Annotated in this window: 52 protein-coding genes and 3 pseudogenes (1 of these 55 running past the window's edge); 32 read left to right on the top strand and 23 right to left on the bottom strand. The window is 69.0% G+C overall.

All coding sequences use genetic code 11. The features are described from left to right. Positions 1-709: the 5' portion of an SDR family oxidoreductase gene (locus ASG94_RS17685; protein ID WP_056927809.1), read on the bottom strand. 11 nt of this gene lie to the left of the window's left edge; only the first 709 of its 720 coding nucleotides appear in the window; the start codon lies at positions 707-709; its stop codon lies off the left edge, out of view. A gap of 83 nt (positions 710-792) precedes the next feature. Between ASG94_RS17685 and ASG94_RS17680 the strand changes: the two genes are divergently transcribed. Further along, entirely contained in the window at positions 793-1,344 is a 552-nt protein-coding gene (locus tag ASG94_RS17680) for a TetR/AcrR family transcriptional regulator (RefSeq protein WP_056927808.1), read from the top strand. Positions 1,345-1,851: 507 nt separating this feature from the next. On the opposite strand, the gene ASG94_RS17675 is transcribed toward ASG94_RS17680, so the two are convergent. After that, positions 1,852-2,412, bottom strand: coding sequence for a helix-turn-helix domain-containing protein (locus ASG94_RS17675; RefSeq protein ID WP_056927807.1), 561 nt, complete (start codon positions 2,410-2,412; stop codon positions 1,852-1,854). A gap of 67 nt (positions 2,413-2,479) precedes the next feature. On the opposite strand from ASG94_RS17675, the gene ASG94_RS17670 reads away from it, so the two are divergent. Continuing rightward, the gene (locus ASG94_RS17670; protein ID WP_156411688.1) at positions 2,480-3,460 is read left to right on the top strand and encodes an NAD(P)/FAD-dependent oxidoreductase; all 981 of its coding nucleotides are present in this window, start codon (positions 2,480-2,482) and stop codon (positions 3,458-3,460) included. Positions 3,461-3,984: 524 nt separating this feature from the next. Here the strand turns inward: ASG94_RS17670 and ASG94_RS17665 are convergent. Then, positions 3,985-4,557, bottom strand: a complete 573-nt coding sequence (locus tag ASG94_RS17665; protein ID WP_056927806.1) for a TetR/AcrR family transcriptional regulator — start codon at positions 4,555-4,557, stop codon at positions 3,985-3,987. Positions 4,558-4,652: 95 nt separating this feature from the next. Between ASG94_RS17665 and ASG94_RS17660 the strand changes: the two genes are divergently transcribed. Together ASG94_RS17660 and ASG94_RS17655 are read left to right on the top strand one after the other, a co-directional pair. Next, complete coding sequence (locus tag ASG94_RS17660) at positions 4,653-5,555, top strand: alpha/beta hydrolase family protein (protein ID WP_056927805.1); 903 nt, start codon at positions 4,653-4,655, stop codon at positions 5,553-5,555. 25 nt (positions 5,556-5,580) lie between these two features. After that, a complete protein-coding gene (locus tag ASG94_RS17655) occupies positions 5,581-6,552 on the top strand; it encodes an alpha/beta hydrolase family protein (RefSeq protein WP_056927804.1) in 972 nt (323 codons plus the stop codon). Between the two features lie 622 nt (positions 6,553-7,174). On the opposite strand, the gene ASG94_RS17650 is transcribed toward ASG94_RS17655, so the two are convergent. From ASG94_RS17650 to ASG94_RS17615, 7 genes are all read right to left on the bottom strand, one after another. After that, the gene (locus ASG94_RS17650) at positions 7,175-8,614 is read right to left on the bottom strand and encodes a dihydrolipoyl dehydrogenase family protein (RefSeq protein ID WP_056927803.1); all 1,440 of its coding nucleotides are present in this window, start codon (positions 8,612-8,614) and stop codon (positions 7,175-7,177) included. Positions 8,615-9,057: 443 nt separating this feature from the next. Next, entirely contained in the window at positions 9,058-9,978 is a 921-nt protein-coding gene (locus ASG94_RS17640; RefSeq protein ID WP_162260836.1) for an extracellular catalytic domain type 1 short-chain-length polyhydroxyalkanoate depolymerase, read from the bottom strand. Positions 9,979-10,133: 155 nt separating this feature from the next. Further along, positions 10,134-10,532, bottom strand: coding sequence for a DUF4260 family protein (locus ASG94_RS17635; protein ID WP_056927800.1), 399 nt, complete (start codon positions 10,530-10,532; stop codon positions 10,134-10,136). A 5-nt stretch (positions 10,533-10,537) separates the two neighbouring features. Next, complete coding sequence (locus ASG94_RS17630; RefSeq protein WP_056927799.1) at positions 10,538-11,377, bottom strand: alpha/beta fold hydrolase; 840 nt, start codon at positions 11,375-11,377, stop codon at positions 10,538-10,540. Then, positions 11,272-12,276, bottom strand: a complete 1,005-nt coding sequence (locus ASG94_RS17625) for a protein kinase domain-containing protein (protein ID WP_056927798.1) — start codon at positions 12,274-12,276, stop codon at positions 11,272-11,274. The genes ASG94_RS17630 and ASG94_RS17625 overlap by 106 nt, the downstream gene beginning before the upstream one ends. Continuing rightward, the gene (locus tag ASG94_RS17620; protein ID WP_056927797.1) at positions 12,273-12,992 is read right to left on the bottom strand and encodes an ABC transporter permease; all 720 of its coding nucleotides are present in this window, start codon (positions 12,990-12,992) and stop codon (positions 12,273-12,275) included. The genes ASG94_RS17625 and ASG94_RS17620 overlap by 4 nt, the downstream gene beginning before the upstream one ends. Positions 12,993-13,042: 50 nt before the next feature. After that, positions 13,043-13,921, bottom strand: a complete 879-nt coding sequence (locus ASG94_RS17615; protein WP_056927796.1) for an ABC transporter ATP-binding protein — start codon at positions 13,919-13,921, stop codon at positions 13,043-13,045. 284 nt (positions 13,922-14,205) lie between these two features. Here ASG94_RS17615 and ASG94_RS17610 point away from each other — a divergent pair, with 284 nt between their 5' ends. Both ASG94_RS17610 and ASG94_RS17605 read left to right on the top strand, forming a co-directional pair. Continuing rightward, positions 14,206-16,962, top strand: a complete 2,757-nt coding sequence (locus ASG94_RS17610; RefSeq protein WP_200958181.1) for an AAA family ATPase — start codon at positions 14,206-14,208, stop codon at positions 16,960-16,962. A 148-nt stretch (positions 16,963-17,110) separates the two neighbouring features. Next, complete coding sequence (locus ASG94_RS17605) at positions 17,111-17,425, top strand: GNAT family N-acetyltransferase (protein WP_056927795.1); 315 nt, start codon at positions 17,111-17,113, stop codon at positions 17,423-17,425. A 19-nt stretch (positions 17,426-17,444) separates the two neighbouring features. On the opposite strand, the pseudogene ASG94_RS17600 reads toward ASG94_RS17605, so the two are convergent. Next, positions 17,445-17,876 (bottom strand): annotated as a pseudogene (locus tag ASG94_RS17600) (integrase core domain-containing protein); the annotation flags it as partial. 3 nt (positions 17,877-17,879) lie between these two features. Here ASG94_RS17600 and ASG94_RS22675 point away from each other — a divergent pair. Further along, a pseudogene (locus ASG94_RS22675) lies at positions 17,880-18,056 on the top strand (IS481 family transposase); the annotation flags it as partial. 140 nt (positions 18,057-18,196) lie between these two features. Here ASG94_RS22675 and ASG94_RS17595 read toward each other — a convergent pair. The 5 genes from ASG94_RS17595 to mobF form a co-directional block, all read right to left on the bottom strand. Next, positions 18,197-18,850, bottom strand: a complete 654-nt coding sequence (locus ASG94_RS17595; protein WP_200958180.1) for a potassium channel family protein — start codon at positions 18,848-18,850, stop codon at positions 18,197-18,199. A 181-nt stretch (positions 18,851-19,031) separates the two neighbouring features. After that, positions 19,032-19,430 (bottom strand): hypothetical protein, encoded by a 399-nt coding sequence (locus ASG94_RS17590; RefSeq protein WP_056927793.1) that lies wholly within the window; start codon positions 19,428-19,430, stop codon positions 19,032-19,034. Positions 19,431-19,532: 102 nt separating this feature from the next. Then, a complete protein-coding gene (locus tag ASG94_RS21865; protein WP_156411685.1) occupies positions 19,533-20,651 on the bottom strand; it encodes a helicase C-terminal domain-containing protein in 1,119 nt (372 codons plus the stop codon). Between the two features lie 55 nt (positions 20,652-20,706). Next, positions 20,707-21,900 (bottom strand): AAA family ATPase, encoded by a 1,194-nt coding sequence (locus ASG94_RS21860; RefSeq protein WP_156411684.1) that lies wholly within the window; start codon positions 21,898-21,900, stop codon positions 20,707-20,709. 83 nt (positions 21,901-21,983) lie between these two features. Continuing rightward, positions 21,984-23,033 carry a MobF family relaxase gene (gene mobF, locus ASG94_RS21855; RefSeq protein WP_156411683.1) on the bottom strand — a complete coding sequence of 350 codons (1,050 nt, stop codon included), beginning with the start codon at positions 23,031-23,033 and terminating at the stop codon, positions 21,984-21,986. A gap of 397 nt (positions 23,034-23,430) precedes the next feature. Here mobF and ASG94_RS17580 point away from each other — a divergent pair, with 397 nt between their 5' ends. The 23 genes and pseudogenes from ASG94_RS17580 to ASG94_RS21435 all read left to right on the top strand — a co-directional run bounded on the left by ASG94_RS17580 (position 23,431) and on the right by ASG94_RS21435 (position 43,564). Then, positions 23,431-24,057 carry a hypothetical protein gene (locus ASG94_RS17580; RefSeq protein WP_082624319.1) on the top strand — a complete coding sequence of 209 codons (627 nt, stop codon included), beginning with the start codon at positions 23,431-23,433 and terminating at the stop codon, positions 24,055-24,057. Next, the gene (locus tag ASG94_RS17575) at positions 24,042-25,001 is read left to right on the top strand and encodes a hypothetical protein (RefSeq protein WP_056927791.1); all 960 of its coding nucleotides are present in this window, start codon (positions 24,042-24,044) and stop codon (positions 24,999-25,001) included. Before ASG94_RS17580 ends, ASG94_RS17575 begins: the two co-directional genes overlap by 16 nt. Positions 25,002-25,025: 24 nt before the next feature. Beyond that, a complete protein-coding gene (locus ASG94_RS17570) occupies positions 25,026-25,703 on the top strand; it encodes an SAF domain-containing protein (protein ID WP_056927790.1) in 678 nt (225 codons plus the stop codon). After that, positions 25,703-26,467 carry a hypothetical protein gene (locus tag ASG94_RS17565; RefSeq protein ID WP_056927973.1) on the top strand — a complete coding sequence of 255 codons (765 nt, stop codon included), beginning with the start codon at positions 25,703-25,705 and terminating at the stop codon, positions 26,465-26,467. The genes ASG94_RS17570 and ASG94_RS17565 overlap by 1 nt, the downstream gene beginning before the upstream one ends. Beyond that, a complete protein-coding gene (locus ASG94_RS17560) occupies positions 26,464-27,936 on the top strand; it encodes a CpaF family protein (RefSeq protein ID WP_082624318.1) in 1,473 nt (490 codons plus the stop codon). The genes ASG94_RS17565 and ASG94_RS17560 overlap by 4 nt, the downstream gene beginning before the upstream one ends. Then, on the top strand, positions 27,933-28,793 hold the full coding sequence (locus ASG94_RS17555; protein WP_056927789.1) for a type II secretion system F family protein: 861 nt from the start codon (positions 27,933-27,935) through the stop codon (positions 28,791-28,793). Before ASG94_RS17560 ends, ASG94_RS17555 begins: the two co-directional genes overlap by 4 nt. Continuing rightward, entirely contained in the window at positions 28,790-29,692 is a 903-nt protein-coding gene (locus ASG94_RS17550) for a type II secretion system F family protein (protein ID WP_056927788.1), read from the top strand. Before ASG94_RS17555 ends, ASG94_RS17550 begins: the two co-directional genes overlap by 4 nt. A 30-nt stretch (positions 29,693-29,722) precedes the next feature. Next, positions 29,723-29,917 (top strand): hypothetical protein, encoded by a 195-nt coding sequence (locus ASG94_RS17545; protein WP_056927787.1) that lies wholly within the window; start codon positions 29,723-29,725, stop codon positions 29,915-29,917. Next, positions 29,886-30,320: a TadE family protein gene (locus tag ASG94_RS17540; protein WP_056927786.1), complete on the top strand. Its 435-nt coding sequence runs from the start codon at positions 29,886-29,888 to the stop codon at positions 30,318-30,320. Before ASG94_RS17545 ends, ASG94_RS17540 begins: the two co-directional genes overlap by 32 nt. Then, on the top strand, positions 30,317-30,739 hold the full coding sequence (locus ASG94_RS17535; protein ID WP_056927785.1) for a TadE/TadG family type IV pilus assembly protein: 423 nt from the start codon (positions 30,317-30,319) through the stop codon (positions 30,737-30,739). The genes ASG94_RS17540 and ASG94_RS17535 overlap by 4 nt, the downstream gene beginning before the upstream one ends. Next, positions 30,736-31,158 (top strand): TadE/TadG family type IV pilus assembly protein, encoded by a 423-nt coding sequence (locus tag ASG94_RS17530; protein ID WP_056927784.1) that lies wholly within the window; start codon positions 30,736-30,738, stop codon positions 31,156-31,158. The genes ASG94_RS17535 and ASG94_RS17530 overlap by 4 nt, the downstream gene beginning before the upstream one ends. Next, entirely contained in the window at positions 31,155-34,187 is a 3,033-nt protein-coding gene (locus ASG94_RS17525) for a LysM peptidoglycan-binding domain-containing protein (protein WP_056927783.1), read from the top strand. Before ASG94_RS17530 ends, ASG94_RS17525 begins: the two co-directional genes overlap by 4 nt. Before the next feature lie 116 nt (positions 34,188-34,303). Then, a complete protein-coding gene (locus tag ASG94_RS17520; RefSeq protein ID WP_156411682.1) occupies positions 34,304-34,495 on the top strand; it encodes a hypothetical protein in 192 nt (63 codons plus the stop codon). 153 nt (positions 34,496-34,648) lie between these two features. Continuing rightward, entirely contained in the window at positions 34,649-35,326 is a 678-nt protein-coding gene (locus tag ASG94_RS17515; RefSeq protein ID WP_056927781.1) for a bifunctional DNA primase/polymerase, read from the top strand. A gap of 480 nt (positions 35,327-35,806) precedes the next feature. Continuing rightward, on the top strand, positions 35,807-36,721 hold the full coding sequence (locus ASG94_RS17500) for a serine/arginine repetitive matrix protein 2 (RefSeq protein WP_235537318.1): 915 nt from the start codon (positions 35,807-35,809) through the stop codon (positions 36,719-36,721). Further along, on the top strand, positions 36,714-37,691 hold the full coding sequence (locus ASG94_RS17495) for a ParB N-terminal domain-containing protein (RefSeq protein ID WP_056927778.1): 978 nt from the start codon (positions 36,714-36,716) through the stop codon (positions 37,689-37,691). The genes ASG94_RS17500 and ASG94_RS17495 overlap by 8 nt, the downstream gene beginning before the upstream one ends. Before the next feature lie 47 nt (positions 37,692-37,738). Further along, a complete protein-coding gene (locus ASG94_RS17490; RefSeq protein ID WP_056927777.1) occupies positions 37,739-38,404 on the top strand; it encodes a hypothetical protein in 666 nt (221 codons plus the stop codon). A gap of 753 nt (positions 38,405-39,157) precedes the next feature. Continuing rightward, positions 39,158-39,529, top strand: a pseudogene (locus tag ASG94_RS22670) (C40 family peptidase); the annotation flags it as partial. A gap of 77 nt (positions 39,530-39,606) precedes the next feature. After that, entirely contained in the window at positions 39,607-39,897 is a 291-nt protein-coding gene (locus ASG94_RS17480; protein ID WP_235537317.1) for a DUF6112 family protein, read from the top strand. 32 nt (positions 39,898-39,929) lie between these two features. Further along, a complete protein-coding gene (locus ASG94_RS17475; RefSeq protein WP_056927775.1) occupies positions 39,930-40,235 on the top strand; it encodes a DUF6112 family protein in 306 nt (101 codons plus the stop codon). Positions 40,236-40,267: 32 nt separating this feature from the next. Continuing rightward, on the top strand, positions 40,268-41,536 hold the full coding sequence (locus tag ASG94_RS21850; protein ID WP_156411681.1) for a type IV secretion system protein: 1,269 nt from the start codon (positions 40,268-40,270) through the stop codon (positions 41,534-41,536). A gap of 6 nt (positions 41,537-41,542) precedes the next feature. Further along, positions 41,543-42,994 carry an SCO6880 family protein gene (locus ASG94_RS17465; RefSeq protein WP_056927969.1) on the top strand — a complete coding sequence of 484 codons (1,452 nt, stop codon included), beginning with the start codon at positions 41,543-41,545 and terminating at the stop codon, positions 42,992-42,994. 117 nt (positions 42,995-43,111) lie between these two features. After that, positions 43,112-43,564, top strand: a complete 453-nt coding sequence (locus tag ASG94_RS21435; protein WP_082624315.1) for a TetR/AcrR family transcriptional regulator — start codon at positions 43,112-43,114, stop codon at positions 43,562-43,564. A 464-nt stretch (positions 43,565-44,028) separates the two neighbouring features. On the opposite strand, the gene ASG94_RS17460 is transcribed toward ASG94_RS21435, so the two are convergent. The 3 genes from ASG94_RS17460 to ASG94_RS17450 form a co-directional block, all read right to left on the bottom strand. Further along, positions 44,029-44,448, bottom strand: a complete 420-nt coding sequence (locus ASG94_RS17460; protein ID WP_156411680.1) for a hypothetical protein — start codon at positions 44,446-44,448, stop codon at positions 44,029-44,031. Between the two features lie 135 nt (positions 44,449-44,583). After that, the gene (locus ASG94_RS17455) at positions 44,584-48,339 is read right to left on the bottom strand and encodes a hypothetical protein (protein WP_156411679.1); all 3,756 of its coding nucleotides are present in this window, start codon (positions 48,337-48,339) and stop codon (positions 44,584-44,586) included. A gap of 125 nt (positions 48,340-48,464) precedes the next feature. Next, on the bottom strand, positions 48,465-49,511 hold the full coding sequence (locus ASG94_RS17450; RefSeq protein ID WP_156411678.1) for a hypothetical protein: 1,047 nt from the start codon (positions 49,509-49,511) through the stop codon (positions 48,465-48,467). A 666-nt stretch (positions 49,512-50,177) separates the two neighbouring features. On the opposite strand from ASG94_RS17450, the gene ASG94_RS17445 reads away from it, so the two are divergent. Beyond that, positions 50,178-50,900, top strand: coding sequence for an SDR family NAD(P)-dependent oxidoreductase (locus ASG94_RS17445; RefSeq protein WP_056927770.1), 723 nt, complete (start codon positions 50,178-50,180; stop codon positions 50,898-50,900). A 480-nt stretch (positions 50,901-51,380) separates the two neighbouring features. Here the strand turns inward: ASG94_RS17445 and trxA are convergent, their stop codons facing one another. Then, the gene (gene trxA, locus ASG94_RS17440) at positions 51,381-51,707 is read right to left on the bottom strand and encodes a thioredoxin (RefSeq protein WP_056927769.1); all 327 of its coding nucleotides are present in this window, start codon (positions 51,705-51,707) and stop codon (positions 51,381-51,383) included. Positions 51,708-52,060: 353 nt separating this feature from the next. Between trxA and ASG94_RS17435 the strand changes: the two genes are divergently transcribed. Beyond that, complete coding sequence (locus ASG94_RS17435; RefSeq protein WP_235537316.1) at positions 52,061-53,833, top strand: glycosyl hydrolase family 18 protein; 1,773 nt, start codon at positions 52,061-52,063, stop codon at positions 53,831-53,833. Positions 53,834-53,912: 79 nt separating this feature from the next. Here ASG94_RS17435 and ASG94_RS17430 read toward each other — a convergent pair whose 3' ends face one another. The 3 genes from ASG94_RS17430 to ASG94_RS21845 form a co-directional block, all read right to left on the bottom strand. Next, positions 53,913-55,220 carry an MFS transporter gene (locus tag ASG94_RS17430; RefSeq protein WP_156411677.1) on the bottom strand — a complete coding sequence of 436 codons (1,308 nt, stop codon included), beginning with the start codon at positions 55,218-55,220 and terminating at the stop codon, positions 53,913-53,915. Beyond that, the gene (locus tag ASG94_RS17425) at positions 55,220-55,933 is read right to left on the bottom strand and encodes a hypothetical protein (RefSeq protein WP_056927766.1); all 714 of its coding nucleotides are present in this window, start codon (positions 55,931-55,933) and stop codon (positions 55,220-55,222) included. Before ASG94_RS17425 ends, ASG94_RS17430 begins: the two co-directional genes overlap by 1 nt. Positions 55,934-56,206: 273 nt before the next feature. Continuing rightward, positions 56,207-56,476, bottom strand: a complete 270-nt coding sequence (locus ASG94_RS21845) for a hypothetical protein (RefSeq protein ID WP_156411676.1) — start codon at positions 56,474-56,476, stop codon at positions 56,207-56,209. Between the last annotated feature and the right edge of the window lie 208 nt (positions 56,477-56,684).

Below are 56,684 nucleotides of genomic sequence, written 5' to 3'. Positions count from 1 at the left end.
TGAGGGCGGCGAAGATCTGGGCGTAGCGATCCTGGGGGTCGAGCGAGAGCCCAGACTTCACGAACTTCGCCCAGTCGTCGGCCAGCACCTCCTGTGCGCCCGACTCGATCGCATCGAGACCAGCGCCGGCCAGGTGGGCCGGGTCCATTTTCGGCGCCTCCATGCCATTGGCCATGTCCGTGTCGACCAGGCCCATGTGCACGCCGACCACGTGTGTGCCCTGCGACGCGAGCTCGAGACGGGTGCTGTCCGTCAACGTCAAGGCTGCAGCCTTCGAGGCTGCATAAGCTCCGGCGGTCGGAGCGGTGAACCAGGACAACGCGGAGATGACGTTGAGGATCGCGCCCCCTCCGTTGGCTTGGAGCACCGGCGCAAATGCGCGGGTCATCAGCAGCGGACCGTAGAAGTTGGTGTCCATCTCCTGCCTGATCCTTCTTTCGTCCCCGGTCACCAGCGCGGTGTTCGTGGAGATCCCCGCGTTGTTGATCAGGATCTGCACATCCCCTGCTGTTCGAGCCGCGGCCTCGACCTGGGCGCTATTCGTGATGTCGATCTCGATCGGCTCGGCGCCGTCGAACTCAATCGAGCTCGTATCGCGGGCGGCGGCGTAGATCTTGGCGACCCCGCGTATCCGGAGGAGCCGTACGAACTCGGCGCCGATTCCCCGATTCGCTCCGGTGACGAGCGCTACCGCTCCCTTGAGCTCCATGACGACTCCATTCTGTAGTGATCACTATTGATCAAGTGCCACCGTAGCACGTTCTATAGCGATCACTACGTTATGATGCCCACATGACCGGACGACCACGGACCTTTGACCGCGACGCCGCGCTCGCGGTCGCCGTCGAGCAGTTCTGGCGTGAGGGGTACGAAAAGACGTCCGTCGCGAAACTCACTGCGGCCATGGGCTTGTCGCCACCGAGCCTTTACGCGGCGTTCGGCGACAAGCACCGCCTGTTCGAGGAGGCCTCAGCGGCGTACTTCCGACGCACGTGCGACGCCGTTGATCGTGCGACGGCGCTACCCAACACTCGCGACTCCGTAGCCCGGATGCTCGAAGACACCGCCCTCGCCCACACTGACGACACGACTCCCCCAGGCTGCCTGATGCTGACCGAGGCACGGCTGGTCGCGCAGCGGGAGGACCTCCACCGTCGAATCAGGGAACGGCTCGATCAGGGGGTCCAGGACGGTGATCTCGAAACCAGCGTGCACACCGACCACCTGGCCTCGTTCCTAGTGACAGTCATGCGTGGGATGTCCGGCCTCGCCCGCGATGGCGGCACCACCGAGGAACTGCTATCGATCGCCGATACCGCGATGGCGGCGTTCCCGTCGCAGTGACACTCGTATGCCGCCGTGCCGAGGGGCACAGCGTGGCACTGGCGAGGGCTACCCGTTTCTCACCCGCGGAGCCGTGGCGCACGACGCGACCCACCGAGGCCCATCTGCCAGACGGTGACGATGGCCTCGAACTGCGTGGGCGGACGCAGGTAGGCGGATCGGTGCAGGGAATCCGCGCAGAGCCACGTTCCCCAGCACGTGAACGCGTCCCCGCGACACCCGTCCGGTGAGGCGCCCACTGGATGGTCGGTGGACGAGCTGAGAGCGCACCCGTCTGTTGCCATATCCGGACGTCGTGGCCATGTTGGCGATCTTGCGCCGGGGGGCCCTGTTCGTCGTAGTGACGATGACGTAGGCGGCCCTGCTTCGCCGAAGCGCTCTGGACGGACGGCACGTGCCGTCTCGGGCGCTCGGCCGGTAGGGAGCCCTACTCAAGCTTCACGGTCGCGCCGGTACGGGTCGCCGCGCGTCCACGACGCCACCCGCGCCACAGTGCAGCGTCGCGGTTCAGGAGCGGACGTGCATACGCTCGCCCTGCGGACCGAAGATTGCCAACACCTCCGCCGGCGTCGGTCCCGGGTTACCGATCCAATGGGGCGTGCGGGTGTCGAACTCGACGACCTCGCCCGGCTCGAGCACGAGGTCGCGACTGCCGAGCACCAGCCGGATCCTGCCGCTCAGAACGTAGAGCCACTCGTAGCCCTCGTGAGTCTGCAGAGTCGGGCGCGGATCCCTGTCGACGGGCATCACCATCTTGAAGGACTGAAGCCCACCAGGACGGCGGGTCAGCGAGATGAAGGTGCGGCCGTGCCGCTCGACTGGCTTGGAGCGGATCCGCGGGTCGCCCGTCTCGGGTGCGTCGACCAGCTCGTCGAGGGCGACGCGATGCGCCCGGGCGAGCGGCAGCAGCAGCTCGAGGGTGGGCCTGCGCTGGCCCGACTCCAAGCGCGACAGGGTGCTGACCGAGATGCCGGTCTCCTCGGCGAGGTCGCTCAGCGTCGCTTCCTGCTCGAGCCGCAGCTGCCGCAGCCGCGGGCCCACGGAGCGCAGAACTCCTTCGTCGTCCATGCGCCCAGTTTGCCATTTCGGCAAGCATGTTTGTCAAACGCGCACCTGCGTCGGCAGGCTCGGTGGCATGAGTGAGAACAAGACTTTCGACGTGGTGGTCATTGGTGGCGGCGCGGCCGGGCTGGGTGGCGCGATGGCACTGGGGAGATCGAAGCGGTCGGTGCTGGTCATCGACGCCGGCAAGCCCCGAAACGTCCCCGCCGGCCACGCCCACAACTATCTGGGTCGCGAGGGCGTCCCTCCACTGGAGCTGCTCGCCGATGGCCGCGTCGAGGTGGCGGCGTACGGCGTCGAGGTGGTCGCCGACCGGGTGGTCGGCCTGTCCGGGGATGTCGACGCCTTCCTGGTCACCACCGAAGGCGGACGGAGGTACGGCGCGCGACGGGTGCTGGTCACCGCCGGCGTCGTCGACGAGCTCCCGAACGTCCCGGGGCTGACCGAGCGCTGGGGCATCGACGTCCTGCACTGCCCCTACTGCCACGGCTGGGAGGTGCGCGACCGGGCGATCGCCGTGCTTGGCACGACCCCGATGGCCGGACACCAGGCCCTGCTCTTCCGGCAGCTCTCGGACGACGTGGTCGTGGTAGTGCACGACGGCGTCGAGCTGCCCGAGGATGAGATGGAGAGGCTCGGCGCGATCGGCGTGCGGTTCACCCGCGGCACGCCGCGGGAAGTGGTGACCGACGGCGAGAAGCTGGTCGGGCTGCGTCTGGCCGACGGCTCCGTGCTCGAGCGCGACGCGATCGTCGTCGCGTCGAAGCCCCACGTCCGGACCGACTTCCTCGGCCCGATGGGGATCGAGCCGACCCCGTTCGAGATGAACGGCATCGCCTTCGGCTCCGTGATCGCCGTCCAGCCCGCCACCGGCGCGACGTCCGTGCCGGGCATCTTCGCGGCGGGCAACGCCACGGACATCTCGATGATCCTCATCGCGTCGGCGGCCCACGGCACCCGGGTGGGCGCGTGGATCAACGCCGAGCTCGCCAACGCCGACGCGGCGAAGGCCGTCCGGGCCCACCGCGACGACTCCCTCGAGCGGTCGGCCTAGGAGGAGCCCTGCTCCAGTGACCGCGTGTGGAGCGGGCACGTAAACGTCCACCTCGAGGTCGGGGGCTCGCCGCCGGTCGCGCGCTCGCTGCGGCGAGGGCAGCGACGCCATCTGCTGCCCGCAGAACGGTTGGGAGGTCACGGCGTCCGACGTGAGACGTGGGACTTGTGGATCTCGCGAGGCCCGACCCCTGGGCGAGGAACGCGACGTCCACCATCGACCACTCCGCCGCTGTCGCCAACACGCCGAGGCGCGCCCGGCGGCGCCCGGCGGCGCCCGGTGAGCGTCCCGACGCGAACGGCGATCGCTCCCGCAGTAGCGAGGCAGAGGAGCGCAAGGGCAGCGACGGTGGTAGCACGGTCGCGTGCCAATGTGCGGCACCTCGTCAGGGTCCCCTTCGGGCTCGTGCTGTCCAAGACACCCACACGAGGTGCCGTGCAGGCCGTGCATGAGCAAGGCCCTCACATGCGGCGCTTGGCGTCCGCGTCGCCACCGGCGCGGGTGTTCCCGACGCAAGCTCCAGGCTATCTACCGTCCGCCAGACGGCAACCGGTCAGCAGCCTGACCACCATGGCCCGGGCATCCTCGCGCTCGTAGCCCGGTCCCAGGATGCAGAGGTTGCCCACCGCGCGCATCAGGGCGTAGGCAGTCACGCCCGGGTCCAACTTGTCTCGCGCGACGGCGGCGTCGACCAACAGGCCGCACGCCGGGACCAGTTTGTCGAGCATGAGGGCATGCAGGCTGTGGAAACCGGCATCGTCCGACTGGAGCGCCACTCCCAGGCCGTGCTTGGTCACGAGAAACTCCACGAAGTCGCCGATCCACCGCTCGAGGGCCTTCCCCGGTTCGGACGAGTCCTGCAGCTCCTCGGCCAGGGCGACGCACTCGTCGATCTGGTGGCGGTAGACGGCGATGACGAGCTCGGCCCGGTCCGGGAAGTGTCGGTACACCGTGCCGACGCCCACGCCGGCTCGCCCCGCGATGTCCCGGATGGGCGCCTGCACCCCCCGCTCCACGAACACCTCGGCCGCAGCAGCCACAAGCGCCTCGCGGGTGCGTCGCGCACCGGCCTCGCGAACTCCGACATCTCGTGACACGGCTCTCCTTGTTTCGCGGAACAGTGTTCCGGTAACGTAGCGGAACGACGTTCCGTCAAGTATGCGGCACGTACCCCCCGAACAGAAAGCCAGACATGCCTACTCCCGGACACCAGCAAACTGCGGTCAAGCCGATCGCCGTTCCCCTCACAGGACGCGACGCGGACCTGCAGGTCAAGGTCACCGCGCCGAGGCAGGGCAACGACCTGCCCGTCATCGTGTTCTCGCACGGCAACGCCTGGTCCATGGACGGCTACGAGCCGCTCGTCGACCGGTGGGCGGCCGCAGGGTTCGTCGTCGTCCAGCCCACCCACCTCGACTCGCGCCGCCACGGGATCGGGTTCGACGACCCGAGGTTCCAGACCATCTGGCGGGTTCGCATCGCCGACCTCCACGCCGTGCTCGACCATCTCGGTCACATCGTCGGCGAGGCCGGGCTCACCGACCGGGCAGACCTGTCGCGAGTGGCACTCGTGGGCCACTCCTGGGGAGCCCAGACGGTCGGCGCCCTTCTCGGCGCCCGCGTCTTCGACGCGGCCGGCAACGCCGATGAGGACTTCTCGCGCGAGGGCATCGGCGCCGGCGTCCTCATCGCAGCGACCGGGACCGGGGACTCCTTGACGCCCTTCGCCCAGGAGCACCTGTCGTTCATGAGGCCGGACTACACCACCATGACTGCCCCGGCCCTCATCATCGCCGGCGACAAGGACCAGTCGAAGATGTCAACACGCGGACCGGACTGGTTCCTCGACGCCTACGAGCTGAGCCCCGCACCGAAGAGCCTGATGGTTGTCCCCGACGGGGAGCACACCCTCGGCGGGATCGCCGGAGAGGCCGTGGCCGAGACGACCGACACCGACCAGGCCCGCGTCGCACTCGTGGCCGACGCCGTCACCGCCTACCTCCTCGAGGCTCTCGACCTCGACACCAGGGCTTGGACCGGCTTCAGCGACGAGGCGGGGGCCGACCTCACGGCCACGCTCAGGCACAAGGCCTGACCCTCGAGCCCCGAACGGAGTCCTCATGACGCGACACATCGTTGTTCCCACCCGCGCGAGCGGTGCGCTGACCGGTCCTCTTGTCTCGGTGGCACCCGTCGCGTTCCCCTCCGAAGGGAGGCCTGCCGAGCTCCAGGTACGGGTGACGGCACCGGTGACTGAGCACGCATTGCCGGTGGTGGTCCTGTCCCACGGACACGGTCCTTCTCAGTACGCCTCCTCCTTGTATGGCTACGCCTCGCTGGCCAACTACCTGGCGGCCAGCGGGTTCGCGGTGCTGCAACCCACTCACCTTGACTCGATGACGCTCGGACTGCGTGATGCCCCCGCTACGGAGGCTCCGCTGTACTGGCGCTCGCGGGCGCGAGACGTGTCGCTGGTGCTTGATCACCTGGACGTCCTGACTGACGTCCTGCCCGCTGTGGCCGGCCGTTTGGACGTCGCCAACGTGGCCGTCGTCGGGCATTCGATGGGCGGACACACGGCGGGCATGGTGCTGGGTTCCCGTCCGCGGGATCCGGCGACAGGTCAGCGGGTAGACGCTCGCGACGCGCGCGTCAGGGCCGGTGTGATGATGGCTGCGCCCGGACGCGGCGGTGATGCGCTCAGCCCCGGCGCTGCCAATCACTACCCCGTCTTGAGTGACACCGACTTCAGCACAATGCTCTCGCCCACTCTCGTCATTGCTGGCGATCAGGATCACGCCCGTCACCTGAATGTCGTCGGCGCCGAGTGGCAGACTGACGCGTACCGCCTCGCGCCCGGTCCCAAGTTCCTCCTCGCCGTCCACGGCGGCGAGCACAGTCTCGGAGGAATCGCCGGCTACGACGTGGCCGAGACCACCGACGAGGATCTACCCCGCGCCGCCATGGTGATGCGCATGACCGCCGCGTTCTTGCGTACGCAGCTCGGCGTGGACTCCGGTGCGTGGGCGCGAGAGGTCGATTGGTTGCGTTCCGAGCCCGCCCACACGGCAACAGTGTCCGAGAAGTGCTGAGCCCTGCGACCGGCTCGATCGTCGGACGACCAGGCGGTGCCCTCGACCAGCACGGCGCTAGGTCACGCCACGGAACCGGTCCTGGCCTACGGCCCGGTGGAGGTCACTTCTGTACCGCCCCTGGCCGCCAACATGTCAGGGAGGTCGAGCCCCGTGCCGGAAGGTGCTGATCGACCGAAGGCTCTACGACACTGCCGAGTGTTGCAAGCGGTCTGCTACGAGGTGCCACAGGGCGGCGCAACAGTCTCTCCCGCCACATCGACGGCAACCTTGCCGTGGAGCGGGTACGCATGCCTGTTCTCGAGGAGCTCGTGATCCTCGCCGACCGAGCGAGCGAGCGGAAGGGTCACTCCGCTGAGCGGCTTGACGAGACCGCGGTCGACCAGCGTGGCGAGCGCGTCGAGCTTTCGTCGGGTCTGTCGCGTGAAGACTAAGTGGTGAGAGGCGTTGACGCCCCAAGCCTCTATGAGGTTCTGCGGCTTCGCGGTGCCGACGATGCTGAGGACGCGATGACCAGACGTGGCAGTTTCCTCATCATGGTGGCGCGTGCGCCACGCGGAGTCACGTATGCAGAAGACGAATTCGCAGCGACCGAGCGCTGGTCTCGACGAGTGGCTGAGACCTATGCGTATCGCTCGGCCTCGAGGAGACGCAGCCAGACCTCGTTCATCGTCGGGTAGGCGGGCACGGCGTGCCACAGCCGATCGAGCGGCACCTCGCCGACGATGGCGATGGTGGCGGCGTGCAGCAACTCGGAGACGTCCTGGCCGACGAACGTCATTCCCACGATGAGCTGGCGTTCGAGGTCGATGACCGCGCGGACGGCGCCGGCGTAGCCGTCGGAGCGCACGGCGGCGCCCGCGACGGAGCCCAGGTCGTGGTCGATCACGCGGATGGGGAGGCCGGCTTGATCGGCCTCCTCGGACGTGAGACCCACGGTCGCGATCTCCGGTTCCGTGAAGACGACGGATGGCACATGCGCGTGGTCGGCCGTCGCGGCATGGTCGCTCCACGGCTCGGTGAGGTCGGACGGGAGCGTGGAGGCAGCGCGGGCCGCGATCGCGAGCCCAGCCGCTCGTGCCTGGTACTTGCCTTGATGCGTGTAGAGCGCGCGGCCGTTGACGTCGCCGACCGCGTACAGCCAGTCACCGTGCGCCCCGGCGACGCGCATCGAGTCGTCGACTCGGAGGTCGGTCGGTGAGACACCGACGTCCTCGAGGCCGAGTCCGGTCGTCGCGGAGTGGCGACCTGTGGCGACGATTATCTCGTCGACGATGATCGGTTCGACGTTGTGCCCGAGGGTGATGTGGACGCGCCCGTCCTGGGCGCGGGTCACGCTCGACGGAGACGCGGTGACGAAGTGGACGCCCGACTCCTCGAGGCTGGCGCGGACGCGATCGGAGGCGAAATCCTCGAACCGGCTGAGGAACCTGCCGCGGAGAATCACGGTGACCTCGGCGCCGAGCGAGCGGTAGATCGTCGCGAGCTCGGCCGCCACGACGCCGCCCCCGAGGATCGCAACCGAACCGGGCACGTCCGTGATCGAGGTCGCCTCCCGGCTCGTCCAGGGCTTCGCGTCCGCGAGTCCCTCGATCGGAGGGAGGGTGGGCACGGAGCCGGTGCAGACGGCGACGGCGTGGGTCGCGGTGAGGCGGCGGACGGTGCCGTCGGCCTGTGCCACGTCGACTGTCCTCTCGCCAACGATTCGACCGCGGCCGCGGACGAGGTCGATGCCGGCGCTGTCGAGCCATGAGACCTGGTTTGCGTCGTCCCAGGCGCTCGTGAACCCGGTACGGCGTTCGAGCACGGCCGCGACGTCCAGGTCTCCGGTGACTGCAGCGCTCGCGCCCGCGACGCGTTGGACGGCGAGGCGCGCGGCTGCCGGTCTCAAGAGCGCTTTGGACGGCATGCAGGCCCAGTAGGAGCACTCGCCCCCGACGAGCTGGGCCTCGACGATGACGGTTCTGAGTCCGCCCTTGGTGGCGTAGTCGGCGACGTTCTCACCGACCGCGCCGGCCCCGAGGACGATCAGGTCCCATGTGTCGCTGCCGCTGTGATTCATCGTCTATTCCTGTCTGATGCGAGGGAGGGTGTCGAGGTTGCCGACGATGGTGACTCGGGTCAGGTCGCCTGGGTCGGGGAGCACAGATTCAGGGTCAACGACGACGGCTTCGTGACCGTCGAGCGTGAGTCGGCGTGCGAGTGCGAGCAGCATGCGTCGGGCTACGTCGTCGAGCGAGTGGACCATCGTGGGGGGTCGAGTGCCATCGCTGCGCGGCGTCAGCGTCACCAGCGGCGTGGCTCTCGCGGTCTACAGTGGCGAGCGCCGCGCCCAGGCGATCGGGATCGGCTGCTGCGAGCTCGGGGATGTATCCCGCAAGCGAACCCGAGACGTCCGGCGCGACGCCCGCGAGCGCCTCGCTCAGGTAGTCGGGGATCATCGATCTCACGGCCTGCCCCCCTGCGCAGGGGTAGCGGCGCACGCGACGACGAGCTGACACCCGCTCATTCCAGGGGTCCTTTCGGGTGGCGTCGGGCGAAGTCCCAGGCGATGGCGCTGGCGTCGGGACCCGCGTGATCGGTGAACAGGCCCTCGCCGGACGGCCCTGGCCAGACGTGCCCCATGTCCTCGACGAGGTAGGACTCGACCACGGAAGCGCCGCCTTGGCTGCTGACGGTGGTGTGCACGTGGGCGTGCTCGTCTTCGTCCCCGGGGACGGTCACGGTCTCCTCGACCAAGCGCAGGCTGTCGTTCAGCACACCGTCGTCCACGAGGTCACTCACGGCTGTCCACTGCTCGATCAGCCGAGTGGCGACGAGCGGTGGGACGACCTCATCCTCCTCCCCCTGGATGACGAGTAGGGGCACCTGTCGCGCCCGGTCCCCCATCTGGGACCACGCCTGGCGTGCGGTGTAGACCGGTGGCGTCGAGTCGGGGCCGTCCGGGGCGACCTGATTCAGCCCGTACTCACCACCCGCCACCGATGTCACTGTGGCGAACACGTCGGGATAGGTCACTCCGAGTATGACGGCAGTCCCTGCGCCTGAGGACGCGCCCGCTACGTGCACCTGGTCTGGATCCGCGCCGTACGTCTCGACGACCTCGCGGGCGACCCCGGCGAGCAGCGCGGGCTCGCCGGTGTAGCGGTGCTGCTCGCGTGGGTCGCCCGAGCGCCAGCAGTTGATGCCGCTGCGGAACAGCCGCTGGGTCGGGTAGATGACGATGAAGCCCTCCCTGTCCGCCAGCGCGTTCAGCTGCGTCGTGGACTTCATCGAGTTCCACCCGAACCCGGTCATCCCGCATCCGTGGATGGCCATGATCGCCGCGAGCCGCGTCTCACCGCCGTGCTGCGGCGGCAGGTGGACCTGGTACCGCTGCGAACCGACCGCGCCGGTGTACACGTGGTTGTGGTCGCCGTCGTCCATCCACCACGGCATCCCGTACTGGAACGCCGCGGTGGCCAGTGCGGTCACGGTCGTCAGTGCCACCGCGGCACCGATCACGACCCGGGACCGACGACGAGGGCGACGCCGGCGACGCCTTCCCACCCCAGCTCTCGTGCGCGTCCCGGTAAGGGTGGTCATGGCCGCTCCGCCTTGCCGCCGATCTGTCCGAGGTGGGTGCTCATGAACGAGTCCGGCAGCTTGAGCCCGTAGCCGAGGGCGCGATCGACACCGACATGGAAGGCCCACGCACACGCGAGGACACCCGCTGTCGTAGACAGGTCCCCGGACACCGGCTCCAGGATCAGCGCGGCCAGCGCCGCCAACGCCGCGAACGCGTAGTTGTGGACCGCGTTGTACGTCGTGGCTCCTGCAGCCGTCGATCGCGCGTAGCCAACCATCGAGAGGTCGAACGCGAGAAACGCAGCGAACGGCACCCACCACCAATCGGGATACAGCGTGACGACCGCGACGAGGGCGGCGATGGCCACCGCCCCCGCCTCGAGCCGTTGAGTCGCTCTGACCTGTCCGTCCATCCGGCTCAGCCCAGGAACGCGCGAAGGGCCGCGTTGACCTCGTCGGCGTGGGTCCAGAGCAGCCCGTGGGGGGCGTCCTCGACCTCGACGTAGGTCGCGTCGGGCAGGAGGGTGCGGAAGCGTCGAGCCGTCGCGTCGATGGGAAGGACGTTGTCCGCCGTGCCGTGCAGGATGAGCGCGGGCTTCCCGCTCTCGCGGACCGCCTCGACGTCGGCCCGGAAGTCCTCGATCCACGACGACACCACCGCGTGGGCGGCGACCGGGGCGCTGGAGATGGCGACGTTCCAGCTGGCGGTGACGGCTTCCTGGCTGATCCGCTGCCCGAGGTTCTCGTCCAGGTTGTAGAAGTTGGCGAAGAACTCCCCGTACCACGCGTAGCGGTCGCCCCGCGCCGCTGCCTCGATGCCGTCGAAGACCTCCTGCGGCACCCCGTCCGGGTTGTCGTCGCGGACCGGGAGGAAGGGCTCCAGCGAGGCGAGGAACGCCAGCTTCGCGACCCGCTCGTGTCCGTGCCGGGCGACGTAGCGGGCAAGCTCGCCGGTGCCCATCGAGAAGCCGACAAGGACGACGTCGCGCAGGTCGAGGTTCTCCATGAGGATGTGGAGGTCGGCGGCGAAGGTGTCGTAGTCGTAGCCGGTGCCGACCTTCGACGAGCTCCCGAACCCGCGACGGTCGTAGGTGATGACCCGGTACCCCTCGGCAAGCAGCTCGCGCGTCTGGCGCTCCCAGCTGTGGCCGTTCAGCGGGTATCCGTGGATGAGGACGACCGGCTGTCCCGAGCCCTGGTCCTCGTAGTAGAGCTCGATCGGGGTGCTGTTCTCTTCTCCGACGGTGATGAATCCCATGGTGTGCTTCCTTCTCGTTGTCGTGCGGTGTGGTCAGTGGTCGAGTCGCGGTGGGGAGCGACGTGCTTCGTCGCGGACTGGAGTGCGTCCCGGAAGGCTCGCGCGTCCTGGAAGCGTTCGTCGGGGCGCTTGGCGAGCGCTCTCACGACCACGGCGTCCAGAGCGGGGATCCCTGTATCGGTTCGCGGGAGCGGCTCGTGGACGTGCTGGTAGGCCAGGGCGATGGGGTCGTCGCCGGCGAAGGGTGGCCGTCCGAGAAGCAGCTCGAAGAGGAGGCAGCCGGCCGAGTAGAGATCGCTGCGAGCGTCCGCGGTCTCGCCGCGCGCCTGCTCGGGAGAGAGGTATCGGGGCGTTCCGAGGAGCATCTCGACGTCGCTGACGGTCGCAGCGGGGTCGTCGCTGGGACGCGCGATGCCGAAGTCGACGAGCTTGACGGCGCCCCGTGAGGTGACCATGACGTTGGCCGGCTTGATGTCGCGATGCACGACGCCTGCGCGATGGATGGCCTCCAGGGCCCGGAGCACCCCGACCTGGTAGTGGATCGACTTCGCGAGTGACAGCCGACCCATGCCGAGGAGCTCGCGCAAGGACCGGCCGGCGACGTACTCCATCACGATGAACGGGGCGGCATGCTCCTCACCCGAGCCGTCGCGCACCTCGTCCTGCCCGGCGTTGTGAAGGGCGACGATGCCCCGGTGGTGAAGGCGCCTCAGCGTCTGGGCCTCGCGTTGCAGGCTGGTACGGAGGACCGGATCCTCCGCCAGCTTCTTCCGGAGCATCTTGATCGCGACCCGGCGGCCCGAGCGCCTGTCGCGTCCCAGGTGGACGTCGGCCATGCCGCCGCGCCCGATGACCTCGCCCACCTCGTAGCGTCCGCAAAGCACTCTCTCCGCGCTCATCGACGTGGTTCCCAGCGGAACAGACGGACGGCCATGGCGACGGCGACGGCCACCCATCCGAGCGTGGTGGCCAGCAGGGGAAGCGATTCGAGCAGGGGAACGCCCCCGTTCCAGGCGTTGACCACCATCTCGGTGGCAGAGCCTCCGGGGAGCAGCCGCTTGAGGCGGGTGAAGTCCTCCGTGCCGGTGATGCCCACCCAGCTGGCCACCGCGACCACCAGCAGGCTTACCGGCAGCGTGGTCACCTGGGCCTGCTCGGGCGAGCTCGTCAGTCCTGCCGTGGCCAGCGCCAGGGCGACCATCATGGCCGTGGTCGCCAGGATCGCCACAGCGAGCAGGACGACCTGGGCCGGCTCGGTGGTCACCGCTCCCAGCACGACCAGGATCACGACCACCTGGACGAGGGCCACGACGGTGGCTGGGAGGACCAGCCCGGTGACGATGCCGGCGTCGCCCGCCGCGGTGGAGCGCAGACGCTTGAGGAAGAGGTTCTGCCGGCGCGACGCGAGGGTGGTCACCGCGGTGGTGTAGAGCCCGAGGGCCAGCACGGTGAACATGACGATCGCTGCGATGTAGCCGAGGCTGCCGAGGTCGGCGAACCGATCGTGCTCGTAGACCAAGTAGCCGCTGATGGCGACCGGGATGACGAGACCGGTGACCAGGACGAGCCGGTTGCGGAAGATCTGGATCATCTCGCTGCGAGCGATGGCCAGCATGGTCGGGGTTCCTTTCGTGAGCGGGTGCCGTGGTCGGGTCGGCCCGTGGTTCATGTGGGGTCCAGGGCGCGGAAGACGTCGTCCAGGCGGGTCGGGCCGGCCTGCAGGTCCTTCAGTTCCACCGCATGGTCGTGTGCCCACACCAGGAGGTGGTGGAGGTCGTCCTGGAGGTGGAAGGTCTCGATGTGGAAGCCCCCGTTGAGCGCCCCGACGGTCGGCGGCTCGGGAGCCCCCGGGGGTAATGCGAAGGTGATGACCGACGGCAGGGTCTGGGTGAGCTCCGCGACCGTGCCTTCGCGCCGCAGCCGTCCCTCGTGCATGAGGCCGATGCGATCGGCCCGCTGCTGTGCCTCTTCGAGGTAGTGGGTGGTGAGCACGACCGTGGATCCCGCCTCCCTCAGGCTGTCCACCGCATCCCAGAGCGCGTCGCGGGACTGGATGTCCAGCCCCGTGGTGGGCTCGTCGAGGATCACCAGCTCGGGTCCGCCGTACACGGCAGTGGCGAAGTCCAGACGGCGCTTCTCCCCACCCGAGAGCTGCGCGACGACGGTGCCCGCCTTCCGGGTGAGACCCACCACCGCGAGCACCCGGTCGACGGTGTCGTCCCGGCCGCTCAGGGATCCGATCAGCGCGACCGACTCCTGCACCGTCAGGTCCGGGGAGAAGCCGCTCTCCTGCAGCATGATTCCCATCCGCGGTCGCACGGCCAGTCGGTCCTGTGGGCTCGCGCCGAAGATCCGCACCGTGCCGGAGGTGGGTCGGCGGTGCCCCTCGACGACTTCCAGCGTGGACGTCTTGCCGGCCCCGTTCGTGCCCAGCAGGGCGTAGAGCTCGCCGCGTCGGACCTCGAAGGACAGGTCTTTGACGGCGGTGAAGTCACCGTAGGCGACGGTGAGGGCGTCGACCTCGATGACGGGAGAGGCGGGCATCTGGTGGTTCCTTTTCGTCTTGATGAGGCGCGGGCAAGGGTGATGACCCGCTCCTCGGCCGGGGACCCCCGCCCCCGAGCCGAGGAGGTCCGACAGGCCGTCAGCCCCGGGTTCTCCTGCCGTGCCAACAGGTTCGCCCAGACGGCAGCCGGCTCGCGTCGGTAGAACTCCCCCATGTCGTGCTCCGTGGTCCCGCCGAGCAACGGGTGCTGCGCTGGCGGGTGTTGTTCGCATCGGCGACAATCACCTAGTCCGGTGCCGACCGGGCCAGTGAGGAGCTCTTGGTGGAACTGGTGGGCCGGCGCGCCGAGCGCCAGGCGGTCGAGCGTCTGCTCGACGAGGCGCGAGCCGGACGTAGCGGGTCGCTGACGGTGCTGGGCGAAGCCGGCATCGGCAAGACGGCGCTGCTCGAGCACGCTCGTTCGGTGGCAGCCAGGTCAGGGTTCCGGGTGGAGAGCGCGATCGGCCTCCCGTCCGAGACCCAGTTCGCGTTCGGGGCCCTGCACCAGCTCTGTACGCCGCTCCTGGGACTCCTCGACGCATTGCCCGAGCCACAGCGGATCGCGCTCCGTACGGCGTTCGGCCAACAGTCCGGAGCGGCTCCGGACCGCTTCCTGGTGGGGTTGGCCGTCCTGAACCTGCTGTCCGAGGTCGCCGAGGAGCGGCCGCTGCTGTGCATCGTCGACGACGCCCACTGGCTCGATGAGGCGTCCGCGCAGGTGCTGGCCTTCGTGGCCCGCCGGGTGGCGGCAGAGCAGCTGGCGCTCTTGTTGTGCGCACGCGACCCCACCGACGACGGTGACCTCCGCTCGCTCGTCGGCCTGCCCGACCTTCGCCTGACCGGGCTGCCCGAGAGCGAGGCGCGGGCGCTGCTCGCCTTCGCAGTGTCCACCCCGCTCGACGAGGAGGTGCGCGACCGAGTCGTCGCTGAGGCGCGCGGCAACCCCCTCGCGCTGCTCGAGCTGCCTCGTAGCGCGCCCCCCACGCAGCTGGCCGGCGGCTTCGAGCCGCCCCACGCGCTCAGCGTGCCGCGTCGCATCGAGGAGATGTTCCGGCAGCGCTCGAGGGACCTGCCGTCCGAGACCCAGCTGCTGTTGCTACTCGCGGCGGCCGACCCGACCGGCGACGCAGCAGTGTTGTGGCGCGCGGCCGAGACGCTGGGGATCGAACCCGAGGCGGCCGCACCTGCCGAATCGGCCGGGTTGTTGGAGATCGACGGCTGGGTGCGGTTCCGCCACCCGCTGGTCCGCTCGGCCGTCTACCGCGACTGCTCGGCGCCGGACCGTCGACGCGTGCACGGCGCGCTGGCCGCCGCCACCGACCCCCAGTCGGACCCGGACCGACGTGCCTGGCACCGCGCGCGGTCCGTGCTCGGCGCCGACGAGGCGGCCGCCGCGGAGCTGGAGAGCTCGGCCGGACGGGCGCGGGCCCGCGGTGGCCTGGCTGCCGCGGCCGCGTTCCTGCAGCAGGCGGCCGAGCTGACACCTGAGCCTGCTCGCCGCGCGGATCGGGCACTGACGGCCGCGCACGCCAAGCACGCAGCCGGTGCCTCCCAAGCCGCCTCGGAGCTGTTGACGGTTGCGGAAGCCGGGCCCCTGGACGCCCTGCAGGTCGCCCGCCTCGAGCTGCTGCGTGCCCAGATCGCCTTCCACCGCACGCACGGCAGCGAGGCGCCGGGCATGCTCCTTGATGCGGCCAGGACACTGGCCCCGCTGGACGCTTCGCTGTCACGCGAGACCTACCTCGACGCGCTCAACGCGGCGATCATGCTCGGCGGCCCCGGTCACCCCCGCGAGGCACTGCGCGTGGCCGAGGCCGCTCGATCCGCACCGCCTCCCCCTGGTCCGCCGACAACGGCGGACCTGTTGCTCGATGGATGGGTGACGACGTTCACCCAGGGGTACGAGGCAGGTGTGCCCGGCCTCCGCCGGGCAGCACGGGCCCTCGGCGACGAACCGTCATCCCTGGAGGTCGCGACCGAGCCTGACGGACTCAGATGGCTGTGGCTGGGCAGCCGCGTGGCCGTCACACTGTTCGACGACGATCTGGCCGACCGACTGATCAGCCGGAACGTCAGGCTCGCCCGTGAGGCCGGTGCGCTGGCCGCTCTCCCGGTCGCACTGGTCAACATGTGCGTCAACCTGCTGATGCAGGGCGACTTCGCCCGCGCCGAGGAGCTGGCCGCCGAGGAGGCGGCGATCACGACGGCGATCGGAGCCGCGCCGATGCCCTTCACCAGGCTCACCCTCGCTGCCTGGCGGGGGCGCACCGCCGAGACGCTCGGGCTCCGGGCCGCCGTCGCCGGGAGTGCGGAAGGACGAGGCACCGGCACGGCGGTCACCTGGGCCGAGTACGCCTCGGCGGTGCTCCACAACGGCCTCGGCGACTACCGGACGGCAATGGATTCCGCCGCGCTGGCGTGCGAGAGCGACGAGCTGCCGCACAGCAACTTCGCACTGCCGGAGCTGGTCGAGGCGGCGGTCCGCGCCGGCCGACCGGCAGCGGCGGCCGCCGCTCTCGACATGCTCGAGTCGCGGGCGGGCGTCAGCGGCACACCGTGGGCACGCGGGATCGCAGCGCGCTCGAAGGCGCTCACCAGCACCGGGGCAGCATCGGAGGAGCACTACCGGGACGCCATCGAGCTGCTCGGTGCTTGCCGGATCGCCACCCACCTCGCCCGTACACACCTCGTCTACGGCGAGTGGCTGCGCCGCGAGGGACGCCGTCAGGACGCCCGACAACAGCTCCGCACCGCCCACGAGATGCTGTCGGAGATGGGCGCGGAAGCGTTCGCCGAACGTGCCGCTCGTGAGCTGCGCGCCACGGGCGAGCACCCGCGCAAGCGCTCCGCACAACCGACCGACGCCCTCACCCCGCACGAGCTGCAGATCGCCCGCCTCGTCGCCACCGGGGCGACGTCGCGGGAGGTCGCCGCAGAGCTGTTCCTCAGTCCCCGCACGATCGAGGCCCACCTGCGCAACATCTTCCGCAAGCTCGGCATCACGTCGCGTCGCCAGCTGAAGGACCTGCGTCTCGCCTGACCGTTTTCGGTGCGCAGGACCGACACCTACTCGACGCTGATGCGTCGGCAATCAGGGATCTTCACCGACGCGAAGGCGTCGCCTGCCGCGGCAGTATCGGGTCGTCAGCCGGTTCATCACGCCGTACGCACCCGCCAGGAGTCTGCACATGCCACCCGACGTCACCGTGACCAACAACGCCGGTAGGCAACGCTACGAGGCAGTCGTCGACCACGCGAGCGTCGCCGGGTTCGTCGACTACCAGGAGACCAGCGAGCTGGTCGTGCTGACCCACACCGAGGTGGACCCGGCCTTCGAGGGCCGGGGCGTCGGCAGCGCGCTGGCCCGCAGCGCGCTGGACGACATCCGCGAGCGCCGGCTCAAGGCGCTGGTGATCTGCCCGTTCATCCTCGGCTGGCTCGGCCGCCACCCCGACTACCGGGGCCTGCTCTTCAACGCGCCGCCGTCCACCGTCAGCGACTAGGTGTACTCGGCTGACAGGTTCATGACAGTCGGCTGATCGGGGGTAGCCCTCCGAGGGCTGAGTGGCATCGTTGAGTGTTGTAGTGCTCGAGCCAGGGCGCAAGGGCGGCAGTGCGATCGTCGTTGGTCAGGAAGATCTGCCGGTAGGCCCACTCGACCTGCAAAGTGCGGTTGAGGCGTTCGACCTTGCCGTTCTGCCAGGGGCAGTCGGCCGTGATGAAGATGTGTTGGGCGCCAACGGCGGTGATGGCGTTTCGGACGTCGTTGGACCGCTTGTAGTTAAGGTGGTTGTCGGTCATCACCTGACGGATCGTGGTGATGCCGAGGTTGGTGAAGTAGGCCGCGGCACGGAGCAGGAACGCCCCGCAGGTCGGGCCCTTCTCGTCGGCGAGAATCTCGGAGTATGCCAGCCGGAAGTGGTCATCGACGAGTGAGTGGACGTAGTGAATGCCGACGACCTTGTCCACATGGACGTCAAGAAGCTCGACCGGATACCCGACGGCGGCGGCTGGCGTGGCCGCCGCGAACTGATCACCAACCTCCGGTCCCGCCCCGACAAGCGCACACGCGTTCATTACCGCGGTCGAGGACGGGGGCGCTCAGCGCGACGCGAACGCAACGATCCACACGGGCTGACGCCACTCACCACCGGATCGTTAGTGCCTCTCGCAGGGCGGTCCGGTCGTTGTCGCGGTCAAGCTTCAACTGTGGTGTTCGGTCTCCCAGTTAGATCCGGTTGGACCGCTTGGGTTCGAGGACCAGTTGAGCGGACTTAGGCGTCCTCGCTCGTCCCGGCAGCGGCGCGCTCGCTCTCAATGCGGGCAAGCATCCAGGAGGCGATGGATGCCGTCACTGTCCCCACAAGCGCGATCCCGACAAGCATGAGAGCCACCGCGACGAAGCGTCCCTCACCGGTGACGGGAAAGCGATCACCGTATCCAACCGTCGTCACTGTGGTGCTCGCCCACCACAGGGCATCGCCATACGTCGTAATGTTGGCTTCAGCCGCGTCTTGCTCGGCATCCAGCGTGGCCAGCGCGCCCAGCGCGACCGCCAGCAGGGTGGCACCGGAGACGTAGACAAGGACACGCCCTGCGATCGAACCGGCCGCCGAACGGTCAAGGATGCGGACCAGGGCGAGCAGGCGCAGCAGACGAAGAGGACGGAGGACCGGCAGGAGCACCAGCGCGACGTCGTACCAGTGGCTCACCGCATAGCGCCGTCGATCCTCAGCGAGGAAGAGCCGGGCTGCCAGGTCAATTGCGAAGGCAGCCCAGACGGTCCAAGACAGAGCGTCGAGCAGAGTCCGGAGGTCAGGATCTAGGCGCGGGTCGAGGACTGGCCAGGCGTACGCGACGACAAAAGCACCGGCCAAGAGCATTAGCGGAACTTCGCTTCGACGCTCCCAACGCTCAACCTTCGTCACCGCGGGAGTGTTGCACGCCCAGACCAGTACACGCGGTCTTAGACGGGTCGACAGAGCCCCGACTGTCGCAAACCGCCCAAACTTTCGGGTAGAAAAGGGGGGTTTGTGGAGAGGTATCGCCGACGCGGTGGCTCTCGGCGTCTACGTCCTTCGCGGCGGGGTGGGTCACGGCGCGTTGGCGTCAGGCGTTCCCGTCGACGGCATGGGGGTTGCCCGGTGAGCCATGAGTGAGAGCAGGCCTGACTGGTGAGCTCCGTGGTTTCACGGACTCGCCGGCGACGCAAATGATGCCGCGAGCGATGACCTCCACAGCAAGCCATCCGACCTTGAGGGCGTCCCACGCGAGGACGAGCACAACCAGATTGAGCCAGCCCGGGAAGCCCGCGGAGGCCGCGTTGGCAACAATGTGCATGGTCAGGAGCAGGACCATTGCTAGTCCGAGAAGAAGAGCCCCCGTGCGCCACCGCGGCTGCGCCGAGCGCACCCGCCTGACTAGCAGGTTGGACGGCGCGACGGCTTGGACCGATCGGTGCGCCAGGGCGACCGCCACGATGACGGGTATCGCTAGCAGGATCAGCATCGGGACCTCCCGCGGAGCTGTGGATACGCCTGTCATAGGCCAGACCGCCGCCGAGCCGCTGAGCCGGACGTCCGGCTGTGGAAACAGGGTTCCCGAAGAGGACTATGGGGCGGAAATGGCATGCGCAGGTGTCGCGACCCTGCGGTCGGTTCCGGCGTCGGGTGCTAGGTGTTGCGCGTCACGGGCAGCCCGCTGTGCCCGCCGTCGGTCGGCCCGCTGGGCGTCGTGCGCGGCTGCTCCCCCGACGGGCAGATCAGACTCAACCTTGTAGCGGTCGCGGTACGCCGCGACTGTCGCCACAGAGAGCATCCAGGACCTGAGGCCCGTCGGCTCGTTCGGCCGCCTCCCCAGTCGGCGAGCCCACACCACGCCGGCGTCCACGGCTGCCGTCGCCAGCGCGAGGGCCCGGGCCTTGAGGAGCTCGCTGCGTTCGTCGATCGCCTGGCGGTCCTCAGCGGACATCTGCCCCAACGGCTCCGGAATCAGGCCTGCAACCAAGCGCGGGCGCAGCCGGCAGTCGCGGGGCGGGGATTGCGCCTCCTGCTCGACCCGGTGCCGAAGCACGGCGGCGATCTCGTCAGCATCATCGAGTGCGTGCTGCCGCACGACCCGCGGAACCAGTCTCTCGAGGTCGTGGTGGTACGCCTCAGCCCGGCGGAGGGACGCGGTGAGCGGCCCAAACGCGCTCGACTGGCGGACCGCTTGCTGCTGTTCCGGCGTGAGACCGGACCGTCGAAGGAGTTCCACGAACCGGTCGCGCTGGGCATCTGCCGCGAGAGTCTCTAGCTCGGCGGCCAGGCGGTCGATTCCGCCGTACAGCTCGTACTCCGCTTCCATCGTCTGAAGCGCCCCGAGGCTCGCGCCGCTGTGTTCAAGAACCCCGACGAGCACCGTTCGTGCCGTGACATCGTCGGGCTCCGGTGTCCCGTGACTGTCGTCCGGTTGATCGAGCGCGACGTACGCGATGTTGGATTCCCTGCCGCGGGTCATCGAGACGTAGAGGTTCTCGCGGGTGGTCGTGGGAGTGACGACGACGTGCGACGTGTCGACGGTGACGCCCTGGGCGCGGTGGGCGGTTACGGCGTACCCGAGGTCGAGGTGCTCCCCCACGTAGTCGCGAGGAAGGACCGCTTTCCCTCGTCGTCGCGGGTCGAGGCGGTCGACCACCACGGAGCCGTCGCGCCGGACGTCGGCGACCCGCCAGCGATCTCCGTTCTTCACCCATCCCCCGGCCGCTGTGCGCAGGGTCCGCTCGTTGCGGCGGGTGATGACGACGTCACCGATGGACGCGCGGCTGCCGTCGCCGAGCGCGACCTCGTGCCCGTCGACCGCCCCGTCGAGCAGGATGCGTTCGGCGCGCGCGTTCGTTGAGCGCCCGCACGGCGCGGGACGAGTCTGTCACCAGGATGCTGGCCTTCCCGGACGCCGAATCAGCACGCCACGCGTCGTACGCCTGGTCGAGCATCTCGTCGGTGAGTCCCTCGCGGATCCGCTTCTGTCGGGCGTAGGTGGAGACGATCTCGACCTCGCCGCGGCGCAGCGCCAGCGAGGCGTGCTTCTCCCACTTGTGGGCGAATCGGTGGATCTCGGTGAGCTCGGGTGCGTCGGTACGACGATCGACCAGCAACGAGAACGCGCCGCCAGCCTCGACTGACTGCAACTGGTACGGATCACCAACGAGGAGGACCTTGGCCCCCGAGTCCTCCGCGATGCCGGTGATCCGGTCGAGGGTGGCCGTGCCGGCCAGCGTGGCCTCGTCCACGATCAGCAACTGGCCCTCGCGCAGAACGGCGCGCCCGGGGTCGAACTCCGTCAGCCACTTGGCCGTGTTGTCGCAGGCGACCCCCAGATCATCCGCCAGCGCCTGCGCAGCAGCGGCCGATGGAGCAAGACCTATGACGCTCCCCCGTCCGTGCTGGGTGATCCATGCCGAGCGAAGGGCACGCATGCCGGTCGTCTTCCCCGCCCCTGCTGGACCTACGAGCAGATCAACGACGCGCCCTGACGCCGTGATGCTCTCCAACGCAGCCCTCTGCTGCGAGCTGAGACTCCCCTGCGAGTGCGCAATGACTCGGGCCGTGACGGCCTGCCGCACAGTCGGACCTCCGACGGCCTCCGAGCGCTCCAGCAACTGCTGCTCGGCGGCGATGATCGCGTGGGAGGAGTACTTCACCGAGTGCCGCGGGCGGAAGACGCTGGTCCCATCCTCACGCTGGAAGCGCACCGGACTGATCGCGAGTTCGGGCGGAGTGAGCGTCACCGACTGGACTTGGGCTGCGTCGACGACCATCGCCACGACGACCTCGCGGTCAGCTGTGGTCGCGAAGCGCAGGTCCATCGTCTGCTTCGACGCCTCGGCCATCAGGTTCCAGTGGTTCCAGACCGATCGCTTCACACTGACGGCGGTGACAACCTCGGCCGCGATCGATTCGATCGCCTGCAGAGGTACGTCATCGACGCGCAGCGGCATCCCGGGCGCCCCTGTCAACCTCGAGGCCCATGCGGCCGCGTCACCACTGACACGTCCAGATGCCCGCCGACGCCACTCCTCCGTCAGGTCCACGAGGGACCGGATCTTCTTGGCGGGCGGGTCGCCAGGGTCGCCTGGGCACGAAGCTCGACGATGAGCCGCGCGGACGGCTGCCGCCCATGGCGTGCGACGTACTCAGCAATCAGCTCGTCCTTCTTCAGCTCGATCTCTCGGGTGCGACTCGAGAACTCGCCGATCAGCTCATCGCCGACCCCGACGATCTCCCACCTGGGGTTCCGCTCTGCCCCGCGCTGGTGCAGCTCCCACTCGACCCCGACCTCGCGGGCGAGCCGGTCAGCGAGGAGCGCGTTGTAGTGCTCCGAGAGTCCGGTCCTCGACGCGAAGACAGCCCGGCCGTCGAGGCTGCGCCAACGTCCGTCCATCTGCGTGAGGACCTTGTTGGAGACGACGACATGGGTGTGGAGCTGCGGGTCTCCAGCGCGGGAGTCGAAGTGGTCGTAGGCAGCCGCCGCGACTCCGGCGACGCCGACCTGGGCGACGGCACCCCCGCTGTCAGAGATGCCCGCTCGGGTCGCGGCGACCTCGCGCTCGAAGAACGCGAGTACGTCGGCCACGGCCGCGTGGTGCGCTTCGACGATCCGCTTCTGGGTGGCTGCGTCGGCAACGCCCCAGACCACCGACACCGACTTGGGGACACTGAAGGTGAGGTCGAAGCCCGCGACAGCATGGCGCATGCCGATGGCCGTCTCCTCCGCTTCGATCCGTGATGTCTCGGCAGCGCAGTCCTCCTGAGTCATCTCCGGGTCCAGTGCGGCGACGCGCTCGCCGATCCGATCGGCCAGACGCTTGTAGGTCGGAAAAGCGCGACCGAGCTGCTCCCCCGTGATCGGGTCTCGCCCCATGCCGATGAGCAACGCGAGCTGGTCCTCAGTCACCTTCATTCCAGGGACGAGCTGCCCAGTCCCGAAGGCACCCAGCCCAGAACCCATCCAGCGGCCGGGCGGTGTGCCGACCTCGGAGTAGTAGCGCGTGAGCGGGGTCGACAGCGAACGATTCCCGTCGCCTGCGGCGACGCTGCGCAGCAGGTACTGATACCCGCTGCCCGCGGACATCCTGCGTATCGAGACCGTCACGGCCGCTTCCGTTCCACAGCCCTCAGGTACGCGTCTCCCTCCACAACCCCCTCGATCTGCACACCGTGTGAAGCCTGAGGAGGAGTGGTGTGGGGACACGGGCGTGGTGGTGCGGCGAATGGCGGTAAGCGGGCTGAGCGACGTGGCAACGGAAGGCAGGGATGGCCGGGCGGAGGAGGAGGACTCAGGAGAGGGAGGTGGAGAGTGGCGAAAGTTGGAGAGGAGAGAGCACCTGAGCGGTGGTCCCGGAAGACGAAAAACAACCGGGGCCGAAACCGAGAAACGGGCTTACGATGAGGTCCAGACGATGCACGCACCGCCCGCGGGGTGTCGTCTGCGCCTCGAGCCAAACGGCGAGAGGAGCGGGACAAACGCCATGACGATTCGACTCGGGATGATCTCCTGGGCGACCGGCACACTGATGTTGGTCGCGGTGGCTGCGTGTGCCAGTTCCAGTTCGGACGCCGATCCGTCCTCGTCGCCGCCCGTCAGTTCGTCGGTGCCGACCGCGGCGTCGTCAAGTCCGTCACCTCGTTCTGATTCCGGCGTCGCGTCAGCCACCGCGGAGGATGTCGTAAGTCGCTACTTCACCGTGCTCGATGGCCTTCGGCAGGATCCGTCCAAGCCGGTGAAGCACTTGTCGTCTGTCGCGACAAGCACGCAACTCACCGCTCAGACGAGGTTGCTCACGACCGAGAGAAGCCAGGGCCTTCGCCAGGTAGGCACCACCAGAGTCGCTGAGATGACGGTGCAATCAGTCAGCCTCGACAACTCCGACCCTTCGGCTGGCAAGGTGCCGACGGTCACGGTGGATGTCTGCTGGGACGTGAGCAATGCCGACTTGATCGACCAGAGTGGGAAGTCCGTAGTGAGCCGCAGCCGGGCAAGCACCGGATGGACCCGCTACACCGTGGCCAACTACGACTGGTCTGAGAACCCCTCGAGCGGCTGGCGCATCGCGACCAGCCAGGATCTCAAGCAGACGCCATGCGCGGCCTCCTGACTCGTGTCTCTGTCGTCCTCATCCTGTTCGTGGGCCTGAGCACCCTCGGTCATGAATCTGCGTACGCCGACACCGAGTGTCAGGTCACCGATCCTCTGACCGGCCAGTGCACCGTCTGGGTCGAGGTGCCGGCTGATCCTGGGTCCCCCGGTGAGCCTGGAGTCGACGGGCCGCAGGACACCGGCAGCGGAGCGGCCTGCTACTGGGACGGCACCAGCCAAGGCATCACGAAACCGCCGCCCGGGCCGGTGCCGTGCTCCTCACCCGCGGGCTACTGGTCGAACAGCTACCGCTGCTACATCAGTCCGGTCGAGCCGCAGCCGCCAGCGGGCGACCCGAGCTGGCAGGGCCACGAACCCGCCGACGGCGCGGTCTACAACTGCTACCAGCCGCAAACGGGTTTGCTGATCACCATCTGGTCGCAGGACACGCCGCCGAACTCAGGAACAGGACCAACACCGCGCGAGGTGGCGCAGATCGCGATCGAGCAGATGCGTCTTTCTGCCATCAGCATCGGCATCGCGCCCGAGCCGGGTCCCGACAGCATCGGACTGGTCGGCATGCCGGTCTGGATGTGGGCCAAGGACCCGAACGCCCACACCATCGGCCCCCTTTCAGAGAGCGCCTCTGCCGGTGGCATCACGGTCACGGCCACCGCAAAGGTCCTCCAAATCACCTGGGACATGGGTGACGGCACCGAGGTCGTCTGCGATACGGCGGGCTCGCCGTACAAGCCGTCGTACGGGCGGAAGGACTCCCCCGACTGCGGCCACACCTACACGAGGTCGAGCGCGCGCGAGGTCGATGACGCCTACACCGTCACGGCCACGTCGAGCTGGGTTATCACGTGGTCGGGTGCCGGCCAGACAGGGACGATCCGGCTCGACGGGCTCAACAACTCTGCACAGGTCCGGATCGGCGAGGCGCAGGTGCTCGTGAACTAGCGAGCTGCGCGGGAGGTACGACGAATGTCCACAACTGCCCGGGAGGACCGGAGGACCGGACCCCCCACCGTCACGCCGGAGACCACCGGCGCCATCACGCCGCCGCCCAAGCTCCGGAGACGCCCAGCGCTTGTCGTAGCCGCAGTCATCGTGACCGCGCTTGGCTGTCTGCTTGGGGCTTGGGCATGGAGCGCGACGACCGACACGCAGGAGGTCCTCGCTGCGCGCGACACCGTCCGCCGCGGCGACGTGATCGAGGCTGACGACATCCAGCGGATCCGGATCAGCGGTGACCCGGCGCTCTCGCCGCTGCCAGCATCGGCGTACGACGACATCGTCGGCCGGCGGGCAGCCCTGGACATCGCGGCGGGCGGACTGCTCACCAGCGAGTCAACTGCCGACGAACCGATACCGCCGCAAGGGCAGTCGATCGTCGGGATCTCCCTGACACCCGCTCAGGTCCCTGGAATGCCTCTGCACGGCAGCGACAAGGTCCGCATAATCGTCACACCCGGGGACAACGGCGAGGCGCCCGTCAGCTCCCCGCAGTTCACCGTCGCCGAGGTCGTGGATACCTACCTCGACGAGACCACGGGCAACACGGTGGTCAACGTCCTGGTGCCGTACGCCGATGCCGGAATACTCGCGGCGCGGGCGGCGACCGGCAACGTCGCCCTGGTGCTGGACTCCGGAGCCGAGTGATGGCCATCGTCTGTCTGACTTCCGCATCCGGTTCGCCCGGCGTCACCACGACGACCGTGGGCCTCGCGTTCTGCTGGCCGCGTCCGGTGCTTCTGGTCGAAGCGGATCCGACCGGCGGCTCCGGGATCCTTGCCGGATTCCTGAGGGGCACGACGCCGTACGACGCCGGGCTCGTCGAGCTGGCGCTCTCCCCGCTGAGCACCGCGGATGCGCTCCGGGACGTCGTCCGGCCCCTGAGTCCGAACGTCTCCCTCGTCGCGGGAACGCGGACACACGCTCAGGCAGCGGCACTCCGCGACGTGTGGGAGCCGCTCGGCTCAGCCTTGCGCGAACTGGAAGCGAGCGGACAGGACGTCATCGTCGATGCGGGCAGGCTCGGGCTGACGGGATCGCCGGAGCAGCTCCTGGACTCGGCTGACGCGACCCTGCTCGTCACTCGCGCGAACCTGCCATCGATCTCTGCGGCACGCTCGTGGGCCGAGACCGTTCGCCAGCCCGGGACCGGATGGCGACACCCGGGCCTGCTCTTGGTCGGCGAAGGCCAGCCTTACCGAGACACCGAGGTCTCCACGGTGCTCGGAATGCCGGTGGTCGCCGACCTCCCCGACGATCCGACGGCCGCCGCGGTCTATCACCGCGGCGCGCACCCGCCCCGCCGGTTCGAAACGGGCTCCTACGTCCGGGGACTCCGCGCGGCTGCACAGTCGGTCCAGGCGCACGTTGCGCGTGGTCGGTCGGCTCTCGTTCAGGAGGCCACGCCATGACTGAGGCCTCTCGCTACCTGAGTGACTATGGTGACCTCTCGCGCCTGCCGCTGTTCAGCCAGCATACGAACGGCTCGGCGCCCGCAGCCGACAAGCTCAGCGCTCCCGTTCCCCTCCCCTCTACAACCGGCCCCGATTTCGACTGGTCGATCGTCGCGGAGCTGCGCGCTCGAGCGTCCGAGCAGCTGAGTCAGGCCGTTGCCTCAGACCGAGGCCGACTCGATAAGGCAGCGCAGCAGGAGCTCGGCCGTTCGCTCGTGCTGGACCTCATCGAGTCCGCGATGGCTGACGACGTCGACGCGGGCCGCGGGGCCTGGAGCCCCGCGCGTCAGCAGGCCACGGCGCAGGCTGTCTTCGACTCGCTCTTCCGTCTTGGACGTCTGCAGCCGCTGGTCGACAACGACGACATCGAGAACATCGTCATCGTCGGCCACGACAACGTGCTTCTCGAGCTCGTCGGCGGCACCCTGGTCGATGGCCCACAGGTCGCCGACTCCGACCAGGAGCTCATCGACTTCCTCGTCTTCCTTGCCTCCCGCAGCGAGGTCAACGCCCGCTCCTTCTCCGAGGCCCAGCCGCGGCTCCATCTGCGGTTGGACGGCGGCTCCCGACTGGCCGCCGCAGCATGGGTCACACCCCGCCCATCAGTCGTGATCCGACGGCACCGACTGATGCACGTCACCCTCGACGACCTCGTCGCCAGAGAGATGATGACGCCCACCGCGGCATCGTTCCTGCGCGCAGCGGTCCGGGCACGACGTTCGATCGTCGTCGCTGGCGCCCAGGGCGCGGGCAAGACGACCCTGGTCCGCGCGCTCTGTGCCGAGATCGACGCCATGGAGGCGATCGGCACCTTCGAGACCGAGTACGAGCTTCACCTCCACGAGCTCGGCCGCCACAAGGTCGTCCACGCCTGGGAGGCCCGCCCGGGATCTGGAGAGCGTGGGCTTGATGGCCGCCAGGCCGGCGAGTTCACGCTCGATGAGGCGCTCGTCGACTCGTTCCGGTTCAACCTCTCTCGCCAGATCGTCGGGGAGGTACGGGGCAAGGAGATCTGGGCGATGATTAAGGCGATGGAGTCCGGGACGGGCTCCATCTCGACGACCCACGCGGCTGACGCCGTGGCGGCTGTCCGCAAGCTCGTCACGTGCGCGATGGAGGCCGGTCCTCACGTCACCCAGGGGCTCGCGACCAGCAAGCTCGCGGCCACGGTGGACCTGATCGTCCAGCTGAGCATGGAGACCACGGTCGTTCCCGGCAAGGCGCAGCGGACCAGAAGGGTCGCTGAGATCATCGCCCTCGCCCCCGGCGAGAAGGAGGTCGGATACGCGACCACGCACGTCTTCCGTGCCGATGCCTCAGGTGTCGCCGTACCGGACGTGCTCCCCGATGAATACCGATCGCTCGCCCAGCACGGGTTCGATCTTGCGGCGTATTTCTCCACCCAGCCCTTCGGGGTGCAGCCATGACCCCCCTGATCCCCAGCCTCGCAGGTGGACTGGTCGCCATTGGCATCCTCGGCATCGTCCTTGGCCTGCGACCGACAGCCGAACCGCCTCGCGAGAAGCGCTTGTCTCGACGCCGCCGCGTCGCCCTGACCTCGCGCTCCCGGGTGCTTCTCCTGGTCGGCGTCGGGCTGGGCCTCCTCGGTTGGGTCATCACCGGATGGGTACTCGCGCTGGTCATCGCGCCGGTTGCGGTCCTCGGACTGCCGGCTCTGCTGTCCGCTCCCCCAGCCGCCACCCAGATCAACCGGCTCGAGGCGATGGAGGAATGGACGCGCTCGCTCTCCGGGGTGCTGACCGTCGGGATCGGGCTCGAGCAGGCGCTGGTCGCGACGCTGCGCTCCACGCCGGCGCCGATCAACCCTGAAGTGAGCCGGCTCGTGGCTCGCCTTCGTGCCCGATGGGCCACGGAGACGGCGCTCAGGGCGTTCGCGGACGAACTCGACGACGCGACCGGCGACCTGATCGCCGCGAACCTGATCCTCGGAGCCCGCCGCCGCGGCGCCGGGCTGGCGAGCATTCTTGAAGGTCTCGCTGAGTCGGTCGCGGCCGACGTACGGGCTCGTCGTCAGGTGGAGGCCGACCGGGCCAAGCCTCGCGCGACCGCTCGATGGGTGACGCTCATCAGCGCCAGCGTCCTTGTCGTCCTGGCGCTGTCCGGCAAGTACGTCGAGCCGTACGCGACCGCCATCGGCCAGGTGATCCTTGTCGTGCTTCTCTCGGCGTACGTCGGCACCCTGATCTGGATGCGGCGCATGGCTACCGGCAAACCGCTGCCGCGCTTCCTCGAGAACCGACCTGATGTGGCGGCCACGCCATGATCACGGGTCTCCAGTTGGCGGTCCTGTCCGGCGGCCTCATCGGGCTCGGTCTGGCCCTGGTCGCCGCACGGCTCCTGCCCGCCGAGCCGGACCTGGCGGACGCCTTGGAGCGTGTCTCATCCACGCGCCATCGCACGACTGCCGCGACTGCCACCGCCCGGACCGGCAAGGAACGACTCGGGCTCTGGGGCATGCGTGTGCTTCCGCCGGGCCTCTGGATCCGGACGCCGACGCGCGAGCTTGCCCTGCTCCGGGTCTCCGTCGCGCAGTTCTACGGCGAGAAGCTCACATTCGCCGGCCTCGGTCTGCTCATCCCGCCTGGGCTCACCGTGCTGTTCACCTCCCTCGGGCTGAGCCTTCCACTCCAGATCCCAGCCGTCGCCTCGATCGGGCTCGCGGCTGTCATGTTCTTCATCCCGAACTACAACGCGCTGGACGAGGCCCGGAAGGCCCGCGTCGAGTTCGCTCGAGCCCTCGGCGCCTACATCGATCTCGTTGCTCTTGAACGGCACAACGGGATCGGGGTCAGGCAGGCGATGGAGGCCGCCGCGGAAGTCGGCGACTCCTGGGTCTTCAGCCGGCTCTCGGAGGAACTGACCAGGTCGCGTTGGTCCGGATTGCCGCCTTGGGATGCGCTGCACACCTTGGCAGAGGAGCTCGGACTCCCCGAGCTCGACAACTTCGCCGACATCATGCGGCTCTCCGGCGAGGAGGGAGCGAGCGTGTACGCCACCCTGCGTGCCCGGTCCGCCGCCATGCGCACGGCGATGCTCAACGACGAGATCGCCCAGGCGAACGCCGTCGGCGAGCGCATGACGATTCCCGGCTCGTTGCTCGGAGTCATCTTCATGGCATTGCTCGTCGCCCCCTCACTGCTTCGCATGTTCACGACCTCGTGACACGGAAGGAAACATCCAAGGAGGAACACCATGTTGAGAGTCCTGGTCCTGCTGCAACTGGCCGTGCTCGCCACATACGACGACCCGCGAACCGCGCGGCGGAGCGAGCGTGGCTCGGTAACCACCGAGCACGTCCTCTGGGCCGTCGCGGTGATCGCCATCGTCGGCATCGTGGTCGCTGCGGTCACGTCCTATGTCCAAGCGCAGGCCGGCAAGATCAAGTAGCCGCTGCCGGCGGCGCGACCAGAGGGGCTCGGTCTCGATCGAGCTCGTCATCCTGCTGCCCGCGCTCTTCGCGGTCATGTTCCTGGGGATGCAAACTGCGCTCTTCTACCACGCACGGACAGTGGCCATCGCCGCTGCGCAGGAGGGAGCCCGCGCGGCCGGCGCCGAGCACGGTCGCGAGGCCGACGGCGTCGGCGCGGCCAACGACTTCCTCGCCGAGGCCGGGGGCGACGACGTACTCACCAGCACCTCGACAAGCGCCAGCCGTACGCCGACAACCGCCACTGTGACCGTCACCGGCTTCGGCCTGAGCGTGATCCCGGGGTGGAAAGTCCGAATCACTCAGAGTGCGAGCGTCCCCGTCGAACGACTTACGGCTCCTACGACGACGGAGACACCATGACGCGGCGAGACGAGCGTGGCTCGGCGGCGATCGAAGCGGCGATCGGCGTGCCGGCCTTTGCGCTGTTCGTCGGCCTGATCATCTTCGGTGGGCGTACGGCGAGCACCCACCAGGCGCTTCAATCCGCTGCTGGGGACGGTGCCCGGTCGGCCTCGCTCGCGCGCGATGCGCAGACCGCGCAGAGTCAGGCTCGGGAGGCCGCAGTTGCGAGCGTCGCCAACCAGAAGATCGACTGCTCGGGCATCGACGTCACCGTGGACACCACCGACTTCAACAAGCAGCCGGGTGTACAGGGCTGGGTCGACGTCACCGTCGCGTGTCGTCTCGACCTCTCCGACCTGGCGGTGCCTGGAGTTCCAGGCTCGCGGATCATGCGCGCGACCATGTCCAGCCCGATCGACACCTGGCGGGAACCATGACTCGGCGGTACGACGAGCGCGGCTCCATCACGGTCTGGCTGGCCCTGTCCAGCTTCGTGATGATCTTCCTTGTCGGCTTGGCCGTCGACCTCGGAGGCCAGGTGCACGCCCACGAACGGGCCCACGATGTCGCGGCCCAGGCAGCCCGTGCCGGCGGCGAGGAGGTCGAGGGTGCAGCGGCCATCCAGGGACGCGAACTAAGCATCAGCCCTGCCGCGGCTCGGGCAGCCGGCCAGCGCTATCTCGACACCGCCGGCGTCAGCGGGAAGGTCGAGATCATCAACGGCGACACCATCACGGTGACCGTCTACGACTCGTACGACCCGCAGTTCCTGGGGTTGATCGGCATCAACCGTCTCGACGTCACGGGCACGGCGACAGCCCACCTGGTCCGCACCCTCGGAGGTAGCCAGCGATGAGCACCCTCAACTGTCGCCTGCGTGGCTTGGCAGCGACGCTGGCCCTCGTCGCTTTCGTTCTGGGCGTACCGGCCGTCCTGGTCGCGATCGGCGCAGTCCCGGACCTGGCCGCGTTCTCGCGGTCGCGACTCACGGCACCGGACGACGGGACGCTCGTGCTCGAGCTGATCGCCGCGGTCTGCTGGATCGCCTGGGGAGTGTTCACCTGCCAGGTGGTCGGATCGATCGTCTCCCAGGTCCGGGGCATCCGCGCACCGCGGTTGCCTGGACTGGCTGTGCCGCAGCTCGCGGCAGATCGACTTGTCGCGGCGGCTGCCCTGCTGTTCGTCGCCCTACCGTCGGCGACCGCGGTGCTGCCCCAGCCGAGGGCCGAGGCCGCTGCGACGGCCGCTCCCCTGCCCGACGACACACGAGTCACGATGGAGGTCGCCTCCGTCGCTGCACCTGCGCCGACGGTCGAGCATGAGAAGGAGAAGGATCCAGAGGTCGAGCGGTACACGGTCAAGCGTGGCGACAGCCTCTGGAGCATCGCTGAGGATCGTCTCGGAGACGGCACACGGTACGTCGACCTGGTTGCGCTCAATGAGGCCGTCCTCGATGGGCGCCCCGACTTCCTCCTGCCGGGCACCGTCCTGCGAGTGCCGGTCGCCGAGACCGCTCTGGCGGAGGCCTACCTCGTGCAGCCCGGCGACACCCTGTCCGAGATCGCGGAGGACGAGCTCGGCGAGGCCGACGCCTACCCCTCGATCTTCGAGGCATCTCGAAACACCCTTCAACCGGACAGCGCTCGGCTGACCGATCCGGACCTGATCCTTCCCGGTTGGAAGCTGACCATCCCCGGGCAGCAGCCGCCCGCGGAGCCGCCTGGCCCTCAGCACACGAAGCCGCGGCAGGAGGGATCCGAGTCACCGACGCCTCCTCCAATGGAGATCACGCCTTCCGAGCCCATTGACGATGCGGACGCGGAGTCCGACGATGCGGGGCACGCAGCCGATGACAACCTCGTTCCGCCGTGGCTCGTCCCCGGCCTCACCGGGGCGGGAGCCATGCTCGGCGGCGCGCTATGGATCGCGCTACGCGCACAGCGACGAACCCAGCTGCGCCATCGGCGTCCCGGCACGGTCATCCCTCCCCCGCCTGCCGAACTCCTGCACACCGAGAAGACGGCACGGGCCACGGCCTCGGTGGTCGCGCCCCGAATCGATGCCCTCGACGCTGCGCTGCGATCCGTGCCGTCCCTTCGCCTGATCACCGTGACGCTCGCGGACGACGAGATCTCGCTGGTCCTCCGAGAGCCCGCCGCCCTGCCCGCGCCATGGTCCGGGTCCAGCACCGGCTGGCGGGTGCGTATGGCAGACGTGCCGGCTCTCCCGGAGGACTCGTTCCCGCCGTACCCGCTCCTGGTGAGCGTCGGCCAGCGCGACGACGGCTCCTTCGTGTTCCTCAACCTCGAGGAGCTCCGCACGGTCACCGTCACCGGCGACAGCGACCGCAAGGAGGCATTCGCGCGCCACGTCGCTGCCGAACTGGCGGTCAACCCGTGGTCGGTCGTAACAACGGTCGACGTCCTCGGTCTCGGGTCTGACCTGGCGTCGTTCAACCTCGGTCGCATCCGGACGCACGCGGCAGGCGACACCGAGTTCATTGCGGCCCTCGTCCGCGACCTCTCCTCGATCACGGCGAGCGTGGAGCCCGACGACTTCCACGCCGCGATCATCGCCACCGCCGACCGCCCGACCCCGGACTTCGACAAGCTCGCAGACCTGATCGATGGCATCCCGGGTCGGTCTTCGGCGGCACTTGTCGACCTCGGGGGCGAACCTCGACCCTCCGGACCCAATCTGGAACTGAAACCACACGGTCGCCTCGGGATAGCGAGCCTGGGTATCGACGTGACCGCTGCCGGACTCAGCGGTGAGGAGGCCAGAGCGTGCGCCCTCCTTCTCGATCTCACACTCGATGACACGGTCGTACCTGTCCCGAAGCCGGACGCTGACGAGGCAGTGGCCGACCTCGGCGGCGCCCTCGCCGACGATCTGACGGACCCCCGTCCCGAAGGCCCAGCGGGCGACCGCGCCTTGCTGCCTCTCGATGCAGCCGTCTACGCCGACGCCGCTGCCACCACCGTCAAGGACATCGAGGTTCTGGCACCGCGCGCGAAAGCTGAGGCCGGCCGGGCAGTCGAGGCTGCAGACCCGAGCCTCGAGGTGGACCTCGCACGCTGGGAGTCGCCCACCTTGTCGTCGGTGAAGCTGACGCTCCTCGGGCCGGTGGGCGCCAGGACGACGGGCGACACCAAGGCAACGGCTCATCGGCGGCCGTTCTACATCGAGCTGCTGGCCTTCCTCGCACTCCATCCCCATGGTGTCTCCGGCCACGAAGTCGCCGAAGCGTTCGGGATCCGTCAAGAGCGCGTCCGGGTGGACATGAGCCAGCTACGTCGATGGCTGGGGACCGATCCCCGCAGCGGTGAGCCCTACCTGCCGAAAGCAGAACCTGGCCCCAACACCGACTCACCTGCTCTCTACAGGCTCAACGGCGTCTTGTGCGACCTCGACCTGTTCCGTCGCATCCGGGCTCGCGGGCAGAGCCACGGCGCCGGCGGCATCGACGATCTGATCGCGGCACTCCGACTCGTCAGCGGCGAACCGTTCACCGACCTTCGCGAAGGCCACTGGAACTGGTTGCTCGACGGCGACCGCTGGGACCACATCATGACCAGTGCCATTGTCGACGTCGGCCACATCGTCACCACGCATGCTCTCGCCGAGCGCGACACGGACCTTGCCCTCTGGGCTGCTCAAGTTGCGTACGCGGCGTCGCCGTACGACGAGGTCGCGCAGCTCGACATGGTTCAGGCGGAGAAGGCGGTCGGTGGCCATAAGAAGGCCGACGAGGACCTGAATGAAAGGGTCTTCAACCGCCGCGACGACGAACTGCCGCCGATCGACGTCCCGCAGCGCACCGCACAGATCGTCGAGAACAAGGACTGGGCCACCCGCGGCCCCAGTCGTCATCGCACGGGATGAGGTCAGCGCCAACGACCGTCGTTCCGCCACTTCGGGGCACAACGCAGTCCTTGACGCGTCCCTCGAACGCATGTTCGACTGAGCGGGTGGCGAGGACATCTGGCGAGCTTCAGTACATGGCTGGTTACAACGCGGGCCGGACCATCGCGCTTCAGACGGGATCGGCGGACGCGGGCCACCGCTGGCTCGCCGAGCACGGCGAGACTGACAGCGCCTTCATCGCGGGCTACGAGTGGGCACTCTGGGATTACGAGGACGCCAACGGACTGGCCCACGGCTCCCGGATCGCGGGCATCACCGCCAGCTAGGTGACCCCGGCGCGGGCCAGAGAACCGGCTATCGGGACCCTCCCGAAAGGGCTTAGGGAACGCCTCTGACCTGCGAAGACGCGGCGTTCCCCCTCTGCGTTCCCCCTCCTTGTTACCCTAACTCGGTAACACCGCAGCGCCACTCTCGGGTGCATGTTCGACCCCGCATTCCCGGTCCCAGAGTGGACCGTCTCGACCATGCAGCGTGTCGCTGCCACACCGACCCTCGCGGGTGCGGCGATCTACTACGCAAGCTTGGGCATCCCGGTGTTCCCTTGTGTCCCTGGCGGCAAGCGGCCGCTCACACCGAATGGCTTCCACGACGCGACGTCCTCGGCCCGCGTCGTCCATCGGTGGTGGCAGCGAACGCCCGCCGCGAACGTCGGTCTGCCCACTGGCGCCCGCAGCGGCATCCTCGTCGTCGACGTCGACGTCCACCCGGGCGGCAGCGGTTTTGGGTCGTTCGAGCGAGCGCGCTCCGAGGGCCTCGCCGACAACTGGGGCTGGCTGGTCCGCACTCCATCCGGCGGCATCCACGCTTACTACCCCACCGAGCCGGGCCACGAGCAACGCTCCTGGCAGGTCCCGTTCGCCCACGTCGACTTCCGGGGCGACGGCGGCTACGTCATTGCTCCCCCGTCGCGGGTCAAGGTCGACGGCGCGATCAGGGCGTACGAGGTCATCGCGGTTACGACCTCGCCGGCGAAGCCGCTGGACGCGATCAAGCTTCGCCAGTTCCTGGAGCCGCCCCGGCCTCGGCCGGTAGTCCCACCTCAGGGCTTCCTCCGAAAGCGTGTCGCCCTGAGGCGCTGGCCAGAGTGGTCGCGCTGACTCCCGAGGGCGGTCGCAACCGCGCCCTCTTCTGGGCGTCGTGCCGCATGGTCGAGAACGGCCAGAGCCGCACGAACGCTGTCAGCTACTTGATGCCCGCCGCCCAGTACGCCGGCCTTCCCGATCGGGAGATCGAGTCGACCATCGACTCCGCCTTCCGGATCGCGTCCCAGCTCGGACCCGGGAGCCGCCTGGGCCCTACTCAGAGGAATGAGGTGATCCAGTTGTGAACGCCCAGGTCGAGTACCGCCGTCACAGTTACCGTCCGCCCGAGCCGCCGGCTCCAGCGCGAGCGCCGGCGCCCAACACCGAAGCGGCCACGAGCACCCTCGCCCGCCACCGTGACCCGTCGCTCTCGGCGAAAGGCAAACCGCCCACATCGACGGCGAGGGGGTTCGCCTGGGTCCGGCCCACCGAGCTCATGACGTACGTCACACCCATGGTGGGGCGTGGGGTCGACCTCCACGCCGAACTGCTCCGATGCGCGCGCCGCTCTCCGGTCAGGACCACGCGCTCCCTCGCGCGGGGGCTCCGCCACGCGCCGGCGCCTACCCCAGCGGCGAGCCGATCAGAGGGGTGGTCGCTGTGAGCCATTCATTCGAGACCGCAATCGGGCTGCGTCGGCTTCTCGTGCGTCTCCGGGTATCCGGACCGACCGCGTGGGAGCACGACGCCGAGGCCCACGACCTCATGCTGTTCGCGGCGCGGAAGTACGAGGCTCTGGCGATCAAGCACCGCTGCGACCCGACTGCCGGAGCCGCGGCTGCGTTCGAGGCGATGCGGACCTACGCGGTCCGCACGGCCGATGACCCGTGGGCCGTCGTGACCATGGCGGTCAAGGTGACTCTGATCGCCGAGGAGCGAGCCGATGGGCTGCTGTGCTCTGTCGACCAGGCTCGCCGTCCGGAAATCTCCCGGCACCACGACGTACGACGGTTCTGCGACACCGAAGCCGACCTGCCCAGCTTCCTCCCCGCGCTCACCGTCGGGCCATTCGATCCCGACGAGGCTCCACCGACCGGGGCGTACGAAGCGGTCGACGCGACGATCGACCTCTTCACCGCGCTCGGGTGGCCTCGGGACACGGCGACCTGCGCGCTCGACTACATCTCGGCTCGCCTGGTCGAGTCCGGGTCACGTCCCAAGGCCCACGCGGCACTGCGGCGCGACCCCACCGCGCGAGCGCTCGTCGACATAGGCCAGGAGGCGTGGTCGACGGTGCTGCGGATCGTGCTTGGCAATCCGAACCCTGACGAGGCCTGTACATCGGACGGGCACGGCGTCCTCCTGCGACTGCTCATCGGCCACCCGATGGCCGAGCTCCTGGACGACGACCTCCTGGTCTTCGAGATCAGCGAGACCGCACCGCGACCGAGCGTCCGGATCCATGCCTGATACCCACAGCCACATCCAACTCGACCGAGCCATCGACTCGATCACCGTCGGCGTCCGTCACCGCAAGGACCCCGGTGACCTCAAATCGCTCATCGAGTCGATCGAACGGCTCGGCTTGCTCCAACCGATCACCATCACCCCCGAGGGCTTCCTCGTGTGCGGATGGCGGCGGCTGGAGGCCGTACGCCGGCTCGGCTGGCGCACCGTGAAGGTCTGGGTCCGATCCGGGATCTCCGACAAGCTCTCGCTGCTACTCGCCGAGCAGGACGAGAACCAACTCCACAAGCCGATGAACGAGCTTGAGAAGGCGGCGCTCTACCGCGAGCTCAAGGCGCTGCGCGCCGAAGAAGCCGATCGCCGGATGCAGGCGACCCAGTTCGGCCCGTCCGCCAACCGCGGAGACGCCGGCAGTGGACCCGGTCCACAGCCGGGAGAAACCGGCCGAGCTCGCAGCCAAGCGGCGCTGGCGATCACCGGCAAGGAGTCCTACCACACCCACGAGCGCGTCTGCGCGCTGATGGACTGGGCGTCCCGGAAGGCGACCCCGCCGGAGATCCGCGCCATGGCGAACGACGCGCTGCGCGCGATCGAGCACGGCGAGCCAGTGAAGCCGCTCTACCTCGAGGTCAAGCACGCCTTCGACGACTCACAGGAACGGCAGACGGAGGAAGAGACGGACCTCGCTCGCCTGGCCCGCGAAGCGCGCGAGCGCGCCCAACGCGAGGTGCGCGAGAAGGGCCGCAAGAACCTCAAGCGCAACCACGGCCCGAGCAGCCACTACCGCAGCGTCCGCTCGTTCAACCTGACCTGGGCCGAGCTCGACGGCTGGACCGAGCTGTACGACGTCGACGCCCTGGCGGCCCAGCTCAGCCGCACTGACTGGGAGCGTTTCGATCGCGTCGTGACAGCCACGATCGCGTTCCGCGATCAGCTCGTCGCCGCCCGACGTCACGCTACGACATCGGCGTAGCCCTCGCACCTATCGCACGTCCCCTGACCCCGTCGCTCGGAGCGCCCATGTCCAGCCTGACCGGCCGCCAGATCATGCTCCTCCTCGGATGCGCGCTGGCCCTCATCATTGCCGGCGTCGGCTTCTACGGTCTCGTCCGAGGGCCTGGGGACACGACCGTCGACTCATCCGCGGGGAGCCCTACCGGGGTCGAGGCCGTCGTCGTGCCGGGCAGCCCTGTCGTCAGCATGCAGGACCGAACGCTCCCCCACACGACAGATCCCATCGCCTACGCACGTGCCGTAGCCGTCTCGCTGTTCGATTGGGACACGGCAGCCGGATTCCTGCCGAGCGACTACACGTCTGCGGTCCTTGCCGACGGCGACCCATCCGGCGAAGAGACGCCTGGCCTGCTGGCCGACGTGACGACGTACCTGCCGACGGTCGAGCGGTGGCTGGACCTCGGGGCCATGGAGGTCGTGCAGACGATCGAGATCAACGACGCATACGTCCCGGGCTCCTGGGCGGCCGCGGTCGAGCAGGCCCACGGGCACCTCCGCCCCGGGACGACGGCTGTGACAGTCGACGGCACCCGGCACCGCAGCGGCGTCTGGAACGGCGAGGTTGCTGAATCGTCGTACCCGGTCTCCTTCACAGTCTTCGTCGCGTGCCGGCCCTCCTTCGAGCGCTGTCACGTTCTACGTCTCTCCGAGCTCGACAATCCGCTGAGGTAGGCCGGGATGACCATGAAGACCGTCGTCGTCGGTGCCGTCGCTGCAGTCCTTCTCGCCCCTGGTGCCGCGGCTCTCGGCGTCGCCACGCTCGCCAGCCCGGTCGCCGCCGGGTCCGGCAGCTGCATATGGGACGGCGACGCTGCCGCCAGCCTGGGCGTTTTCGGCGCTGTCCCATCGAGTCTCACGGCGACCAACACGAACGGCGAGTCCGTCGCCCTCAGCAAGCAGCAGCTCGCGCGCGCAGCGACGATCATCGCGGTCGGTGACAACGGCCGGATCCCGGCCCGAGGCCAGCTGATCGCCATCATGACCGCGCTGACGGAGTCGTCTCTGCGAGTGCTGTCGAACACGAGCGCCTCCCCCATCTCCGCAGGCATCCCCAACGACGGCGACGGCAGCGACCACGACTCCGTCGGTCTCTTCCAGCAGCGTCCTGCCGCAGGTTGGGGCACCGTCGAGAACCTGATGGACCCGGTGTGGTCGTCCCGTGCCTTCTACGGCGGTGCGAGCGGACCGAACCACGGGTCACCGCGCGGGCTGCTCGACATCGACGGGTGGCAGAGGATGGACCCTGGCGCCGCCGCTCAGGCGGTGCAGGTCTCCGCCTATCCGGATCGGTACGCCGTCAACCAGCCGGTCGCCGAGAAGGTCCTGAGCGCCATCAGCGGTGTCTCGCTCACCAACGACCTGGACTGTGCCCAGCCCGCCAGCGAGCTTCCCGCGAACCTCGCACCCGGTTTCCCTGGAGGCTTCGTCACGGCGGCAGCCACACAGCTCGGCAAGCCGTACGTCTGGGGCGGAGGCAGCTTCGATGGGCCCACCGGCGGAGGATTCGACTGCTCTGGCCTCGTGCTCTATGCCGCCTACCAAGCTTCTGGGGGAAGCATCCGTCTCCCCCACTACAGCGGCTCGCAGATCCATGCCGGCCAAGGCATCGCGTGGAACGACAAGCGGCCCGGAGACCTGATCTTCTTCAGCTATCCCGGCGCGGGGGGACCGCACCACGTGGCGATCTACGTCGGCGGCGACCGGATCCTTCACGCGCCGCGGACCGGCGACGTCGTCCGCTACGGGACGATCGGCGAGTTCTCCGGCGAGGTCATGACGGTACGGCGCCTGGGTTGACAGCCGAAGAGGTGGTCGTCGGGTCGGAGGGCCCGACATGCCAGCTGCGCTCGGTCGCCGCCGCGCACCTGATCAGCGTGAGCCCACGCGATCTGATCCGGGCTGAAGTTGGTCCGGACTTCGGCGCAGTCGGCGCCGCCGGTGACCTGCGGGCCATCGTCGGCGCTCTGCTGACGTACGGCCTCGTGATCGCCGTACTCATGCTCGTCGTCTCTGCAATTGCCTGGGCGATGGCGTCCAGCTCAGGCGGCTGGCACACCGCCCAGAAGGCCAAGCTAGGCTGCTTCGTCGCGATCGGCGGCGCGACCCTCACGGGCGCCGCGCTCACCTGGGCCAACTGGCTGCTGGACATCGGGCCGCACCTGTAGGACGTCCGCTCACGACGTCAGGAGTAGATCCGATGAACCTTCCCCCACCAGCCCTCCTGCTCCCCCTCGACATCCAGATCGACCCGAACTCCAACGGTCTGCCTGGGATCGGCGAGCTCAAGCAGATCGTCGGCGCCTCGATGACGGTCGGGCTGATCCTCGCCGTACTCGCCCTGATCATCTCCGCGATCGTGTGGGCGCTCGGCGCGAACTCCAGCAATCCCCACCTCGCGGGCCGCGGCAAGCTCGGCGTACTCGTCGCCCTCGGAGCCGCGATCGTCTGCGGCGCCTCGGTGACGCTCGTGAACTTCTTCTGGAACGTCGGCCAGCAAGTCTGAGGGAGATCGTCATGGGTGTCTGCGATGTCCCGGTGATCCACGAGGTCTGTAACGCCGCCGGCGACGCGGCCGGCGCGGTAGTGACCGCGCCGTTCGACTGGCTTGCTCAGGGCATGGGCGGCGCGGCCGAGTGGATGTTCACGTCCGTCTGGACGGTTATCGGCACCACGACGTACCTCGACGTGACCGGCGGCGAGTACACGAAGGTCTACAACATCATGTTCGGCGTCGGGGTCTTCGTGATGCTCGCCTTCTTCATGCTCCAGGTCATCGGCGGCAAGATCCGCCGCGAACCGGCCGCGCTCTCCAGGGCCGCGCTGGGGCTCGCGAAATCCATCCTTGGCTCCTTCGTCGCCCTCGCACTCGTTGGCACTGCGCTCGAGATCACCGATCAGCTCTGCATCGGCATCGTCAACGCCGCCGGTACGAACATGAACGAGATGGGCGACAAGGTCGCCGTGCTCGCCGCCGGGCTCGGCGCCATCAACCTCGCCGCTCCCGGGGCCGGGGCGATCCTGACGATCTTCCTTGCCAGCCTCGCCATCGTCGGGGCGATGGTGGTCTGGATCAGCCTCCTGGTCCGCAAGGCCCTGCTGCTCATCGCGATCGTGTTCGCGCCTATCGCACTGGCGGGATCAAGCTGGGACCACACCCGCACCTGGGTCAACCGCTGGGCGACCTTCGTCATTGCCATGATCCTTTCGAAGGTCGTCCTGGTGGTGATCTTCCTGCTCGCCACCGCTCAGGTGTCGGCTCCCATCGACGCGGACCTGGAGTCCGTCAGCCAGCCGATGGCCGGCGTCGTGCTGATGCTGATGGCTGGGTTTGCGCCGTACCTGACCTACAAGGCCATCGCCTTCATGGGCTTCGACATGTACCACGCGATGTCGGCCGAACAGGAGGCCAAAGCATCACTCAACAGACCGATGCCGATCCCTCTCTCACGCCGCACCGGCAGTGAGCCCACCAAGGTCCTCGGAGGCGGCGGTTCCGACGGAGGTACGCCGACCGCCGGTGTCGCCTCGCGAGGCGCTCCGTCAGGATGGGGCGGCGGCGGGGCTGGGGGTGGTGGCGGCGCGAGCGCCGGCACCGGTGGGTTGACGGGCGCAGCGGCCGCTGGTGGCGCTGTGGCCGCCGGGGCGGTGGTCACAAAGGAAGCGGCTGCCGCGGGACCGCGCCTCGGCAGCTTCGTCGCGGTCCAGGCCAATGGGCATGCCAACGCCAGCCAGCCCGCGGAGCCGACATCGCTGCCGCCCCACGTTGCGGACTCGGAAATGTCCGGCAAGGCGACCAGGAAGTGACCGGTGATGAGCGCCAGCAATGCCTCCGAGCCACATCTCGCGCCGGTGAAGTTCTCTAGGCTCAGCCGTCGCGGCGTGCTTCTTGGGCTGTCCGGGCTGCAGCTCGTCATGGCTGGCATCGGTGCCGCCAGCCTGATTCTCGGGTTGTACGCCGGTGAAGTCGTCATCGCCTTCCCCGTCGTCGGGATCTGCGCTGTGTTCGCGTTCGTGGGGGTCGGAGGTCGCAAGCTCATCGAGTGGGCGCCGATCGGAGCCCGTTGGCTGTGGCGCTCCGCCGGCGGACAGTTGATCTATCGCCGCCGTATCGTCAAGCCACGGCCCGCCGGGACCCTCGCGCTGCCCGGGGACGCTGCTCGGCTCCGTCAGTGGCTCGATCCCGAGACCGGCGCCGTCATGATCCACGACCCCCACGCAGCGACCCTGACCGCCGTCACTTTCGTATCCCACCCCGCTTTCGTGCTCCTGGACCCCGCCGAGCAGGAGCGACGTGTCGTCTCCTGGGGACGCGTGCTCGCCACGGCATGCCGATCGGGGCGCATCGCGTCGGTGCAGGTCATGGAGCGCACCCTTCCCGACTCCGGGAGAGGCCTCGCCCAATGGTGGGACAGCCATGGCAACCATGACTCGACCTGGGCGTCGACGACGTACGCCGAGTTGATCGAGCGCGCTGGACCCGCCGGTGAGCAGCACGCCAGCACCATCTCGATCTCGCTCGACATGAAGGTCGCCGGCCGAGCCTCCCGGGCGGCCGGAGGCGGGATGAAGGGCGCCGCGACCGTACTCCGCCAAGAGATGACCACACTCCTCGCTGCCCTGCGATCGGCGGACCTCTCCCCTAGTGGCTGGCTCGGCCCTGGAGACCTGGCGCTGATCCTGCGGTCGGCGTACGACCCCGCGGTCGCCGGGGCGCTTGAGCGCCACGGCGACCTGGGTCGCAACCTCGCGACCGCAGGACCGGTCGCCGTCACAGAGTCATGGGGCAGTCTGCGCAGCGACTCCGCGCACCATTGCGTCCTCTGGATCAGCGAATGGCCGCGGTCGCTCGTATTCCCGGGCTTCCTCGCGCCCCTGCTGCTCTCGTCTGGCATCCGGCGGACCTTCACTCTGCTCTACACGCCGATACGCACAGACCGCGCCGCCCGCGACATCCGCAAGAAGAAGACCGAGTACATCTCCGACGCGGCCCAGCGGCAGCGGATCGGTCAGATCGAAGATGCACAGCAGTCGGCGGAGTACCAGGACGTGCTTCAGCAGGAAGCCGACCTCACAGCTGGCCACGGCGTCCTACGGTGCACCGGTCTCGTTGCCGTCAGCGCCAACGATCCCGACGAGCTCGAGCGTGGAGTCGCCGCGATCGAGCAGGCCGCTATCCAGGCCTCATGCGAGACGCGTCGGCTCTGGGGGCAGCAGGCTCAGGGCTTCGTCGTAGCTGCCTTGCCCCTTGGCCGATCCGTCTGATCCGCTGCGGTGTGCCGCGAAACCCGCAAGTAGTGCCTCGCCCACAGTGAGCGCACTGAGATCAGCGGCGAAACGTCCAGTGCAACCATACGGTTGGAAACGTCCGTACTGCTTTTCATGGCCTGGGACACCGACCGGACGAAACGGATGCTGATGGACGCCGCCGTTGAGGAGTTCGCCGGGCACGGATATGCCGGTGGCCGGGCGAACCGCATCGCCGCAAGGGCCGGGGTCAACAAGAAGCGGCTGTACGGATACCTCGGCAGCAAGGTTGACCTCTTGAACTGGTCCTGCGCCAGGCTTGCAGGGGTGGCTGCGGCTGTCCTGCTGCAGGTCGAGCAGGACGGCCAGCTGGACCGAGGCGCACCAACCTCGTCGAGCTGGCGAATCCCCTGTGCCGTCCCGTCGTGTGACGTAGCGGTGTCGCTCGTCCAGGCGACGCCGCAGCCGACCCGCAGCATCACTCCAGCGGCTTCAATCACGCTGTCTGTGCAGGGAGGCCCCCCACGATCCCCCTGCGCATGCAGCCTTGAGCCCCCCGACGAGGCTGTTCGCCATCCGGTCGGGTAGCGATCGACCTCCCTCGGTCCTCCCGACCGGATGGTGCTTGCGTGGTCGGGCGACGCGATCGATGCGATGTCTGACGCGCGCGGGCCCGTCACTTCGAGGCAGAGACCGACACGGCCATGGACCGGTGGCGACGGCTGCGAGCCCTGCGAGCTCAAAGCTGTTGACGGATGAGAGCCCACTGGACCTGATCGGACGACTCCGGGCGGTCGTCGGCGACACCCCCGAGCCTGGGTACCTGCTGATCGCTCGAGAGGAATGGCATCGACTCGCCTAGTGCTTTCGGGCGCCGGAGTGAGCGTGGCCGCCGATTGTCGCGGACGCCATCCTTCTCAGTCACAGCGGTCGACGCCCGAAGAGGTGCCCACCCCTTCATCAACTCACCGTCCCGGGGCGGAGTCCGGGCTCGAGCTGTTCATGTCTGGCACCTGAGCCTCGCCGCTGCATGAGCCGGCGACTGCTCGACGTCACGGCTCTCGTGGCGGTGTTCCCAGGGTCCGCTGCGGTACTTGGCCGCGCTGGATCTCCCGGGCGACCTCGTGGATGCGCAGTCCGGCGTGATGCCAGCTGCCCACCTGTTCCTCACTGTGGGGCTCCCAGCCGCACCGGACCTCGACGGTCCAGCGGCGACCGACCACGACCCGCCCGAGGACCGCGAAGGGCATGACCAGCAGGATCAGCACCATCTCCAGGCCGGCAACGAGCATGAGTAGCAGGAACGGCAGCATCGCGATCAGGAGGAGCAGCCCGATGATCATGCTGATCGGATCGTCGCCGATCCCACCGTCCGGCAGATGTGGCAACCGATCGGTCGTGTCCCGGATCCGTCGGCGCCAGGGAACCCAGCGCCGTGTCACTCGCCAGGTGACCTCGTCCGGCGACGCCACCTTCACGACGGCGTTCCGCTCCCGTGGCGGGGACGGGTGGGGATCCGGCTGCTCAGGTCCATGTACGCACGATGCAGGCACGGCGTGCGACGGCGCTGGGAGGTCGCTGGGGCGACCCGCCTCGAACGGCGCTGCTCAGCGGCGCGGAACCTTCACCACCCACGTGCGGCGGGAGGGCACGACGGTCGGCGAACCGAGGTAGCGGACCGTGATGCGGTGCTTCCCGGGCTTCAGGCCCCGCAGAAGTGTGCGCACACGTCCGGAGCGTTGGACCGTGAGCGTTCGCACGAGTCGACGCCCGTTCAGGACCTCGGCCTGCCCTGTCACGGGTGCGGTGGAGCGCACGGTGCCGGTGACTAGAAGTCCAACCACCCTGCCCATGCGGGTCACCTTCGTCACCCGGCCCAGCATCCGCGAGGGCGCGAGCATGGTGCTCGGAGCGGTGGTCACGACGTAGCTGACGGTGGCGACGCTGGTGTGGCCGACCCGGTCCGTGGCGCGCACGGTCACGGTGTGCTGACCAGGGCTGCTCGTGGGCAGCAGTCCCCCGGTGACCAGGTCGCCGCCGCAGGTGCCGATGCCCGACTGGTCGTCCGCGCAGTCGAGCCGGAGCACGGTCCGCGCCCCCTGCTCGAACGATCGGCCGTCGACGGCGCCCACGTCGTCGCTCAGCGTGATGGTGGGCGCCCCGGTGTCCACCCGCACGGTGACACCGGCGTCGCCGGACCTGGCGGTGTTCCCCGCCTTGTCCGTGACCTGCCACTGCAGCCGTGTCGTCCCGGATCGGGTCACCGGGACCCGGACGGCGGAGTCGAGGGTGCTCCCCGAGTCGTACTGCCCGGTCGCGGGGTCGCTCAGCTGCCAGGTGATCGTGTCGACTCCGGACGCGCCCGGGCCGGTGTCCTGCGCCTCCAGGGTGGCGACCGCCCGGTCACGGTGCCACTCGCCGGAGTCCGGGGCGGTGACGGTGGCGGTGACCACCGGCGCCGAGGTGTCGCGCGGCACCTCGCCGACCGTGGCGGCCGCCGTGGCGAAGCGTACGAGCTCACCGGCCTCGGCGCGCAGCACACTCAGGTAGTCGCCGTGGGCCAGCCCCTGAACCGTGGTCGACCACCCTCCGGCCGAGTCGGGCTCGAGGACCACGGTGCGCGACTGGTCGCCCTTCATCAGCCTGGCGGTCACGGTCGCCGGCGTGACGGCTGTTCCGGCGTTCGTGAAGTCGGCGTGCAGGGTCAGTGAGTCCTCGCCAGCGGTCGCGTCGACCGTGAGGACGCTGTCGGAGCCCGGCAGGTAGGCCATCAGCGCCGCCACTGCTGACGTGTCGGTCTCGTTGGTGAGGACGACACGCCAAGTGCCCGGTGTGACCGCGCCCGGTGGGGTGACGAGGGAGCGGACGGACACGCCGGGCTCGGGGGTCACCTCGTCGACGGTCGTGCCGTCGGGCGAGATGAGGGTGGCGCCGATGCCAGGAGGGGCGGCGAACGTGGCACCCGCGCCGTCCGCGTCCGCACCCGCCTCGAAGGTGACGAAGGAGGTCCGGCCTGACTGGACGAGCACCGACTCCGACAGCACCAGCGGCGGCACGGCATCTTCTTGCCCGGTCCCGGCTTGGAGCGTGGACCGCGATGCGTCTGCACCGCCACCCGCGCTCGGCACCCGCTCCGGCGAGGGGAAGCGGGGCATGATGACCGGCGCGATGGCGCTCAGGAAGACGTCCCAGTTGGCGAGGAGCGTGTGCTCGCTCTCCGGCAGCTGCACGGCGTGGGACTCCCCGACGCTCCGGACCGGCACCAGACCGTCGCCGATCAGTTCCGCGCCGCACGTCGTGGGCTCGATGGTGCCCGCGATCGACGTACGCCGCACGCCCTGGAACTCCGCCATTCCCCTGCTGTTGAAGTCGTCGATCCAGTCGGTCCGCAGGTGGGTCATGGCCGGCACCGGCAGCATGTCCGCGCAGGGAGAGCCGGAGATGTCGGCGGTCCCCAGCAGCACGATGTTGCGGAGCAGGGGCGTGCCGTCGATGGACGGCATCAGCTTGGACATGTACGCGCGCCCCACCAGTCCTCCGGTGGAGTGGCCGACGAGGTCGACCCGGGGCGCCAGGCTCTCGTCCCGGAGGGCACTGATGTAGTCGGCGACGTTCTGGGCGTCGTACATGACGTCGGCCGGATAGAAGTTCAACGCCGACGCCGATCCGCCGTCGACCGCCCCGGGGTAGTCGCCGTCACCCACGGTGTGGACGCGCCACCAGGGGTGTGCGTCCCGCATCAGCTGGGTCCAGGTGTCGAACTCCGCGAGGTCGTCGTTGAAGCCGGGCACGAACACCACGGGCACCGGGCTCGTCTGCAGGAGCACGCGGGCCTTGTGCATGTACTGCCCGTCGGCCCTGAGGATCAGGTAGAGCTCGATGGGGCCCGCGGGCACGCCGCCCCCCTCCCAGCTCCACGCGGTGTCAGCGGTGTCGAAGCCGAGTGACGCGGTGCGCGCCTCGCCGGACCCGAGTCGCGTCGTCCACTCCTCGCCCTGGGGGAGGCCGTTGGAGTCCACCATCTGAACCTCGACGTCGTGCGGCTCGACGTCGGGGTTGCCGATGGAGAACTGCACCCGGGCGGACGTGCCCTCGACCACGCCACGCGGCGCGTCCACCCAGCGACCGATCCGGTCCTGGACCTGGATCGAACCGCCGAGGATCTCCGCGGCGCGCAGGACGGGCCGGAGCAGGAAGCCGCTGGGAGCACGGGCGCCGTCGACCCAGCGGTCGAAGACGATCTCGCGATGGTTGTTGATGTCGTGCGGTGCACCGCCCGAGGCGTCCTCGTAGCCCGGCACGGAGGTCATGAGCTCGTCGAAGGTGACGTGCTGCTGCCCCTTCCAGAAGACGCTCGCCGCCAGCGTGGGGCCGCTGGCCACCACGTCGTGGAGGTCGTTGGTGCCCGTCGCCGCCGGCCAGTAGTCCACCGAGCTGCTGCCCGAGGCGACGACCTGGACCTGCGTGTCGGACGTCGAGGTCAGGAAGATGTGATTGCGGGACGACTCGGTCCGGCCTTGCCCCATGAGCCACCCGTCGTCGAGCAGCTCCTGTCCCATGTAGATCGACGGGAGCTTCTTGTCCTCCCCGTCCTGCTGGAGGAAGGCATAGGAGTTCGCCCCGGTGCCGCCTGGGATCTCCTCCCACGCGTTGTAGACGACCTGGTCGTGGTTGTTGACGGTGGGCGGCCCCGCCGTGCTGCTGGTGCGCGAGTCCACCACTGTCATCTCGGACGTCGCGCTGGCGTTCCAGGAGACCGGGTCCAGGAAGGTCCGCCCGGTCCCGTCGCCGGCCGGGCGCGCCGCGACCCCCACCACCAGCCGGTTGTCGTTGATGTCGGTGGCTCGCCCCGCGACGTACGGCGTCCCACCGGGCAGTCGCTGCGCCTCGTCACCGAGCCACACCATGGCCTCCGAGACGCCGGCGGCGCTCCTCGTCCCGGCCATGTCGCCACGTTCGTTAATCGCCACGGCCTCGGTGTCGCTGGCTCCGACGAAGACGAGCTCGCCCTCCCGGTTCCACCGCGCGGCCCGGTAGGTCCAGCCGCCCTCGCCCTCGACTCCGACCTTGCCGGCGACCTGCCCCGCGTCGTTGATGGCGACTCCCACTGCCGACCCGCCGGCCACAAGGGGCTCGAGCGGCACCACGGTCCACTCGAGCGGGACCTGCTCGCCGGCTGCCACGGCGGCGCCGGACCGTCCGAGCACGGTGACGCCGTCCACGGAGGCATTGGTCGGCGCGGCCGAGCCTCCCGTGGCTCCCGACGTCGCGCCGGGGGTCACCGCCAGCAGGCCGGCCGCGAGCACCACGACCGTCGTGAGTCCCGACAGTGGGCGGCGAGGCGACAGTGGAGTGAACGGCATGGATATCCCCTTCGTGAGCGTGGCAAGCCGACCGAGGATCACTCGGACGGCTGGAGGTGTGCTGCGAGGTGGCTGCGGCCGGGCGCACGTCGATGCGTGCGCCCGGCCGAGCGGTCCGGTCCGGGTCAGAGCAGCGCGCGCCGCTCCTCGGAGAACGCTCCCGCGAGCGGGATGCGGTAGGTGATCCTGATGCGGACGCCACCCGACCGGACCGCCGGGCGACGGTTCTTCTTGGGGATCGGCACCTGCACCGAGGAACGCTTGCCCGGGACGAGCGAGACTGTGTCGCGCGCGAGCACCCGCGGGCTGCCCCGCAGGGGCATCACCTCGATCTCCGCGCGGCAGGCCGCGGGGCACTGGACCAGCACGGCGGCCTTGGTGGCGCCCGGCGTGACCGAGGCCCCCTTGGACGCCCCCGTGGGGGCGACGATCTCCTTGATGAGCTTGAGCTTGAGCGTGCCCCGGATCTGGTAGGCGCACGTGTTGCTGGGGCCTTCCTCGTATCCCGGGCAAAGCAGCTCGTACTGGAGCGGAGCTGTGCCCACAGCCCCATCGATTGCGTAGGTCAGGAGTGCGTCGCCGGGCTCACCGCTCGTCGGGGTCAGCTCGGCGTCCAGCTTCGGGAGGAAATAGGTGCCCGTACCGGGGGGCCCACCCTGGTTGTCGGTGCACGTGGTCGGGAATGCGAGCGCGCCGTATGCCAGGAACTCATTGGAGCCGAACAGTAGCCCCGGAACGGGCGTGGGCCTGCCCCCGATCTCGACCGTGGAACCCTCGCAGTTGGACGTCACGCGCCCATCGTCGGTCCGGAGGCTCGTCGTCGCCCTGGCACTCTGGACCGTCACCCTCGACCTGGTGGATCGCGGGACCAGCTCACTATTCTCCGTCGACACCTCCAGCGCAGGGTGGACACCGGCGATGGATGCCGACAGGTGCCACTCCTCCTCGTTGTTGAAGCCGGGGTAGACGATCTTGAGGTCCTGGGTGACCGAGGCGGTGAACGTGGCGCTGTAGAGGTAGCGCTTCTCGACGGCCTTCGGGCGGTCGACCTGGTGAGGGCCATCGTTGGTCGCGGCCATCGCGCCGGCGACGCCTCCCCCGGCCATCAGTGCAAGGGAGGTGACGAGGAGGCAAGCAACAACGAGGACTCTGGCACGGGATCTGAGCGTCATGGAAGCAGGAGACAGCCGAGTGCTGGGACGGCGCTGCGCTGCGACTGCGGATGTGTAAGTGCTTCGAGTCCTGGTAGCGACCGAGGTTGGTAACGACGGCAGCCTCTCGTCACGGCTTTCAATGTCCGACGCAAGATCCCCGACGACCTCCGGGAGCCGTCGCACCGACTCCTCGGCGCCCGGACCCACGGTCGCCAGCGAACCCGATGTACTTGCCGGGGACCACGACGATGTGACACTCCAGAAGGAGGCATGAGTGGTGGAGCGCCTGGACCCAGTCGCCGTCGTGCTCGACCCGAAGCCGTGAGACGCGGCCGACGGCCGCGTCTCCGTAGCGGTCGTCGCCAGGTCTCCGGAGCGGACGAGCTCCCGATGGCAGCGGCCGCAGCGTCGAGGGCCTCGCAGGCAGTCACCTAGCCGCTCGGCGACCTCGCGTGCGCGCACGCTGGAATGGATGCAGGTCACGCCCTGGCCAAGGTCGTCGTGACGATTCCCTGAGCTGAGCGCCGACCGGGCGGGGCTCCCTGGGGACGACACTCGCGCGAGTGGGCCCAGGTCACCGCCAGGGACGGGGCCACAGGGGGCGAGGTCGACCGGCTCGGACGGACATGACCTCGATCCAGTAGCGGCGCAGCGACACCGCACTCGGCCCCCTACGCTCCCCCCATGTCGGACCGCAAGATCGCCCTCGTCACTGGCAGCACCTCCGGCATCGGCGAAGGCGTCGCGCGCCGCCTTGCCAGGGACGGCATGCACGTGATCGTGCATTCGGGACAGAGCCGGGACGCCGGTGAGCGGCTCGCCCAGGAGCTGGACGGAACCTACCTCCAGGCGGATCTCGCCGATGCCGACAGTGCGGCTGTGGCGGTCGGCGGCGCCCTGACCACCCTCGGTCGGCTCGACGTCCTGGTGAACAACGCCGGCATCAGCTGGCCCATCCCCCACGCCGACATGGCGACCGCGTCTCCCGACGTGTGGCGCCGCATCCTCGAGGTGAACCTCATCGCTCCTTGGGCGGTGGGCACTGCGGCGACACCCTTCCTCGCACGGGCAGGCGGATGCGTCGTCAACGTCACCAGCCATGCCGGCGTGCGGCCCAAGGGCTCGTCCGTGCCGTACGCCGCCAGCAAGGCGGCCCTGAACCACGTCACCCGCCTGATGGCCGCTGCGCTCGGCCCGGACGTGCGAGTCAATGCAGTCGCGCCCGGCCTGGTGGACACGCCGATGACGGCATCGTGGACCCAGGCCCAGGACCTGTGGCGTGAGCACGCGCCGATGCGTCGCGCAGCAACACCTGAGGACGTGGCCGACATCATCGCGTCGCTCGTCTCCCACCCGTACGTCACCGGTGAGGTCATCGTGCTCGACGGCGGACTCAACCTCACGTGACGGGCCGGATCCGAACGCCCGGACCCGAGCAGCACCTGCAGGACTGGCCTGTCCCGCAGAGCCCCGCCCGATCGCCGTCTGGCACGTAACCTCGACAACCTGCGACGGGGTACTTGGGCACGTCGCAGTCCCTGAAGCGGGTGGGTCGTCACCACGGCATCCGTCTCCGGTCGCGACTCGGCACCCGACGTTCGCCAACCCTGCGGTGTCGCGAGCTCCTCAGATCAGGAAATGGTGGGTTCGTCGCTCTGTGGATGTGGACGTGGAGGTGCTTCGAGTCCTGGTAGCGCCCCTCGGGGCCACTACGGCGTGGTTCACCCAGAAGGGTCGGGTTTGGCGGAACGCAAGGACCCACTCGTCGTCGTGTCTCACTTGGAGCTGCAGGACGTTCGGGAAACCCATGTCGCAGTAGGAATCGTGCCCGCCATATGGCTGGTCGATGTCCGTGAGCCGTCCCCGTCGGTGGTTCAGGTTCCTGGATCAGCCGACGACCGGATCGAGCAGTCGGAGCAACGCCGACTTGGGCCTGGCACCACGGATCTCGGCGACGACCTCCCCGTCACGGTAGACGTTGAGAGTGGGCATTCCCGTCACTCGGTAGTGGGACGCGGTCAGCGGATTCTCGTCGACGTTGAGCTTGACCACCCGCAGCAGCCCGACCTTCTCCGCCGCGATCTCCTCCAGGATCGGCGCGATCTGCAAGCAGGGGCCGCACCACGGGGCCCAGAAGTCGACCAGCACGGGGACATCGGACCCCAACACCTCCTCCGCGAACGTGGTGTCGGTGACGGAGCTGACAGTGGACATCGCTTCTTCCTCCTGATCGCCCTGCGGCTTGTGATTGATGTCCCCACATCCTGCCCTCGTCCACTGCGACCCGACTGTGACGACCGCTCGGGGACGCCCACGCCAGACGTGACGTGGGTTCGCTGGGAGGGCCCAGGCACACCCGCGGCGATGCTGGGTCGTCGACGCAGCCGCGGCCCGGCTCATAGTGGTGGGGCGCAGACGAAGAACGTTCAGTGCCCCGCGACCGGCCCCAGTCCGCTCGCAGTGACGTGCTCGAGGATGCGCGCAGCGCCGACCGCCACACGTCGGGACCTGGGAGAGGACGTCACATGCAAAACGCTCGCCATCCGTCACGGACCGTCACCACGTTGGTGGTCGCGCTCATCGCTGTCGTCTTGGCCCCGCCGCTAGCGGCCATGACCCAGTCATCCGGCGCATCCGCTCCGCCGCAGCGCACGGCGCAGGTCGCCGTCCGCGTGAAGGTCCCCACGCGTGTCGCCTCGGTGATCGGGGACAGCCGAACGGTCCGCCGGGTGCGGCGCCTCACCCAACTCCAACGGCTGGGCTCGCAGGGGTGGCGGACCGAGTCTCGTGCTAGGTCGCGGCGGTCCGGTCGCGTGGCCTATCACCCCCGGCCCGTCAGCGGGCCCACCCCGTACCGCGTCCGCGCTCCCAGGACTGCGGTGCGCATCGCTGCGATGGTGGACGGGCGACGCGTCCTGAAGGTGGTCCGGCTCCGGGCATGGATCAGTCCCGTCCAGGTTCTCATGCCGGTCGGGACGGACGCCCCGACGGCGTCGCCGACCCCCACGCCTTCCCAGACACCCACCACCACTCCGACGCAGCATCCGACGCAGCAGCCCCAGGGCAGTCCCTGGGTGACCGGCTACTACGCCGGCTGGTTCTGGGAAGTCGGGGACATGCTTGCCCCCGAGGACGTCGATATGAGTGCCATGACGCACTTCGTGTTCGGTCGCGTCGCTCCGGGCGGAGGTTCCCTGGAGGGTGAGCCCGACGACCTCAACTATCCCGGCTACCCCTACGTGCCCGGCGACCTCGTACCCGGAGCCGGATCCGGTCACCGGAGCGGACGCGCCCCCGATGGCAGCGGCCGCAGCGTCGAGGACTATCTCGTCGACCGAGCCCACGACACGGGCGCGGAGGCCCTCCTGATGCTCGGCGGTGACGGCCTGGACGGCCGCGGCTTCATGTTGTCCACCGATGACGCCGTCCGTCCACGATTCGTGGAGAACGTCGTGGACTACCTCGTCCAGCACGACTACGACGGCATCGACCTCGACTGGGAGAACTGTCTCAGCGGCGATGCAGGGTGCGGCGAGGCAGCCGGTCAGGCCCCCGTGGCTGCGACCGAGGCCCGCCGTCGGCTGATGGCGCTGATCGCCGATCTCCGGGCGGAGGCCGCCACCCGCGAGCGATTCGCCGGGGACCCGCTGCTGGTGACCTTCCCGGGTTACCCGCTCAATCTCAACTACCAGCTGGAGGACGGGAAGGCTCCACAGTGGCAGGCGGACATCGCGAACGCCGTCGACCAGTACAACCTGATGTCCTACGGCATCGGCACCACCTACAACGGAGCCGAGTGGGACTCGTGGTTCTCCGGGGCCCTCACCGGCGCCACCGCCACGCATCCGGTGGACATCGCCTCAAGCATCGATGCCTACGTGGCTGCTGGGGTGCCACGCGACCGTATCGGCCTCGGGATCGGCTTCTACGGCATCTACTGGGGCCCTGACGTCACCGGCCCACGCCAGAACACGAACAGCAACGACATCTGGGAGACCAAGGACGACGACCTCGCCTACGGCGCTCTGGACCGGATGGGCTACCTCACCCACGGCACCCGGCACTGGGATGCTGAGGCGCAGTCCACCTACCGCACCTACGAGCAGTACGGGGCGTCGGGCTACGTCCCCCCCACCAACCCGCAGCACCCCCTCGACGACGACCGCCTCCCCGCGGGCTTCCTCTCCTACGAGGACGAGCAGTCGATCCAGGCCAAGGGCGACTGGGTCAAGGAGACGGGCGCCGGCGGAACCATCATCTGGACGCTGAACTACGGCTGGGTGCCTCGCTCGCAGTCGAACCCGCTCCTCGATGCCGTGAAGCGGGCGTTCCTGAGCTGATCGCTCGCCGCGCTCTGCCTGGACGACCTTCTGGACCGGCAGCGACCGCGTCCAGCTGTGGGCGCCGACCACTGTGCTGCTACCGAGTTGTCGTCCATGCCGCGACAGCGCACAGAGCTGCGGCCAGCGCCGTGAAGGCGAACGCTGAATCCAACCCGTGCAGGTGGGTGATCGTTCCAGCGAGCAGGGCGTACGTGGGTGTCATCCATGCTGCGGTCGTCCTGTAGATCGACACGATGGACGGCAGACGGTGTGGAGGGGCGTGTGCTTGCACGTGAGCCACCACCATCACGTGCCATCCGCTGTTGGCGGCGCTACCGACAAGAGCCATCACGAGCACGGCTGCGAGGTTCGCTGTGGAGGCGAAGACCGCGAACTCCGCGGCGATCAGCGCAGTGGCTGCGAGCGATGCAGCGCGGAAGGTGATGCGCCGCGAGATGGCGGGTGCCGCAGCCGTCGCTGCGAGGCCGCCCACCGCCAAGCTGGTGGTGATCGACGCAAGGGTCAACACGCCACCGTTCAGGGTCTCCTCGGCAAGGAAGACCATCAGCTCGGCTGACCCAGACGCGAGTGCCGTGACCACCACAGCCAGCGCCAGCAGCGGAGTCCAGTCTCGTGCTACGGGAGCGAGGAGCCAGCGGATCGTCGGGGCGACGCGGGCTGGTGGCAGGTTCGACGACGTGTCACGCGAGGCGGCCACGTGGGCAGAGTCCGATCTCCGGCCCCGATCCGCCACGGGACCAGATGCGGCAGCGTTGACGACTGATCGACCACGACGCCAGTGAACGGCCGTGCTGATGCACATCAGGGCCGACACATGCGCGACCACCGCGACGCTCCACGGCAACCACGGGGCGACACCGAGAAGCGCTCCTCCGAGAGGCGGGGCGGCAAGGAAGAGCACCGCAATCACCGGTACCTGGATCCGTGAGTTCGCGCGTGTCAGGTGCTCCTTCGGCACCGTCCTCGCAACGGCGACGGTGGCAGCCACGTCCTGGAGGGGCGAGGCGAGCGCCATGGCGCATCCCGCGACGAGCAGCTGCACCAGAGATGGAAGTTCTTGCCAGCTCGCGATCGCCAGCAAGCAGGCCGCCGCACCCTTGAGCGCGTCGCCCACGATGAGGCTGCCCCACGTTCCGAGCGTGCGAACGGCACGCTGCGCCAAGGGACCGAGTGCGAGCCATCCACTGTGGGGAAGCAGCGAGAGGAGCGCCACTTGCCGTGCGTCCGTGGTCGCCTGGTAGGCGAGGTAGGGGAAGACCACGACGGACATACCTGCACCGAGTGCCGAGAGAACCACGCTCCGGCGCAGCACAGTGAACTTGTGCGGCCAAGGTGGCGACTGCTGACGGACGGCTGTTGGTCTGCTCCTCCTCAGAAACCTCATCACGACGGGTGGCGAGCCGCACCCGCGCACGAGCCCGCGGGCGCAGGCTTGGAACCCGGGTGGTCCTGCCACAACATGTGTGGCCGGAGCATCGCGAAGTCGCCTTCATGGACGATGTCCCCACCGTGCCACGGGATCGGGAAGCTGAAACGCGGGTGATTCAGGACAAAGGTCTGGAACTCACCGCGCTGCCGACACGGGTCCACGCCCGCGGTCAGCGCGCCTGCGAAAGACGCGTCGAAGGACTGCCCGAGCAGGTCCGGTGACCGTACGCGCGTGTCCAGTGACACGACGACCGCACCTATCCCGGCCTCGGTGATCTGGTTGCGACGGTCGGCACTGTCAACGCTCCATCCGGGGAACTGTGCGCAGAAGCCTGCACGCTTCAGCGCAGCCTCGCGGTCTGCTCGGAGGTCGTCCAGGATCAGATCACCGAAGTCGATGTGTGCGCGCGGGGAGAACTGGTTGACCGCCTCGCGCATCCGTTCGGCGTACAACGGCGCGTCCCCCGGACTCGGGATCGGAACCGCGACTACTGGCAGACCGAGGCTGTCACTCTGGGCCAGAGCCGCATCGAGAGGCATCACCTGGGTGTGCGGGAGGTGAGCGGTGCCCTCGTCGTAGGTGGTCAGCAGCGCGTCGTGGTGCTCGTCGAGCACGAAGGCGGCGTCATTGCCACCACTCCAAGAGAGGATGCGGCTGTAGCCTGGCACTGCTCTCCTCCTTGAACCGTCCGGTGCGGCCTCCTGGCGAGGCCCATCCACGAGTGACCTCTCGCCTGTGAGCAGCACCGGCGGTCGAGGATCACACCGCGCGTCGCCTGATGGCGAGAGCACCACCGGGCCGGGACGACTCCGGGGGTGCCGTGTCCTGCACGGACAGCGTCGCCGGCGCCGGTGGAGTGGTGCTGCGGTCCTGCTGCGGCTGTGCCGACAGACCCCGCCGTCACGATGCTGGGACGGCGGGGTTCGTCGGGGGGATGGCCGTCAGCGCTTCACCTTGACCGCCCGGCTCGTCGCGGTCTGGCTGCGTCCAGACAGCGTTGCCGTCACGCGGACGCTCAGCTTCTTCCGGCGGTCGGCGCGCACCAGTCGGTAGGTCTGGCTCTTCCCTGTCCGCCCGCTGATCTTCTTGCCGTTGCGCAGCCACTGGAAGGCAAAGCTCGCGCCCGGCAACGACCACAAGCCTGTGGAGGCCTTGAGCTTCCGGCCTGTCCGAGCCTTTCCCGAGATGACGGGACGCTTCGTGTTCAACAAGACCGCGCCAGTGCCGGTCCCGGTTCCCGTCCCAGAGCCCGTACCGGGGCCGGGGCCCGGGCCGGGACCGGGGCCGGGGCCGGGACCGGGGCCCGGGCCGGGACCGGGGTCGGGTGCGCTGAGGGGCGCGGAAGACCAGTGCGGCTCCGAACCGCCGGGAAGGATCAGGCTCGAGGGCACCGTGCAATCACCCGCACCCGCACGGGTC

This window comes from Nocardioides sp. Soil805 (assembly GCF_001429625.1).
GTDB lineage: Bacteria > Actinomycetota > Actinomycetes > Propionibacteriales > Nocardioidaceae > Nocardioides.
Note: the sequence above shows the minus strand (reverse complement) of the source record. Positions and strands in the feature narration are given on the sequence as shown.

Excerpts from the sequence above, each read along its gene's own strand:
- ASG94_RS17550 (WP_056927788.1), top strand. The coding sequence starts at position 28,790 with ATGATCACGGGTCTCCAGTTGGCGGTCCTGTCCGGCGGCCTCATCGGG.
- ASG94_RS17545 (WP_056927787.1), top strand. The coding sequence starts at position 29,723 with ATGTTGAGAGTCCTGGTCCTGCTGCAACTGGCCGTGCTCGCCACATAC.
- ASG94_RS17675 (WP_056927807.1), bottom strand. The coding sequence starts at position 2,412 with ATGGACGACGAAGGAGTTCTGCGCTCCGTGGGCCCGCGGCTGCGGCAG.
- ASG94_RS17560 (WP_082624318.1), top strand. The coding sequence starts at position 26,464 with ATGACTGAGGCCTCTCGCTACCTGAGTGACTATGGTGACCTCTCGCGC.
- trxA (WP_056927769.1), bottom strand. The coding sequence starts at position 51,707 with ATGTCCACTGTCAGCTCCGTCACCGACACCACGTTCGCGGAGGAGGTG.
- ASG94_RS17465 (WP_056927969.1), top strand. The coding sequence starts at position 41,543 with ATGAGCGCCAGCAATGCCTCCGAGCCACATCTCGCGCCGGTGAAGTTC.
- ASG94_RS17680 (WP_056927808.1), top strand. The coding sequence starts at position 793 with ATGACCGGACGACCACGGACCTTTGACCGCGACGCCGCGCTCGCGGTC.
- ASG94_RS17565 (WP_056927973.1), top strand. The coding sequence starts at position 25,703 with ATGGCCATCGTCTGTCTGACTTCCGCATCCGGTTCGCCCGGCGTCACC.
- mobF (WP_156411683.1), bottom strand. The coding sequence starts at position 23,033 with ATGTCCGCGGGCAGCGGGTATCAGTACCTGCTGCGCAGCGTCGCCGCA.
- ASG94_RS17535 (WP_056927785.1), top strand. The coding sequence starts at position 30,317 with ATGACGCGGCGAGACGAGCGTGGCTCGGCGGCGATCGAAGCGGCGATC.
- ASG94_RS17490 (WP_056927777.1), top strand. The coding sequence starts at position 37,739 with ATGTCCAGCCTGACCGGCCGCCAGATCATGCTCCTCCTCGGATGCGCG.
- ASG94_RS17520 (WP_156411682.1), top strand. The coding sequence starts at position 34,304 with ATGGCTGGTTACAACGCGGGCCGGACCATCGCGCTTCAGACGGGATCG.
- ASG94_RS17605 (WP_056927795.1), top strand. The coding sequence starts at position 17,111 with ATGCCACCCGACGTCACCGTGACCAACAACGCCGGTAGGCAACGCTAC.
- ASG94_RS21435 (WP_082624315.1), top strand. The coding sequence starts at position 43,112 with ATGGCCTGGGACACCGACCGGACGAAACGGATGCTGATGGACGCCGCC.
- ASG94_RS17475 (WP_056927775.1), top strand. The coding sequence starts at position 39,930 with ATGAACCTTCCCCCACCAGCCCTCCTGCTCCCCCTCGACATCCAGATC.
- ASG94_RS17590 (WP_056927793.1), bottom strand. The coding sequence starts at position 19,430 with ATGCTGATCCTGCTAGCGATACCCGTCATCGTGGCGGTCGCCCTGGCG.
- ASG94_RS17450 (WP_156411678.1), bottom strand. The coding sequence starts at position 49,511 with ATGACGCTCAGATCCCGTGCCAGAGTCCTCGTTGTTGCTTGCCTCCTC.
- ASG94_RS17660 (WP_056927805.1), top strand. The coding sequence starts at position 4,653 with ATGCCTACTCCCGGACACCAGCAAACTGCGGTCAAGCCGATCGCCGTT.
- ASG94_RS17625 (WP_056927798.1), bottom strand. The coding sequence starts at position 12,276 with ATGAGCGCGGAGAGAGTGCTTTGCGGACGCTACGAGGTGGGCGAGGTC.
- ASG94_RS17670 (WP_156411688.1), top strand. The coding sequence starts at position 2,480 with ATGAGTGAGAACAAGACTTTCGACGTGGTGGTCATTGGTGGCGGCGCG.
- ASG94_RS17455 (WP_156411679.1), bottom strand. The coding sequence starts at position 48,339 with ATGCCGTTCACTCCACTGTCGCCTCGCCGCCCACTGTCGGGACTCACG.
- ASG94_RS17530 (WP_056927784.1), top strand. The coding sequence starts at position 30,736 with ATGACTCGGCGGTACGACGAGCGCGGCTCCATCACGGTCTGGCTGGCC.
- ASG94_RS17445 (WP_056927770.1), top strand. The coding sequence starts at position 50,178 with ATGTCGGACCGCAAGATCGCCCTCGTCACTGGCAGCACCTCCGGCATC.
- ASG94_RS17655 (WP_056927804.1), top strand. The coding sequence starts at position 5,581 with ATGACGCGACACATCGTTGTTCCCACCCGCGCGAGCGGTGCGCTGACC.
- ASG94_RS17570 (WP_056927790.1), top strand. The coding sequence starts at position 25,026 with ATGTCCACAACTGCCCGGGAGGACCGGAGGACCGGACCCCCCACCGTC.
- ASG94_RS21860 (WP_156411684.1), bottom strand. The coding sequence starts at position 21,900 with ATGCCGCTGCGCGTCGATGACGTACCTCTGCAGGCGATCGAATCGATC.
- ASG94_RS17540 (WP_056927786.1), top strand. The coding sequence starts at position 29,886 with ATGTCCAAGCGCAGGCCGGCAAGATCAAGTAGCCGCTGCCGGCGGCGC.
- ASG94_RS17430 (WP_156411677.1), bottom strand. The coding sequence starts at position 55,220 with ATGAGGTTTCTGAGGAGGAGCAGACCAACAGCCGTCCGTCAGCAGTCG.
- ASG94_RS17580 (WP_082624319.1), top strand. The coding sequence starts at position 23,431 with ATGACGATTCGACTCGGGATGATCTCCTGGGCGACCGGCACACTGATG.
- ASG94_RS17575 (WP_056927791.1), top strand. The coding sequence starts at position 24,042 with ATGCGCGGCCTCCTGACTCGTGTCTCTGTCGTCCTCATCCTGTTCGTG.
- ASG94_RS17495 (WP_056927778.1), top strand. The coding sequence starts at position 36,714 with ATGCCTGATACCCACAGCCACATCCAACTCGACCGAGCCATCGACTCG.
- ASG94_RS17515 (WP_056927781.1), top strand. The coding sequence starts at position 34,649 with ATGTTCGACCCCGCATTCCCGGTCCCAGAGTGGACCGTCTCGACCATG.
- ASG94_RS17615 (WP_056927796.1), bottom strand. The coding sequence starts at position 13,921 with ATGCCCGCCTCTCCCGTCATCGAGGTCGACGCCCTCACCGTCGCCTAC.
- ASG94_RS17500 (WP_235537318.1), top strand. The coding sequence starts at position 35,807 with ATGCGCGCGCCGCTCTCCGGTCAGGACCACGCGCTCCCTCGCGCGGGG.
- ASG94_RS17640 (WP_162260836.1), bottom strand. The coding sequence starts at position 9,978 with ATGGACGACGGCGACCACAACCACGTGTACACCGGCGCGGTCGGTTCG.
- ASG94_RS17525 (WP_056927783.1), top strand. The coding sequence starts at position 31,155 with ATGAGCACCCTCAACTGTCGCCTGCGTGGCTTGGCAGCGACGCTGGCC.
- ASG94_RS17630 (WP_056927799.1), bottom strand. The coding sequence starts at position 11,377 with ATGGGATTCATCACCGTCGGAGAAGAGAACAGCACCCCGATCGAGCTC.
- ASG94_RS17650 (WP_056927803.1), bottom strand. The coding sequence starts at position 8,614 with ATGAATCACAGCGGCAGCGACACATGGGACCTGATCGTCCTCGGGGCC.
- ASG94_RS17620 (WP_056927797.1), bottom strand. The coding sequence starts at position 12,992 with ATGCTGGCCATCGCTCGCAGCGAGATGATCCAGATCTTCCGCAACCGG.
- ASG94_RS17635 (WP_056927800.1), bottom strand. The coding sequence starts at position 10,532 with ATGGACGGACAGGTCAGAGCGACTCAACGGCTCGAGGCGGGGGCGGTG.
- ASG94_RS17555 (WP_056927789.1), top strand. The coding sequence starts at position 27,933 with ATGACCCCCCTGATCCCCAGCCTCGCAGGTGGACTGGTCGCCATTGGC.